Here is a 55,252-nt window from a genome sequence, read left to right as displayed (position 1 = left end):
GGCGCGCTGACGCTGATGGCGCCCGATCCCGGTCGGCGCCTGCAGGCGGCGCGGGCGGTCTTCACGTCCCGCGATGCCGCGGCCCTGCCCGTGCTCGACGAAGCGATCGCCAAGGAGAGCGTGCCGCAGGTCAGGGCGGCCATGGAGATGGCCCGCGCCGCGATCCTGATCGGGGAGCGCGACGTCCCCCTGCCCGACCGTCTGGCCGCCGTCGAGACGCTGCGGATGCGCGGCGACCGCAATGCGCTGGCGCTTCTCAACGCCGTCCCGCAGGACGCGCCTGCCGAACTGCGGGAGGCGGCGGCGGCGGCGGCAGGGTCCATCGAACACCGCCTGCAGCTCGCGGCGATCGGCCAGAACGTCGCCTACGGCATCAGCCTCGGCTCCGTCCTGCTGCTTGCGGCGGTCGGCCTCGCCATCACCTTCGGCGTGATGGGCGTCATCAACATGGCGCATGGCGAGATGGTGATGATCGGCGCCTACGCCACCTTCATCGTGCAGGAGCTTGTGCGCGCGCATGCGCCGGGCCTGTTCGGCGCCTCCCTCTTCATCGCCATACCGGTCGCGTTCCTGACGGCGGGCGCGGTGGGCGTCGCCATCGAGCGCGGCGTCATCCGCTTCCTGTACGGCCGGCCGCTGGAGACGCTGCTTGCCACCTGGGGCATCTCGCTGGTGCTCCAGCAGGCGGTGCGCACGATCTTCGGCCCGACCAACCGAGAAGTCGGCACCCCGGCATGGATGAGCGGCGCCTTCGACCTCTGGGGCATGACGCTGACCTGGAACCGTCTCGCCATCGTCGTCTTCGCGCTCGCCGTGTTCGCCGCCCTGCTGCTCGTCCTGCACAGGACGCCGCTCGGCCTCCAGATCCGCGCGGTGACCCAGAACCGGCGCATGGCCGCCTCCATGGGCATCCGTACCGACCGGGTCGATGCCATGACCTTCGGCCTCGGCTCGGGCGTCGCCGGCATGGCGGGCGTCGCTCTCAGCCAGATCGACAACGTCTCGCCGAACCTCGGCCAGGGCTACATCATCGACAGCTTCCTGGTCGTCGTGTTCGGCGGCGTCGGCAATCTCTGGGGGACCTTCGTCGGCGCCTTCACGATCGGCATCGCGAACAAGTTCCTCGAGCCCTATGCCGGCGCGGTGCTCGGCAAGATCGTGCTTCTCGTCGCGATCATCCTGTTCATCCAGAAGCGCCCGCGCGGCCTCTTCGCGCTCAAGGGCCGGGCGGTGGAAGCGTGAGCGGCGCCGGCCTCGTCGACCGCACCGGGGCCATCTTCCTCACGATCGTGCTCGGCGCCGCCGTGATCGTGCCGGTCCTGAACCTCCTGGTGCCGCCCGGCTCACCCTTCCACGTGCCGAACCACCTGCTGCCGCTCGTCGGCAAGTATCTGTGCTTCGCGCTGCTCGCGCTCTCGGTCGACCTCATCTGGGGCTATTGCGGCATCCTCAGCCTCGGACACGGCGCCTTCTTCGCGCTCGGCGGCTATGCGATGGGCATGCACCTGATGCGCGAGGTCGGCCCGCGCGGGGTCTACGCCCATCCGGTCCTGCCGGACTTCATGGTCTTCCTGAACTGGCAGGAGCTGCCCTGGTTCTGGCACGGCTTCGACCGCTTCTGGTTCGCGGCCCTCATGGTGCTCGCCGTGCCGGGCCTGCTCGCCTTCGTGTTCGGCTGGTTCGCCTTCCGCTCGCGCGTGACCGGCGTCTATCTCTCCATCATCACGCAGGCCATGACCTTCGCGCTGATGCTCGCCTTCTTCCGCAACGACATGGGGCTCGGCGGCAATAACGGCCTGACCGACTTCAAGGACATCCTCGGCTTCCCGGTCCAGGCCGCCGGCACGCGGGCGACGCTCTTCGCCCTCTCCGCGCTCGCCCTCGCCGGCGGCTATCTCCTCTGCCGCTGGGTCGTGACCTCGAAGCTCGGCAAGGTGCTGGTCGCCATCCGCGACGCGGAGAGCCGCACCCGCTTCCTGGGCTACCGGGTCGAGCGCTACAAGCTCGCCGTCTTCACGCTCTCCGCCATGCTCGCCGGCCTCGCCGGCGCCCTCTATGTCCCCCAGGTCGGCATCATCAATCCGGGCGAGTTCGCGCCCGCCAATTCCATCGAGATCGTCATCTGGGTGGCGGTCGGCGGTCGCGGCACGCTCGCCGGCGCGGCCCTCGGCGCGCTCGTCGTCAACGCCGGCAAGACCTGGTTCACCGGCGCCATCCCCGAGCTCTGGCTGTTCGCTCTCGGCGCGCTCTTCGTGCTGGTGACGCTGTTCCTGCCGAAGGGCATCCTCGGCACCTTCACGGACGGCTGGCAGCGGACGCAGCGGCGCTTCCGCTCCGACGGCTCCGTGCCGGCGGGCGTGGAAGCGCCAGCGCCGACGGCGGCGGAGTGAGCCATGGACGGCCCGATGACCTCCGCGCTCCTCTACCTCGACGGCATCACGGTGACCTTCGACGGCTTTCGCGCGCTCAACGAGCTTTCGCTGGTGATCGGTCCATCCGAGATGCGCGCCATCATCGGCCCGAACGGCGCCGGCAAGACGACGATGATGGACGTCATCACCGGAAAGACGCGCCCGGACGCCGGCGAGGCGCTTTTCGAAGGCGTCCACGATCTGACCAGCCTCGACGAGGCGGCGATCGCGGAGCTCGGCATCGGGCGGAAGTTCCAGACGCCGACCGTCTTCGACATGCACAGCGTGGAGGACAATATCGTCCTCGCGCTGAAATCGGACCGGAGCCCCCTCGCGTCGCTCCTGGAACGGCCGAGCGCCCGGCGCGCCGAGCGGGTCGATGCGCTGCTCGAGCGCATCCGCCTGCAGCCGCACCGCCACCGCAGGGCTGCGGAGCTTTCGCACGGCCAGAAGCAGTGGCTGGAGATCGGCATGCTGCTCGCCCAGGAGCCGAAGCTGCTGCTCGTCGATGAGCCGGCCGCCGGCATGACGGACCAGGAGACTGCCGACACCGCCGACCTCCTGCGCGAGATCGCGGAAACCCGCGCGGTGGTCGTCGTCGAGCACGACATGACCTTCGTGCGCGATCTCGGCGTCAAGGTGACCGTCCTGCACGAGGGCTCGGTGCTCGCCGAAGGCCCGCTCGATCAGGTCAGCGCCGACGAGCGCGTCGTCGACGTCTATCTCGGGCGGTGAGCGGCATGCTGGCGATCCGCAACCTCGATCTCCATTACGGCGCTGCCCAGGCGCTCCGCGGCGTCGGTCTCGAGGCGAAGGCCGGCGAGGTCACCTGCGTGCTCGGCCGCAACGGCGTCGGCAAGAGCTCGCTGCTCAGGGCGATCACCGGGCACCGCCCGATCAGCCGGGGCGAAATCGTCTTTGACGGCCGCGAGATCTCGAGGCTCAGGGCCTACGAGCGGGCGCGACTCGGCATCGGCTACGTGCCGCAGGGCCGCGAGATCTTCCCGCTCCTCACCGTGAAGGAGAACCTCGAAACCGGCTTCGCGCCGCTGCCGCGCCGGGAGCGCTCGGTGCCCGACGAGGTCTTCGCGCTTTTCCCCGTGCTGAACTCAATGCTTGGCCGGCGCGGCGGCGATCTCTCGGGCGGCCAGCAGCAGCAGCTCGCCATCGGCCGCGCTCTGGTGACACGGCCGCGGCTCCTCGTCCTCGACGAGCCGACGGAGGGCATCCAGCCCTCCATCATCAAGGACATCGGCCGCGCAATCGACTACTTGCGGCGGAAGGGCGACATCGCCATCGTCCTGGTCGAGCAGTATTTCGACTTCGCGCGCGAACTCGCCGACCGCTTCATCGTCCTGGAACGGGGCGAGATCGTCGCCTCCGGCGACCGCGCCGCGCTCGAGGGGGACGATGTCCGCAAGCGCCTGGCGATCTGAGGCATGCTGAAGGTGCTCGATCCCGCGCCGGCCGCGGCGTCCGGAACGCGCGCGCGCCAGCGCTCGCTCGGCCGCGTCGACCTTTCCGTCTCCCGGCAGGGCGGCGCCACGCGCGTCGCCCGGCTCTCGGAGGCCGGCGCCTCGCGTCTCCGGCTCCCGCGCGCCGTCGCCGATCCGCTCGAGGCCGTCATCATCAACACCGGCGGGGGCATGGCCTGCGGGGATCGCTACTCCGTTTCCATCGATGCCGGCGCGCGGTCCGACGTCGTGGTCACCACGCCCGCCGCCGAGCGCGTTTATCGCTCGGATGGCGCCGAGGCGGTGCTGGACGTCCGCCTCGCCGCCGCGTGTGGGGCCTGCCTCGCCTGGCTGCCGCAGGAGACCATCCTCTACGACCGCGCCCGGCTCCGCCGGCGCTTCGACGCGGAATTGGCCGCGGACGCCGCTCTGCTCGTTTTCGAGGCGCTCGTGCTCGGACGCGCCGCATCCGGTGAATCGATGAAGGAAGGCGCGGTTGAGGATCGCTGGCGCATCCGCCGCGACGGCCGCCTCGTCTATGCCGACACGCTCCGGCTTGACGGCGACATTGCGGCGCTGTCGAAGCGTCCGGCCGTGCTCGGCGGCGCCGCCGCGCTGGCAACCCTGCTCTATGTCGCGCCCGATGCCGAGGCGCGGCTGGACGAGGCGCGGGACGCTCTCTCCGGCTCCCGGTCCACCGCCGGCGCGAGCGCCTGGAACGGCATGCTCGCCGTCCGAATCCTTGCGTCGAGCGTCGCAGATCTGAGGCACGATGGCATGCGCCTCATCGAGGCTTTGACGAGCCGGCCGCTCCCGCGCGTCTGGCGATCTTGAGGAGGAGACGAGGGTGAACCTGACCCCGCGCGAGAAGGACAAGCTGCTCGTCGCCATGGCCGCGACGGTCGCGCGCCGGCGGCTGGAACGCGGCGTCAAGCTGAACCACCCCGAGGCGGTCGCGCTGATAACCGACTTCGTCGTGGAGGGCGCCCGCGACGGCCGCTCCGTCGCGGAGCTGATGGCGGCGGGCGCCGAGGTGCTGACGGCGGACCAGGTCATGCCGGGCGTCGCGGAGATGATCCACGACATCCAGGTGGAGGCGACGTTCCCGGACGGCACCAAGCTCGTGACGGTCCACCACCCGATCCGCGGCCCGGCTTCCGCCGAAGTGCCTGGCGCGGTGATGCCGGCGGAGGGCGAGATCGTCTTCAACGCGGGGGCGGAACGGGTGACGGTGACGGTCGCCAATACCGGCGACCGGCCGATCCAGGTCGGCAGCCACTACCATTTCTACGAAACGAACCCGGCGCTCGCCTTCGACCGCGAGCGGACGCGCGGCATGCGCCTCGACATCGCTCCGGGGACTGCGGTGCGATTCGAGCCGGGCGCCACACGCGAGGTGACGCTGGTGCCGCTTTCGGGCACCCGCGAGGTCTACGGATTCCGGCAGGCCGTCATGGGCGCGCTCGAGCGCACGCGCTGAGAGGATCGCATCATGAGCAGGCTTTCCCGCGCCGCCTATGCGGACATGTTCGGCCCGACCGTCGGCGACCGCGTCCGCCTCGCCGATACCAGCCTCGTCGTCGAGGTGGAGAAGGACTTCACGACCTACGGCGAGGAGGTGAAGTTCGGCGGCGGCAAGGTGATCCGCGACGGCATGGGCCAGGGCCAGGCCTCGCGCGCCGAGGGCGCCGTGGACACCGTTATCACCAACGCGCTGATCGTCGACCATTGGGGGATCGTGAAGGCCGATGTCGGGCTGAAGGACGGCCGCATCGCGGCCATCGGCAAGGCCGGCAATCCGCAGACCCAGCCCGGCGTCGACATCGTGATCGGCCCCGGCACCGAGGCGATCGCCGGCGAGGGCAAGATCCTCACGGCCGGCGGTTTCGACGCCCACATCCACTTCATCTGCCCGCAGCAGATCGAGGAGGCCCTGATGTCCGGCGTCACCACCATGCTCGGCGGCGGCACGGGGCCGGCGACCGGCACCAACGCCACGACCTGCACGCCCGGGCCCTGGCACATCGCGCGCATGATTGAGGCGGCGGACGCCTTCCCGATGAACCTCGGCTTCGCCGGCAAGGGCAACGCCTCGACACCGGCCGGCCTCGTCGAGCAGGTCCGCGCCGGCGCCTGCGCGCTCAAGCTTCACGAGGACTGGGGCACGACGCCGGCGGCGATCGACTGCTGCCTGTCGGTCGCCGACGAGCACGACGTCCAGGTGATGATCCACACGGACACGCTGAACGAGTCCGGCTTCGTCGAGGACACGATCGCCGCCTTCAAGGGCCGGACGATCCACGCCTTCCACACCGAGGGCGCCGGCGGCGGCCATGCCCCCGACATCATCAAGGTGGCGGGGCTTGCGAACGTGCTGCCCTCTTCCACCAATCCGACCCGGCCTTACACGGTGAACACCATCGACGAGCATCTCGACATGCTGATGGTGTGCCACCACCTCGACCCGTCGATCCCGGAGGACCTCGCCTTCGCCGAGAGCCGCATCCGCAAGGAGACGATCGCCGCCGAGGACATCCTGCACGATCTCGGCGCGCTTTCGATCATCTCCTCCGACAGCCAGGCCATGGGCCGGGTCGGCGAGGTCGTCATCCGGACGTGGCAGACGGCAGACAAGATGCGCCGCCAGCGCGGCCGGCTTGCCGGCGAGATCGGCGACAACGACAATCTGCGGGTCCGCCGCTACGTTGCGAAGTACACGATCAACCCCGCCATCGCGCACGGCGTCGCCAGGCACATCGGCTCGGTCGAAGCGGGCAAGCTCGCCGACCTCGTGCTCTGGTCGCCCGCCTTCTTCGGCGTGAAGCCGGACCTCGTCATCAAGGGCGGCGCCATCGCCGCCGCGCCGATGGGCGATCCGAACGCCTCCATCCCGACCCCGCAGCCGGTCCACTACCGGCCGATGTTCGGCGCCTTCGGCCGCGCCCTCGCCTCGACCTCGCTCACCTTCGTCTCGGCGGCGGCACTCGAGGGCGGCCTCGCCGCCCGGCTCGGCGTGGCGAAGCCGCTCGTCGCGGTGGAGAACACCCGCGGCATCGGCAAGAAGGACATGGTGCTGAACGACGCGACACCGGTGATCGAAGTCGATCCGGAGACCTACGACGTCCGGGCCGACGGCGAACTGCTGGTCTGCGAGCCGGCCGAAACGCTGCCGATGGCGCAGCGCTACTTCCTGTTCTGAGCGCGCGATGCTGCGCGCCACCGCCATCGTCCGCCGCCCCGACGTGAAGGCGCTGCAGGTCGCCGACCGAATCACCCTCGATCATGCCGAGCGCCACCGCCGCCGGGTCGTGCTGAAAGCCGACCGGGGCCTCGCCTTCCTGCTCGACCTGAAGGAGGCGGACGTCCTGGAGGAAGGCGACGCGCTGCGGCTGGAGGACGGGCGGCTCGTCGCCGTGCGGGCGGCGCCGGAGCGCCTCGTCGAGATCACGGCCGACACGGCCCTGCACCTCATGAGGATCGCCTGGCATGTCGGCAACCGTCACGTCCCCTGCGAGCTGACCGAGGCCGCGCTCTATATCGCCGAGGATCACGTGCTGGCGGAGATGGTGCGGGGCCTCGGCGGCGCCACGCGGGTCGTGGAGCGGCCGTTCCGGCCGGAGCGCGGCGCCTATGACCACGGCCATGCGCATGGCCATTGAAGGCTCCGCGCTCCTGCCGCTGCTCGCCTGGCTGTCGCCGTCCTATCCGGTCGGCGGCTACGCCTATTCGCACGGCCTGGAATGGGCTGCGGAGAGCGGCGAGGTGGCGGACGAGGCGAGCCTGTCCGCCTGGCTCTCCGATTTCGTTCGCCTCGGCGCCGGCCGGAACGACGCCATCCTGTTCGCCCATGCGCACCGTGCCGCCGCGGCGGGGGACGCAGATGCGCTTGCGGCGGTCAACGAGCTGGCGCTCGCGCTTGCGCCGTCGTCCGAGCTCCATCTCGAGACCAGCCAGCAGGGCACGAGCTTCCTCGCCGCCACCCGCGCCGCCTGGCCGGCGCCGGCGATCGAGCGGCTCGCGCCGGAGGGGCCCCTCGCCTATCCCGTCGCGGTCGGGCTCGCCGCAGGCGCCCACGATCTGCCGCTCGAGCCCGCGCTCGACGGCTTTCTGTTCGCGCTGGTGCAGAACCTCGTCTCCGCCGCAATCCGCCTCGGCGTGGTCGGCCAGACCGCCGGCATCCGGGTCGCCGCCGCGCTCGCGCCCGCGATTGCGGCTGTCTCGGCCGGGGCCAGGACGCTCACCCTCGACGATGTCGGGGGCTCGACCTTCCGCGCCGACCTCGGCTCCTTCCTCCACGAAACGCAATATTCGAGGCTCTTCCGCTCATGACCAGCAGCCATGGACCGCTCCGCGTCGGCATCGGCGGCCCCGTCGGCTCCGGCAAGACGGCGCTGATGGAGGCGCTCTGCAAGGCGTTCCGCGACCGCTACGACCTCTGCGCCATCACCAACGACATCTACACCAAGGAGGACGCGCGGCTGCTGACGGTAGCCGGCGCGCTCCCCGTCGAGCGGATCATGGGCGTGGAGACCGGCGGCTGCCCGCACACCGCCATCCGCGAGGACTGCTCCATCAACCTCGCCGCGATCGCCACCATGCGCGGACGCTTCCCGGACCTCGATTTGGTGCTGATCGAATCCGGCGGCGACAATCTCGCCGCGACCTTCTCGCCCGAGCTCGCCGACCTGACGATCTACGTGATCGACGTGGCCGGCGGCGAGAAGATCCCGAGGAAGGGCGGCCCCGGCATCACCCGCTCCGACCTCCTGGTCGTCAACAAGACCGATCTCGCGCCGATGGTCGGCGCCGACCTCTCTGTGATGGAGGCGGACACCCGCCGCATGCGCGGCGAGCGGCCCTACGTCTTCGCCAGCATTCGCGGCGGCGTCGGCGTCGATGCCGTCGCGCGCTTCGTCGAGGAAGCCGGCGGCCTCTCCCCCTCCGCGGCCGCCTGAGCGCCGCCGCTAGGCCGGCTCGCCCCGACGCAGCCGGCGATGCTTCCGTTCCACGACGACGGCGCGCGGCAGGCCTGCGATCCGCCGGGCCGGGCCCGCCTCCCGCCGCGCGGCGTGCAGCGCGACGGCGGGATGGCCGACGAGCTCGCCCGGCTCCACGCCGAGCAGCCCGGCCGCGAAGGCGAGCCGGTCCTCCTGGCTGCCGGGGATGTGGTCCGCCGCCTGAAGCGCCTCCTCGATCGTCGGAGGCTCGTGGCGCACCCGCGGCGGCGGGTTGGGTCGATCGGTTCTCCAGGCCATGAACTGCGTCTCCGGCGCTCCGAGGAGCGGTTGCTGCAGTGCACAATAGAACGGAGCGCCGACGGTTCCAACCGCCGCGATGAAGGATCGTCGCACCGCCCCGCGACCCGCGCCCGCCCCGCGGGAAGGGTGGCGACCGGCAGGCGGGAAGGCCCCGCAGGGCCCTCCCCCTCCGCGTCTGCGCTAGCCCTGCGGCGCGAGGCGCAGCACCGCGCCGTCCGGCTCGTCGGTCACCAGCCACAGGCCGCCGTCTGGGCCGATCGCGACGTCGCGCACGCGCCGGCCGATCTCGATGCTCTCCTCGCCGGCCACCTCGCCGCCCTCGAGCCGGACGCGCACGACGCCCTCCGTCACCAGCCCGCCGATCAGCATGTCGCCGGACCAGTCGGCGAAGGCCGAGCCGTCCGGCACGAAGGTGAGGCCCGACGGCGCGACCGTCTCGCCGAAGACGTGGACCGGCGAGACCATGCCCTCGCGCCCGAGGCCGACGCCGATCGGCGCGCCCGAATAGTCCTGCCCGCCGGTCAGGAACGGCCAGCCGTAATTGTTGCCGGCGACCAAGAGGTTGATCTCGTCGCCGCCGTCGGGCCCGTGGTCGGCCGCCCACAGCTCGTTCGTCGCCGGGTGGATGGCGAGCGCCTGGATGTTGCGGTGGCCGATCGAGAAGAGATACGGGTCCGGCTCGCCCTTCTCGGGGTCGTCGACTTCGAAGGTCGGGTTGTCGCCGTGCGGCTCGCCGGCATCGCTCATGCGCAGCACCGAGCCGGCCTGGTCGCTCGCGTCCTGCGCGCGCTCGAGGTTCCGCCGCTCGCCGATCGAGAGATGGAGCGCGCCGTCGCCGTCGAACGCCATGCGCCCGCCGAAATGGAGCCCGCTCGAATCCCGGTCCGCCTCCTTCATCACGAAGACGTCCTCGACGTCGCCGAACCGCACCGCGCCGTCCTCTTCCGTGACCGTGCCGCGGATTACGGCCATCGCCGCGCCGTTCGGCGTCGCGCGCGAATAGCTGACATAAGCGAGGCCGTTCTCCTCGAAGCGCGGATGGAGCGTCACGTCGAAGAGCCCGGCCTGGCTCCGCTCCGTCTCGCCTTCGTAGCGGAAGAGGTCGTCGGCCTGCCAGATCGGCTCCGACAGCGTGCCGTCGCGGTGGCCGACGCGGAGCGCGCCGCCGTTCCGCTCCGTCACGAGGAAGCGGTCGTCGGAGATGAAGGCGAGCGCCCAGGGGTGCTCCAGCCCGTCGATGACCGTTTCGACGGCGAGGGCGTAATGCTCCGTCTCCACCGCCGGGGTCTCAGCGCGTGCGGGGGCGAGCGCGGGGGCGAAGGCGAGGAGAACGAAGGGCGAGGCCATTGCGGCACGCGAGGCGAATTTCATCGGCAGCTCCAGGGTTCGGATCGTTGGAGCGTCGCCAATGCGCGGGATGCGCAAATCGTTCTGGAGGTGATTAGAAACAATTCAGAATGGTTTCAGTGTACTACAAGCTCCTCCCAACCGCGACCACAAACACTCTCTGTCCTCCACACCGATTTGTGCTCCTCACACTCATAGGTTTATGCATATTGCCCCACCCTTCCCAGCGGTTCCTCCGCCAGACTACCATTCGTGCTCGCTTTGGATATGACTTGGCTAATCAGGGATCAACCTTCACAATAGCATCTATCTTCTCTAACAAAGGTATTACAAGTCTGTTACGAATAGCCGTTCGGACTTCATCTGTAATCCCGCCGGATTTCACTTCCCTCCAAATATCAGTCAAATCAACACTTCCCGTCACTGTCGGAATACCAACCACCTTCGTTTCGGCGCGAGGCTCGAGGAATACCGGAATTATGTGCTTTGATCGGCCTCCTGCAGTACGAATATCCCGTTCGTAGTTGGTCCATATCCTGTCAAGATAACTTGACTCCAAGAACACAAGATAATACCTGCACGATTCTGAGTACACACGTTTAAGGGTGCCCTCCAGGTTCTCCGCCAACAGCACAGCTTGCTGGTCGAAATCATAAAATGTCACTACATCCTCATCCTTAAGTTCACAATTGATCAATTCCACAATACTCCGCACTTCCCCAGAAAACGAAAACCCAACGTCAAACTTATATACTGACGAGCGTTCCGCGCTATCCGATGTCACTCCAAGCTCGCGGTATAAATCGTCCTTTTTCATGAACGTCAAAAAGTATCTAAACAACGGATCTTCAATCGAAAATCCAGCATCTTCAAATGCTAGCTGTTTTCGAAGGTCGACATTTCTTTCTGGATCATAAATCACTTCATTTATTCGCGCTCGAACGGCTTTTATCCCCGGCTTCCTTCGGTCAGGTACATTGCTCAATATAGTATCGAATGGAATAACAAGATCATGAAGCTTTGCGATAGAAAGAAGAATCTCAAGGTATGGCTTGTTTCCACCAGGTCGCCACTTCTTACCTTTCGCGAACATTTTTGCAACCGGCATAAACCTGTTGCTAAGCTCGTCCATAAGTCTCTGTCTAATCTCAAGAACATCAGATCGAATTATACAAGTGTCTACGCACGTCTGAAATATTCCATTCATAGAACATATCTTATTGCAGACATATTGGGCAAGCCAAAAATTTCCGGCAGACTCCGCCAAAACGATCTCTGAGTCCTCAAAGATAACGTTCAGTTCTTGCTCCCCTTCGTCCACTAAACGTCTAATCTCATCATCAGTGGCGCGCTTAAATCGGTATGCTCCAAGACGTGGCCCTAGGTCTTGCGCCGTCGCGAGCAAAGATGCTCCCGCTGTAGGTATTCCAATCAGGATTACCTTCGGTGGAAATTCATCCTCAAACGCACGATCGCTCATACGCTTTAACTCTTCGCCGTACTTAACCCTTAGCCTATCATCTAATATATGAAAATCGTCAATTACTAGGATTTTTGGGCGATCCTCGGAACCGGAGTCTTTTGAATTCTGAAGAAATTCATCTATTATATCTTTCGCGTTCTCATCTCGTCCGCTCACAAGCGTATATGTTTTGTCCTTTGACCATCCTATTTCTTCAAAAACCTTGTATACCACACAAGTTTTACCGATACCGGATGGACCCTCTATAAGGACGTGCTTACCGGCCTGCTCAATATCGGCCCTTACTTCGCCAAAGTAGGGTGGCTTGACATAGGTGTACGGCGGCAGTCCGACAGTCTTGAAGACCTCGGCCAAATTGCGAACAGGACCCATGCAAACCTCCGCGCCAGCTCGATTTTGCACCAGACGCGGCCGAGCCAGATTGTCAATTCCTACCAGAAATTGCGTAAGCACGAAACTCGCGTCAGCGAAAAACGAAGTGATGAGAGCATATGAAGGAGCTGAACCGGGGTATCGGAAATCAATGGCGGATGGGGTGGGATTCGAACCCACGAGGCGGTTGCCCGCCTGCCGGTTTTCAAGACCGGTGCCTTCAACCGCTCGGCCACCCATCCGGACCTCGTAGATGGCCCATCGCGGGGCCGCCGCGCAAGCCTCTGCGCCTGGTTGCCTATTGGGGCGTCTTCCCTCCGCCTCGGACCCCCTCGCCTCACGGCACGCCCGCCCCCGCCCTTGCGGCGAGCCAGCGCGGGAGGGGCTCGACGAGCGGCGGCTCGGCATTGGCGCGCGGCCAGGAATCGACCACCCAGGCGGCACCCCCCTTCGTCTCGGCGATGACGGCGGAGGCGTGCGGGTAGCGGCCGTCGATCAGGATGCCGCGCGAGGCCGGGTGCGCCACGCGGTGGTGGCGGAGGAGCCCGCGCGCGGATAGCAGCAGGAGCAGGCTCGTCGTGTTCGTCGCCTCGTCGACGCAATCCATCTGCGTCGGGTCGCCGCCGCCGATCCGCTCGAAGCCGCCCTGGTCCGAGGACGTGCCGACGCGCCTGCCGACGATCGCCTCGAAGACCTGCACCGCCTGGGCGATCGCGCGGCGCTCCGCCTCGGGGGTCGCGGCGGGCTTGCCGAGCGGCGCCGCGATGCGCGCGATCTCGGCCGACGTGAAGGTGATCGGCGTGACGCGGCTGCAGCCGAAGGCGTGGCAGATCGCGACGCGGTCGCCGCGCGGCGCCCAGGTGCCGCGGCCGGCATACCAGCTCTCCGGGCCGGCCGCCGAATGGCCGACGCAGCCGGCAAACACGGCGGCGAGCCCGAGAGCCAGGAATCGGCGAGGACCGCCCATGCCTCATCTCTATGGCGGATCGGTCGCAGGCGGAAGCCCGGAACGCCTCGCGCGCGCGGCCGTTGTCCCGGCATTCCCGAGACATCACGGAGGTTTCCGATGCAGTCGCTCAACGGCAAGCGCATCGCCATTCTCGCCACCCACGGCTTCGAGCAGTCCGAGCTCGAGGTGCCGCTCGCCAAGCTCCGCGAGGCGGGCGCCGCGGTCGACGTGGTCTCGACCGAGGCGGGCGAGATCAAGGGCTGGGACAAGAAGGACTGGGGCCGGCCGGTGAAGGTGGACCGCAAGCTCGAAGAGGTGAGCGCCGACGAATACGACGCGCTCGTGCTCCCCGGCGGTCAGATCAACCCGGACATCCTCCGGGTCGACCCCGCCGCGCTCGATTTCGTCCGCGCCTTCGACGCGCAGAAGAAGGTGATCGCCGCCATCTGCCATGCGCCGTGGCTCCTCATCGAGACGGGCATCCTGAAGGGCCGCAACGCCACCGGCTACAAGTCGATCAGGACCGACATCGAGAATGCCGGCGCCCATTTCCGCGACGAGCCGGTCGTGGTCGATAAGGGCATCGTCACGAGCCGCAACCCCGGCGACCTCGACGCCTTCTGCGCCAAGATCGCCGAGGAGGTGAACGAGGGCCGCCACGAGCGGCGGAGCGCGGCCTGACCCGTGGCCTCGCGGGCGCTCGCGGGGGCGGCGGCCGCCGCCCTTGCGGGCCCCGCCTTGCGCCGGCATAAGCGCGGCATGTCCACCAAGACCCCGATCCACGTCGTCGGCGCGGGCCTCGCCGGCTCCGAGGCGGCCTGGCAGGTCGCGAGCGCCGGCCTGCCCGTCGTGCTCCACGAGATGCGCCCGGCCGAGATGACGCCGGCGCACCAGACCGGCGGCTTCGCCGAGCTGGTCTGCTCCAATTCCTTCCGCTCCGACGATTGCGAGACGAACGCCGTCGGCCTCCTCCACGCCGAGATGCGGCGCGCCGGCTCGCTGGTCATGGCGACCGCCGACGCCCACCAGGTGCCCGCCGGGGGGGCGCTCGCGGTCGACCGCGTCGGCTTCTCCGATGCGGTGACGCAGGTGCTCCGTTCCCATCCGCTGGTGCGCGTCGAGCCGGGCGTGGTCGAGGCGCTGCCGCCGGAGGCCTGGGGCCCCGCCATCGTCGCCACCGGGCCGCTCACGGCCGCCCCTCTCGCGCAGTCGATCATCGCGGCGACCGGCGCCGACCGGCTCGCCTTCTTCGACGCGATCGCGCCGATCGTCCACCGCGAGACGATCGACATGGACGTCGCCTGGTTCCAGTCGCGCTACGACAAGCCGGGGCCGGGCGGCACCGGCGCGGACTACGTCAACTGCCCGCTCGACCGCGAGACCTATGCGCGCTTCGTCGAGGCGCTGGTGGCGGCGGAGGTCGCCGAATTCCGCGACTGGGAGAAGGACACGCCCTATTTCGAGGGCTGCCTGCCGATCGAGGAGATGGCGCGCCGCGGTCCCGAGACGCTCCGGCACGGCCCGATGAAGCCGGTCGGCCTGACCAACCGCCACCGGCCGGAGGACCGCCCCTACGCCGTCGTCCAGCTCCGCCAGGACAACGCGCTCGGCACGCTCTACAACATGGTCGGATTCCAGACGAAGATGAAGTACGGCGAGCAGGTCCGCGTCTTCCGCATGATCCCGGGCCTGGAGCAGGCCGAATTCGCGCGGCTCGGCGGCCTCCACCGCAACACCTTCATCAATTCGCCGGCGCTGCTCGACCCGACGCTCCAGCTGAAGGCGCGGCCGCACATCCGCTTCGCCGGCCAGATCACCGGCTGCGAGGGCTACGTGGAATCGGCGGCGATCGGCCTCCTCGCCGCGCGCTTCGCGATCGCCGAGGCGCGCGGGACGGCGCTTCCCCCGCCGCCGCCGACCACCGCCCACGGCGCGCTGCTCGGCCACGTCACCGGCACGAGCCGGGTCGAGGAGGACGGCGCCCCGGGCGCGTTCCAGCCGATGAACGTGAATTTCGGCCTGTTCCCGCCGATCGCCGAGGCCGTGACCGGTGCAGACGGCCGGCGGCTCCGCGGCAAGGAGAAGACGCAGGCCCGCAAGCGCGCCCTCTCCGCCCGCGCGCTCGCCGATTTCGCGGCATGGATCGAGGGCCAGCCCGCGCGCGACGCCGCCTGAAGCCTAGTTCCAGTCGGCCGCGGCGAGGAGCAGGGTGTAGCGGCCGAACACGCTCTCGACCGCGCCGGCCACGATGGTCGCGCTCACGCTTTCGAAGAGGAGCGCGACCTCACGGCCGTCGACCTCGGCCCGGACGAGGAGCGGCCCGTCGCGGGCCGCGGGATCGCCGTCGCGGGCCGCGATCACCTGACCGAACAGGCGCGCGAGATCGGCGTTGGAGAGCGTGGCCGCCACGTCGCCGCGCGTGAAGGTGAGCCCGTCGGGGCCCGGCCGGATCGTCAGCGGCGATCCGGCGAGCGCGATCTCGGTCCCCGGCGCCTCCACGCCCCAGTCGAGCATCGGCACCAGCGTGTCGAAGCGGCCGGTCGCGACCGCCGCGTGCGCGCCCGGCCGGGCGGAATAGGTCCAGCTCCGGTCCGGCCCGCGCGGGCCCGCCGGCAGCCCCATCGCCGCCTCGATGCGCGCGAGCAGGCCGTCCCGCCCGCCGGCGAACGGGTTCCCCTCGCCGCTCGGGAAGGCCGGCGCGAGCCGGTCGAGCTGGCCCGCCTCGGCGAGGAAGCGCAGGATGGAGCGGAGCGCGTCGGCGTCGGCGGGCGCGAGCGCCGCCGTCCGCGCCACCCGCCCGTCCTCCAGCGCGCCGGCGGCGTGGAGGATCGCGACCGCCCGCTCCGCCTGGCTCCGCACCGACACCGCCATCATCCCCCACGGCCCGGCCGCGGCGAGGAGCAGCGCGGCCATGCCGAGCGCCGGGATGATCCGGATGTCCTGCCTCAGCCGCGCGACCGCCTGCGCGGCGAGCACGAGCGCCAGGAACACCGCGAAGAGCACCAGCGCGTAGCGCCGCGGCGTCACCCCGGCATCGCCGATCCTGATCGCGATCGCGAAGGCGAGCAGCAGCAGCGGTCCGGGCAGAAGGAACGGCCAGAACCGCAGGAAGAGCCGCGTCGTCGCCCGCGCGAAGGTGGCGAACGGGTGGACCGCGAGCCGGAGCAGCAGCACCGCCATCCCGAAGCTCAGCACCATCCAGCCGATCTGGTTCTTCGGGAGTTCCCCCGTCAGCACGATCTTCAGCCCGTAGACGTGCAGGATCGCCGCATAGACGGCGAGGAGCGGCACGGCGACGAAATCGGACAGCACCTCGACGCCCGCCACGACGAGGTCGCGGCGGTCCACCGCGTCCTCCGCCGGCATCTGCCGCGGGATCTGCGAAAGCGCGAAGAGCGGCCCGACGAAGCCGAGGCCCGTCACCCAGACATGGCCGTAGACGGCGCCGCGGATCGGCACGTCGAAGAGATATTCGAGCGAGGCGAGGATCGCCGAGACGCCGGCGAGGAACACCACGGTCGTCACGAAGGCGAGCGCGGCGGTGTTGATCAGCCGCCAGACGAAGGCCCAGAACCCGGCGCAGCCCGCGCCGACATAGGGCGCCAGCGGAACGGCGAGGAGCAGCGCGCCGATGAGGGCCGGCGGCGCGACGAGGAGCGGCTCGGCGAACCACACCGCCGCCGCCGCCGCGACCCCCGCGCAGGCCGATGCCCCCTGCCGCACGCCGTACCCGGCGCCGCGCCGCTCCAGGTGGAGGGCGGCCGCCGCGCTCCCGGCGATCATGGCGACGAGCGCCAGGCTGATCCGCTCGAGCACCTCCCGGGACAGGCCGTCCGGCGCCGCGACCTCCCAGTTCCCCACCGCGGTCAGCGCGGCGATCGCGAGGATCGTGACCGGAAAGCGCGCGAAGCCGACGACGACCTCGTCCCGCCGCGACCAGATCCCGCCGAAGGCCCTCGCCAGCCTGCTCATGGACGCGCGCTGCCGATCTTCAGCGGCCCGCCCACCCGGCCGGTCGCCGCCGCCGCCGTCATGCGGGCGAGCAGGCGGAGATCGCCGGGACCCGGCCTCCCGGCCGCGGCAGCGGAAAGGACCGGCTCGACGAGGACGAGCGGCAGGAAGGCCGGCAGCGCGGCCGCGGGCGACAGGGCAAGTGCCCGATTTGCGTCGGCGAGCGCGCGCCGCGCCGCGCCGACGAGCCCCTGGTCGTCGCCGGGCGCACCCGCTTCCAGTCCGCCCGCATCGCGCATCGCGCCGGCGTGCGGCCGCGCCGCGATCCGCCTTGCCAGGCCGTAGGCGAGTCCGGCCGAGCGGATGAGTTCGCTGCCCACCTCGGCGCCGAGGATCTGCGCCGCGGCGCTGAAGACGGCGCCCTCGGTCGCGGCCAGGTGCGCTGCCAATTCCTCGCCGGAGGTTGCGTCGCCATAGAGAAGCGGCCGCCATGCGGTCGCCATGTCCTGGAGAGCCTCCACGGAGAGCCCGAAACGGCCGATCGCGCGGGCGATCTCCTCGAGGAGCGGCGTCTGCGCGGAGCCGCCGCCCCCGGTGCCGATCTCGCCCAGCGCATCCCGCCACCATTGCAGCCGGATCTCGCCGAGGAGGGGCTCCCGGACACGCAGCGGCACCAGCCGCAGCTCGGCCGCGAGCGCATAGAGTGCATGGAGGGCCGGCCGCCGGTCCGCCGGCGCGAAAAGGGTCGCATAATAGCGCGGGCGGTCCGCCTCCCGGACCAGCCCGGCCGTTTCGCTGGCCGTTGCCGCGTCGGCCATCGCCGCCTCAGCGGACCAGGTCCACGGCGATGAACCCCGCGGCGACCGCCCTCCCCTCCGACAGGAGCACGTTGTAGGTGCGCACCGCCGCGCCGGTCGACATCAGGTCGGGAACGAGGCCCGCCTCCCTCAGGGCCGACAGCGCCGGCGGGGCGAGCGGGACGAGCCGCTCTCCGGTGCCGATCAGCAGCACCTCGATCGCCCCGGCCTCGTCCAGGATCTGGCGAAGGCTTTCGGGCGAGACGTCCTCGGGCGACAGGACCGCCCAGGATTCGATGCCGCTCGGCAGCGCGACGATCGACCCCCGGTGCGACATGTCGGCGAAGCGGAAGCCGCCATTGCCGTAGGCGTCGATCGGCGCCCGCCCGGGAAAGCGGGCCGGCTCCAGGATGAACCCGCCGGAGCCCTCGCCCATGGTCAGGCTCCCGCCGCCTCGGGCTCCGCCTGAGCGCCCGGTCCCGGCCGCAGGTTGAAGTAGATGAGGATCGGCGCGCTGACGAAGATGGAGGAATAGGCGCCGACCACCACGCCGAAGATCATCGCCGCGGTGAAGGACCGGATCACCTCGCCGCCGAAGAAGAAGAGGGCGAACAGCGCGAGCAGCGTCGTCACGCCCGTCAGCAGCGTGCGGCCCAGCGTCTGGTTGAGCGCGATGTCGAGAACCTCCGGCAGCGACTTCTTCTTGTACTTCCTGAGGATTTCCCGGATCCGGTCGTAGATGACGACGGTGTCGTTGAGTGAATAGCCGACGATCGTCAGGATGGCGGCGATGCTGCTGACGTTGAAGTCGATCTGCGTCAGCGCGAAGAATCCGAGCGTCAGGCCGGCATCGTGGATGAGCGTGATGATCGCGCCGAGCGCGAACTGCCATTCGAAGCGGAACCAGATGTAGATCATGATCGCGAGCATCGTCAGCGCGACTGCCAGCGTGCCCGTATAGGCGAGTTCGCCCGAAACGCGCGGGCCGACTACCTCGACGCGGCGATAAGTGTAGTCTTCCGACCCGAGCGTCTGCTGAACGCGCCGCACGGCGTCCTGCTGGGCCTGCTCCCCGCCCTCCTGGGTCGCGATGCGGATCGTCGCCTCGTTCGGTGAGCCGAAGCCCTGGACCTCGACATCCCCGAGGCCGAGCGTTCCGAGCGTGCTGCGGATGCCCGCCAGATCGGCTTCCGGCGCCCTGCTCTGGATCTCGATCAGCGTGCCGCCGCGGAAGTCGATGCCGTAGTTCGGCTGGATCGTGAAGAAGAGGACGAGCGACACGGCGAGCGCGAAGATCGTCAGCGGAAAGCCGACCTTCGCGTACCGCATGAACGGGATGTGGGTGTCGTCGGGAACGAGCCGCAATGCCATGGCGCGTCAGCCCTTCAGAGTGCGAGGGTCTTGGGTCGCCGCCAGCGCACCCACAGGGACACGATGAGCCGCGTGATCGTATAGGCGGTGAACATGGTCGTCATCACGCCGATGCCAAGCGTCACCGCGAAGCCTCGGATCGGACCGGAGCCGAGCGTGAACAGCGCGGCCGCCGCGATCAGCGTGGTGAGATTGGCGTCGACGATCGTTCCGATCGCCAGGCTGAAGCCGGACTGGATCGCGTTAATCGGCGATTTCCCGAGCCGCAGTTCCTCCCGGATCCGTTCGTAGATGAGCACGTTCGCGTCCACCGCCATGCCCATCGTCAGCACGATGCCGGCAATGCCCGGCAGCGTCAGCGTCGCCTGGAGGAGCGTGAGGATCGCCATGATCATCACCAGGTTGGTGACGAGCGCGATGACGCTGAACCAGCCGAGCAGGCCGTAGGCGATGACCATGAACACGAGCACGCCGACAAGGCCGATGAGCGCGGCCATCTCGCCGGCCTCGATCGAATCCTGGCCGAGGCTCGGCCCGACGGTCCGCTCCTCGACGATGGTGAGGTCGGCCGGCAGCGCGCCGGCCCTGAGCAGGACCGCGAGGTTCTGCGCGCTCTCGACCGTGAAGTTGCCCTCGATCTGGCCGGTGCCGCCGAGGATCGGCGAACGGATCACCGGCGCCGTGATCACCTTCTCGTCCAGCACGACCGCGAACCGGCGGTTGACGTTCGCCTGGGTGAGCTGCCCGAAGATCGTCGCTCCCCGGGTGTTGAACCGGAAGGTCACGATCGGCTGGTTGGATTGCTGGTCGAAGGCGGGCTGTGCATCGACGAGGTCGTCGCCGGACAGGCGCGCGCGGGATTCGATGAGGATCGGCCCGTCGTTCGGATCGGCCGGCTCGGCCACCTCGCAGCCGGCCGGCGGCCTGCCCTGCATGGCCTCGGTGAGCGACCCTTCCGGGCATTCCAGGTGGAATGTCATGCGGGCGGTCTGACCCAGCACGTCCTTCAGTTGCCCGGTGTCCTCCAGGCCTGGGACCTGGACCAGAATGCGGTCCTCGCCCTCGCGCTGGATCGTCGGCTCGGTGGTTCCGAGCGCGTTGAGCCGCCGTTCCAGCACGCTCAGGCTCTGGTCGACCGCCGAGCGGACCCGGGCATCGATGCCCTGATCCGTAAGGGCCAGGCGGATCTGCTCGCCCTGGCGGTCGAGCGTGACCTCGCTGACGGGGGTCCCGCCGAACATGCCGCTCGGGATCGGGTTGGAGAGCGGGCGAAGCGCCTCCAGCGCGCGATCGGCATCGGCGGCGTCGCGCAGCGTGAACGACACCGTGCGGCCGCGGACGCCGAGATTCCGGTAGCCGATGCGCTGGTCGCGAAGCGACTGGCGCACGTCGTCGGTGAGCGTCTCGAGCCGGTCGCTGATCAGGCTGTCCCGCTCGACTTCCAGGAGCAGGTGCGCCCCGCCGCGTAAGTCGAGGCCGAGCACGATCCGGTTCGAGGGCAGCCATCCCGGCCAGCGGGATACGGTGTCTGCCGTGAAGAAGTTCGGAATCGTGGCGATGACGCCGGCAAGGACGACCGCGACGATCAGCGCGATCTTCCAGCGTGGGAAGTAGAGCATCTAGGGCCCGGCGTCAGGAATCGCCGGCCGCGACCGGCTCCGCCTTCGCCCGAACCTCGTAGACGAGGCTCCGCAGCGCCCTCACCCTCACGCCTTCGGCCACCTGGACCTCCAGCTCGTTGTCGTCGAGGACCTTCGTCACCTTGCCGACCAGGCCGCCGCCGGTCACGACGGTGTCGCCGCGGCGGATGCCCTTCAGCATCTCCTCGCGCCGGCGCAGCTGCTGGCGCTGCGGCCGGAGGATGAGGAAATACATGATGACGAAGATCAGGATGAACGGCAGCAGCGATATGATGAGATCGCTTCCGCCGGATCCACCAGCTCCCTGAGCGAAGGCCGGGTCAACCCACATGTTCCGAGGCAATCCTTCTTGGGCACGCGGCCGAGGGCGGCCGAATTTGCGCGGACTATAGCGACCGGCGATGCCAATGCAACGTCCCGTCGGCATCCATCCGATTGCCCGCCTTTGACGCCTCTCCAGCCCATGCTATCGGGCGCCACCCGTCGACAGGAGGACACCGAGTGCATTCGAGCCAGACACGCGCCGCCACCTTGCTCGCGCGGATCGCCGACGCGCTCGACCGGCTGGCCCCACCGCGGCCGGCGGAGCCGGATCTTTCGGCCGAGGCGTTCGTCTGGCATCCGGACCCGCCGCGCCTGGAAGCCGTTCCGCACGTGAACCGCGTGGCCCTTCCCCTCCTGCACGGGATCGACCGCTCGCGCGATGCGCTCCTGGAGAACACCCGCCGCTTCGCAGCCGGGCTCCCGGCCAACAACGCCCTGCTCTGGGGCGCCCGGGGCATGGGCAAGAGCTCGCTGGTGAAGGCCGCGCATGCGGCCATTGCCGACGCGCTGCCGGCGGATGCGCCGCGGCTGAAGCTCGTGGAGATCCACCGCGAGGACATCGAGTCCCTGCCCGCGCTGATGGGTTTGCTCCGGCCGCGGCCGGAGCGATTCATCCTCTTCTGCGACGACCTGTCGTTCGATTCGGGCGACACGTCCTACAAGTCGCTGAAGGCTGCGCTCGAAGGGGGCATCGAGGGCAGGCCCGAGAACGTCATCTTCTACGCGACGTCGAACCGGCGCCACCTCCTGCCGCGCGACATGATCGAGAACGAGCGCTCGACCGCGATCAACCCGTCCGAGGCCGTCCAGGAGAAGGTCTCACTCTCCGATCGCTTCGGCCTCTGGCTCGGCTTCCACAATTGCAGCCAGGACCAGTACCTGGCGATGGTGCGAGGCTACATCGAGCATTTCGGCATCCCGAGCGAACAGGCCGAATGGCAGCCGCAGGCGCTCGAATGGGCGACCACGCGCGGCAGCCGATCCGGCCGCGTCGCATGGCAGTTCGTCCAGGAACTGGCCGGGCAGAAGGGCGTCAGGCTCGCCTGACGCCGCTTGTTCAAAGATCCGAGAGCTGCGAGACCGGATCGATCGGCGTCGCGCCCTTCCGAAGCTCGAAATGGAGCTGTGGGGTGGTGACGCCGCCGGTCATGCCGGAGAGGGCCACGATTTCGCCGCGGCGCACCGCGTCGCCCTTGCGCACCTTCAGCTCCTTGTTGTGCGCATAGGCTGAAACGTAGCCGTTGGAATGGCGGATCAGGACGAGGTTGCCGTAGCTCTTCAGCTCGTTCCCGGCATAGATGACCTCGCCGTCCTCGGCCGCCTTCACGCTCGTCCCTTCCGGCACCGCGAGGTTGATGCCCTCGTTGCGCTCGCCGTTGGGGCGCTTGCCGAAGCCGGCGATGATCCGGCCGCGAACCGGCCAGCGGAAACTCGGCGCGCCGGCCGAGCTGTTCGGCTGCGCCGCCGGCGCGACCGCCGCGGGCGGCGGCGCCTGCGGGGTCAGGGCTGCCTGCTGGCTCGGCGCCGGGTTAGCGGGCGTCAGCGGCTGCGGGCCGGTTGCGACCGGGGCCTGGATCGGGTTTCCGGCGAGTCCCGGCTGCGGCGCATCCACCGTGGCGGTCGGATTGACGCTCGCCACCTGGACGCCGGCGCCGGCCGGGGACGCACCCGGGATCGTCAGGACCTGGCCCGCCTTGAGCGGCGCGCCCGAAAGGCCGTTCGCCGCGCTCAGCTGATCGGTGGTCACGCCGTGCTGCCGGGCGATCGACCAGAGCGAATCGCCGGATTGCACCCGGTAGGTGTTGCCGCCGGCCGTCGCCGCCGGCGCCGCAGCCGGCTGGATGCTGCGCGCCTGCTCGCCGAGCGTGGTGGGCGGGGCGCCGCGCGGCGTCGGCGTGCCGGGCGCAGGCAGCGCCGCGATCTGTGTCGGCGCCGTCTGCACGGGCGGCGGCGGTGCAGCGTGCGCGGTCGGGCCGACCGTTCCGACAGGCGTCGGCAGGCCGGCGGCCGCGTAGGGCTTGGGCGGCGTGTAGGGCTGCGGTCCGGCGGCCACGGGCGGCGGAGCGCCATAGCCCGGCTGCGGCGCGTTCCCCGCGGCGGGGGCGCCTGCGGGCGGCGGGAGGTTGGCGCTGTAGACGCCGTCAGCCCCGGTGGTCGGGTATGCCGGTCCCGAACTCGGCGCCTGGTACGCGGGAGGCGTGTAGGCCTCCGCCTGGCTGGCGAGAATCTGCTGCTGATTCGGCGTCGAGCCGGTGAAGACCGGCTCGGTGAGCCTGATCGTGTTGGCGCTGCACGCGGCACCGAGCCCGGCGAGCAGCGCGACGGCGCTCAGCCGGCCGAGCAGCAGCGGCCGTGTGCTTCGGGTTGTTGCGGCAATCGGTTGGGACATCGGCGAGACTCACGCACCTGCTGATGTCCCCAATCAAGATCATTAAGGTTTAGGAGGGGTTAAAGGCCGGGCGCAATGCCCGCTTCGATCGGTGGGAATCGTGCGGCGCCGAGATCGCGCGTGTCGACCCGGTCGCCCCGCCGCTGGAAGAGCGTGAGCCGCTGGGGCCCGCCCTGCGGCCCGACCGGAGCGACCAGGATGCCGGTTTCGCTCAGCTGCGCGATCAGCCTGGAAGGCGCACCGGCGGCTGCCGCGTTGACGACGATGCGGTCGAAGGGCGCCTGTCTCGGCCAGCCGGGCGCGCCGTCGGCGACGATGCCGGTGATGTTGGAGATGCGCAGCGCCGCCCAACGCGCTTCGGCAGCGCGGGCGAGCGTGCGGTAGCGTTCGATCGTCGTCACCCGGCGCGCCAGGCGCGACAGGATCGCGGCCTGGTACCCGGACCCGGTGCCGATCTCCAGCACGCTGTGGCGGTCGCCGAGCTCGAGCGCCGCCACGATCGTCCCGATCACCGACGGCGCGCTGATGGACTGCCCGCACGCGATCGGCAGCGCGCAATCGTCATAGGCGCGGGCGCGGAAGCCGTCCGGCACGAAGAGCCCGCGCGGGATCGTCTCGATCGCCTTCAGCAACCGCCGGTCGGAGACGCCGAGCCCGCGCAGCGACAGGATGAGGCTCGCCATCCTGACGCGCTCCTCGTCGTCCAGCGCCCCGGTCCCGATCGGCTCGTTCATGCGCGGCACAATGGGCGAGCGGAGGCCGGCGCGCAATTCAGGAGAAGACGCCGGAGAGCTTTTCCCGCGCGCGGTCGTCGGTCAGGTCGAGCGAGAGCGGCGTCACGGAAATCTTCAGCTTGGCGAGCGCGTGGAGGTCGGTGCCCTCCTCCGGCTCCATCTTGGAGCGCTGGAACGCGATCCAGTAGTAGGGGTGGCCGCGGCCGTCCGCCCGCTTCTCGATCTTCAGCCAATCCGGCACCCGGCGGCCCTGGCGCGTCACGACCACGCCCGTCACCGCCTCCGGCGCGCAATTGGGGAAGTTGATGTTGTAGAGCGTGTCGGACCCGAAGCCGCCGTCGAGGAGCTTGCCGATGATCTCCGGCGCATGCGTCTCCGCCGTCCGCCAGTGCGGGTCGTCGATCGTGTCGTAGCTGTAGGCCTGCGACAGCGCGATCGACGGGATGCCGAGCAGCGAGCCCTCCATCGCGCCGGCGACCGTGCCGGAATAGGTGACGTCGTCGGCGAGGTTCTGGCCGCGATTGACGCCCGAGATCACCAGGTCCGGCTTCGCCCCGATCACCACCTTGAAGCCCATGATGACGCAGTCCGTCGGCGTGCCACGGACCGCGAAGCGGCGCTCGCCGGCGCGCCGGAGCCGCAGCGGGTCGCTGATCGTCAGCGCGTGGGCGACGCCGGACTGGTCCATCTCCGGCGCCACGATCCACACGTCATCGGAGAGCGCACGCGCGATGCGCTCCGCCACCTCGAGCCCGGGCGCATGGATGCCGTCGTCGTTGGTCACCAGGATCTTCACGACAGCCCTCCGCCCCCGGCGCGACGACCCGCCGCCGCGCGCCTTCCGGACGCCGCAGGCAGGCGCCGCCCGTCTCTCTCCGCCACGCGCCTCACCCGATCCGCTCCACGCCGCCCATATAGGGCCGGAGCGCCTCCGGCACCGTGATCGAGCCGTCCGCGTTCTGGTAGGTCTCCATGACCGCGATCAGCGCGCGCCCGACGGCGACGCCCGACCCGTTCAGCGTGTGGACGAAGCGCGGCTGCTTCTCGTCCTGCGGGCGGTAGCGCGCCTGCATGCGCCGCGCCTGGAAGTCGCCGCAGACCGAGCAGGACGAGATCTCGCGATAGGCCTTCTGCCCGGGCAGCCAGACCTCCAGGTCGTAGGTCTTCCGCGAGGCGAAGCCCATGTCGCCGGTCGAAAGCAGCATCACCCGGTAGGCGAGGTCGAGCCGCTTCAGCACCTCCTCCGCGCAGGTCGTCATGCGCTCGTGCTCGGCCAGGCTGTCCTCCGGCCGCGTGATGGAGACGAGCTCCACCTTGTCGAACTGGTGCTGGCGCAGCATGCCGCGCGTGTCGCGCCCCGCCGAACCGGCCTCCGAGCGGAAGCACGGCGTCAGCGCCGTCAGGCGGATGGGCAGGTGGAACGCGTCGAGGATCTGCTCGCGCACCAGGTTGGTGAGCGGCACCTCGGCGGTCGGGATGAGCCAGCGGCCATCCGTCGTACGGAACTGGTCCTCGGCGAACTTCGGCAGCTGGGCGGTGCCGTAGAGGGCATCGTCGCGCACCAGGACCGGCGGCTGCACCTCGGTGTAGCCGTGCTCCTCGGTGTGCAGGTCGAGCATGAACTGGCCGAGCGCGCGTTCCATGCGCGCGAGCTGGCCCTTCAGCACGACGAAGCGCGATCCCGAGAGCCGCGCCGCCGCCTCGAAATCCATCAGGCCGAGCGCCTCGCCGAGCTCGAAATGCTCGCGCGCGCCGTCGGGCGCGCGGCGTTCGCCCCAGGAACGGACTTCGACGTTCGCCGTCTCGTCCGGCCCCTCGGGCACGTCGGGAAGCGGCACGTTCGGAACGTTGGCGAGCGCGTCGGCGAGCGCCGCCTCGGCCGCCCGCTCCTCCTCCTCGCCCGTCCGGATCACGTCCTTGAGGCTCGCGACCTCGGCCATGAGCTGCGCGGCGCGCGCATCGTCCTTCTGCGCCTTGGCCTGCCCGATCTCCTTCGAGGCGGCGTTGCGGCGGCCCTGGGCGTCCTGCAGTCTCTGGATGATTGCGCGGCGCGCCTCGTCGAGCGCGATCAGGCCGGCCGCGGCCGGCGCCGCGCCGCGCTTTCCGAGCGCGCGATCAAGGTCGTCCGGATTCTCGCGAATCCATTTGATGTCCAGCATGGGAGGTGCGCCCCCGGGGATTTCAGGTGGCGGCGTCCGCTTCCTTGCGGGCGCTCGCGCGCCTGGCCTCGATCATGCGGACCGCCTGGATGGAGAGTTCGTAGAGAAGGATGGCAGGCACGGCAAGGCTGATCTGGCTGATCGGGTCGGGCGGCGTCAGGATGGCCGCGACGATGAACGCGATGACGATCGCGTACTTCCGCTTCGCCTTCAGCGACTCCACGGTGACGATGCCGGCGCGGGCAAGCAGCGTCAGGACCACCGGCAGCTGGAAGACGAGCCCGAAGGCGAAGATCAGCGTCATGATGAGGCTGAGATACTCGTTCACCTTGGGCAGCAGCTCGATCGCGGCGCGCCCCTCGCCTGGCAGCTGCTCCATCGACAGGAAGAAACCGAGCGCCAGCGGCATCACGCCGAAATAGACGAGGGCCGCGCCCACGGCGAAGAGGATCGGCGTCGCGATCAGGAACGGCATGAACGCCTGCCGCTCGTGCTTGTAGAGGCCCGGCGCGACGAACTTGTAGATCTGGTTGGCGATGACCGGGAACGCGATGAAGAGCGCCCCGAACAAGGCGAGCTTCAGCTGCGTGAAGAAATATTCCTGCGGCGCGGTGTAGATCAGCTTGATCTCGCGCGTCGATCCGGCCGCCCGCTCGAAGGGGATGATCAGCAGGTTGAAGATGTCCTCGGCGAAGAAGAAGCAGACCAGGAACGCGACGAAGACGGCGATCATCGCGCGGATGAGCCGCTGGCGCAGCTCGATCAGATGGTCGAGGAGCGGGGCCTTCGAGGATTCGATCTCGTCGACGCTCATGCCGCGTCGCTTCCTCTGGCCCGTTCCGATGCTTCCGCGGGAGCCGGTGCAGCCGGAGCCGGTGCGGCCGGCTCTGCGGCAGGCGCCGGCGGCGAAACGGCAGCAGGCGACGTCTCGGCGCCCACGGCTTCGGCGGTGTCCGCGGCGATCGCGCCCGTCTTCACCGGCGGTTCCTCACGCAGCATGGTCTGGGCGGAATCGTTCACGTCGCGCAGCTTCTCCTGGCCGAGCGCGGCCGCGCTCGTCAGTTCCTTCTTCACGTCGGCGAGCGGATTGCTCCGCGTGATCGACTCGATGCTCTTGCGGGCATCCGCGAGATCGGCCTCGCGCTCGGCCTCGCGCAGGGCGTCGTCGAACTGGCGACGGAAGTCGTTCGCCGTCCGGCGCACCTGGCCCATAGATTTGCCGAAAGCGCGGAGCATGCGCGGCAGGTCCTTGGGACCCACCACGACGACCGCGATCGCGGCGATCACGAGCAGTTCGCTCCACCCGATGTCGAGCATCGATCCGGCTCGCGGCCAGCCGCGAGACTATCAGCTGGCGTTGCTCTTCTTCTGGACCGGCTCGGTGACGACCGTCTCGCCGCGGCCGTGCTCGATCGTGCGCGGCTGAGCGGTCTCCTCGGCCTCGTCGTCGGCCAGGCCCTTCTTGAAGCTCTTGATGCCCTTGGCCATGTCGCTCATCAGGTCGGGGATCTTGCCACGGCCGAAGAGCAGGAGGATCACCACGAGGACGATGATCCAGTGCCAGATACTAAAGCTGCCCATCTCGGTCTCCAACTCGCTTGCGCCCGTTCTAGTCCTCCCCACCGGTGGGCGCAACAAAACCGGGAGACGCGCGCGGCTCAGTCCTCGGGGAAGACCATGACGTGCTGCGCCTCGACGCTCACGGCGACGTCCGCGCCGATCGGCAGGTCGTCGCCGAAGCGCCCTCGTGCCGTCAGATAGCTATCCAGGCCCTCGACCGCTACCTCCAACTGACTGACCTCGCCCAGAAAGCGGCGCGCGACCACCCGGCCGGGCACGCCGCCGGCGTCCGATCCGCGTTCCGCCGGACGCACCTGGATGCCGTGCGGCCGGATCGCCACCACCGCGGCCTCCCCGTGCCGAACCGCTCGCGCATCGAACCGGCCGAGCGGCGTGGTCACCGTGCCGTCCTGCACGCGGCCGGCGAACTCGTTGAGCGAACTGAAGAAGCGGGCCGCGAAGAGGCTTTCCGGGCGCCCGTAGAGGTCCTCCGCGGCTCCGGTCTGGATGATCCGGCCGGCCCGCATGAGCACGATCCGGTCGCTCATCCGCATCGCCTCCTCGGGGTCGTGGGTGACGATGACGGCCGTGGCGCCGGTCTCCTTCAGGACTGCCAGCGTGTCGTCGCGCACGCTGTCGCGAAGGCGCGAATCAAGGCCGGAGAACGGCTCGTCCATGAGCAGGATCCCCGGCCGCGGCACAACCGCGCGGGCGAGTGCGGTGCGCTGCTGCTCGCCGCCCGAGGCCTCGTGCGGGTAGGCGCCGGCGAGCTCGGCCAGGCCGACGCGGCGCAGCGCGGCCAGCGCTTCCTCCCGCCGTCCGCGCCGGTCGAGTGCCGTCAGGCCGAACATGACGTTCTCGAGCAGGCTGAGATGAGGAAACAGCGCATAGTCCTGGAACATCAGCCCGACATGGCGCTGCTCGGGCGGCACGAAGGCGCTTTCGGAGGCGACTTCCCGCCCGTCGATCAGGACCCTGCCCCCGCTCGGAACCTCGACGCCCGCGGCGAGCCTCAAGAGCGTCGTCTTGCCGCAGCCCGAATGGCCGAGGAGCGCGACCACCTGGCCGGGCTCCACCTGGAGGTCGACGCGGTCGACGGCCCGGTGGCTGCCATAGGCGCGCGACACCCCTTCCATGGTCAGCCGCGAGGCGATCGTCGCGGTCGCCCTGCGCCGGCGGCCGGACAAGGGGGCAGGTGCCGTGTTCATGGGGTGATCAGATACAGGCGAAACCGGCTCAACGCGACCGCAACGTCTCCCCGGACGCATCGTCCGTCGGATCGAGCGGGTCCTCGTCCTCCGCAAGCTCGGCGCTGTCGTCCGGAGTGGGCGCGGCGAGGCCGGGCGGCAGCATGCCCTCGAGCATGCCGGCCGCCTTCAGCTCCTCGAGGCCAGGCAGGTCCGTGATCGACTCCAGTCCGAAATGGTCGAGGAAGCCGATGGTGGTTCCGAAGGTCACCGGCCGCCCCGGCGAACGCCGCCGGCCGCGAAGCCGCACCCATCCGGTCTCCAGCAGGACGTCCAGCGTCCCGGAGGAGACGCTGACACCGCGGATCTCCTCGATTTCGGCGCGCGTCACCGGCTGGTGGTAGGCGATGATCGCCAGCGTCTCCAGCGCGGCCCGCGACAGCTTCCGTTCCTCCACGACATGGTGCTGGAGGAGCGGCGCGATGTCCTCGGCGGTGCGGAAGGCCCAGCAATCGCCGATGCGGCGGAGGTTCACGCCGCGCCCGGCATAACCCGTCTGCAGCTCCGTCAGGAGCGCGCGGATGTCCGCGCCTTCGGGCATGTGCCGCGCGATCTCGCGCTCCGGCATCGGCTCGCCGGAGGCGAAGAGCAGCGCCTCGAGCGTGCGCAGCTGCAATCGCCGGCCTTCCGGGGCGATGCTCGTGACGTTGTCGGCCCGGGAACCGGGTGGCCGTTCAGGCATCGCCGCCCCCCGTCCGGCCGGCGCGATCGGCCCTGGCCCGCACGAAGACGGGCGCGAACGGTGCGGCCTGCATCATCTCGAACCGCCCCTCCTTGGTCAGTTCGAGGCTGGCCGAGAGCGCGCTGGCGCGGGCCGTGGCGCGGAGCTCCGGACGCAGGGCGTAGTCGATGAGCAGGCGGTCCAGAGCGTGCCAGTGGCCGGTCGCGCCCACCAGGCGCAGCAGCTTCTCCCGCGCCTCCGGAAGCGAGAAGACGTAGCGCTGGCGCACCCGGACGTGCAGCGCGAGCTGCCGCTGGCGCTGCGCCGCATAGGCTTGGAGGAGCTCGTACTGCGTCGCCTGCCAGCGGCGTGCCACGACCTTCTCCTGCGACTGCGGCGCGCCGCGCCCGAACACTTCGCGCCCGAGCCGGTAGCGCCCCATCAGTCGCGCCGCTGCCTTGCGCATGGCCTCCAGCCGGCGGAGCCGGAATGCCAGGGCGGCGGCCAGTTCCTCGCCGCTCGGCTCCGCGTCCTCGCCGGGCTCTTCGGGCAGGAGGAGACGCGACTTCAGGTAGGCGAGCCATGCCGCCATCACGAGGTAGTCGGCGGCGAGCTCCAGCTCCAGCCGCCTGCTCTCCTCGAAGAAGGCGAGGTACTGGTCGGCCAGCGCGAGCACCGAGATCCGCGTGAGATCGACCTTCTGGTCGCGGGCAAGCGCGAGCAGGAGATCGAGCGGGCCCTCGTAGCCGCCGACGTCGACGATGAGCGCCGGGCGATCGGAATCTCCGGAAGCGGGCGCAGCCGGCACGAACGGCTCGCCGCGCGCGCTCATGCGGCTTCCGCCCGCCCGAGCAGTTCGGCGAAGCGCGCTTCCGCAGCCGGCCGGTCGAGCTCCCGCGCGGGAGAAAGCATCGCGAGGGCCGCGTCCGTCCTGCGAAGGCGGTCCCCGGAAAGCTCCGGGACGCTGTCTGCGACGGCCTTCATCTCCTCCATGTCGCCATTGCAATGGAGGACGAGATCGCAGCCTGCGGCGATCGCGCGGCGGCTCCTCGTGCCGATGTCGCCGCTCAACGCACCCATCGAGATATCGTCGGTCATGAGAGCCCCGTCGAAGCCGATTCGCCCGCGGATTATCTCACCGATCACCTTCGGTGACAGCGTCGCCGGCCGATCCGGGTCGAGCGCGGCGTAGACGACATGGGCCGTCATCGCGAGCGGGATCTTCTTCGCCCAGATCCGGAACGGCGCGAAATCCTGGGCCTCGAGCTCCTCGCGCGAGGCGGTCACCTTCGGCAGCGCCTTGTGGCTGTCGGCGTCGGCCCGGCCGTGCCCGGGCATGTGCTTCATGACCGGCAGCACGCCGGCGCTCAGCAGGCCGTCGGCCGCCGCGCCACCGAGCGTCGTCACCGTATCCGTCGAGAGGCCGTAGGCGCGGTCGCCGATGATGTTGTCCGACCCCTCGACCGGGATGTCGAGGACCGGCAGGCAGTCGACGTTGATTCCGAGGGCGGCGAGATCGAGGCCGATGAGCTTGGCGCCGAGCCGCGCGGCCTCCACGCCGAGCACCGGATTGGAATCGTAGACCCGTCCGAACCTGCCGGCCGGCGGATAGGCGGCGAGGTGCGGCGGGCCGATCCGCTGTACGCGCCCGCCTTCCTGGTCGACGAGGATCGGCGCGTCGTCGCGCCCGAGCGCCTTGCGCACGTCCGCGCAAAGCCGCCTCACCTGGTTGGGGCCGCGGATGTTGCGCCCGAACAGGATGACGCCCCAGGGTGCCGCGTCCGCGAGGAACGCGGCTTCGGCCTCCGTCAGCCGTGGGCCGGCCAGCCCGCAGATGAACGCCCGTGCAGCCACGCTCGCTCCCGGGACGGCTTCGCTCAGCGTGTCACGAAGCAGCTGCCGCCTGCGGCCTTCAGCTGCTCGCAAACCCCGATCGCCTGGTCGCGGGTCGCCATCGGCCCGACGCGGACGCGGTAATAGGTGCCCTTGTCCGCGACCTCGGCGCGCTGGATGTCGGCGGAATAGCTTCCGAGCACCGACGAATAGCGGGACTTCAGCGCGTTGAAGGTCGACTGCGCCTGCTCCGCGCTCCTCTGCGAGCTGAGCTGAACCACGTATCCCCCGCTCGCCGGCGTCGACGTCGGCTGCGCGGTCGCGCGCGGCGCGGCATTGGCCTCGAGGAGGTTTACGGGCGCGTTCGAATTCCGCCGCGCCGCCGGAGCAGCCGTTTCCGCGGGCCGCGTCGCGGCAGGCGTCGCGGCCGGCGCGACGGCGGCGGTCTGCACCGCTCCGGCCGGCCGCGGCCGCGGCATGCCGCCGACGGTTTCCGCCGGAAGGGCCGCAGCGTTCGAGGCATCCGTCGGCCGCAGCTCGTCGGCCACGGCGGCGGGCGTCTCGCCGCCGGTCGCCGCCGGCATTGTCATCGCCGACGGCAGGTCCGACGGCGGCTGCGCCGGCCCCGCCTGTCCCGCCGCCGCGCCCTCGTCCGCAAGGTTGACATCCACCGTCCGCACCGGTGTCGGCTGCAGCAGTTCGGAATTGTCGAGCGCCGCGACCTGGGTCGTGCCGGCCGGATCGGGGAAGGGTTCGGATGCGGCTGCGGCGGGGGCCGTCTGCATGATGCTGCCGTCCGGCCTCACCACGAAGGTGCGGACCTTGCGCGGTCCGATCGGATCGAACAGCGATTCGCCGTCGCCTGCCGCCGCCTGTTCGCCGAGGCGAAGCTCCGCCTTGCCCGGGCCGGAACCGTTTACGACCCGCTCTACACCCGATTCCGCAGACGGCGACGCCTCGCGGGCAATTTCTCGTGGCTCCTCCGCGCGGTTGACGATCGCCTCCTCGCCGGCCGCCGGCTGACCGGAGACCCGATCGTAGACGGCCTGTCCCGGAACGGAGGCCTGCTGCTCCTTGACCTCCGGGGCCAGCTTGGTGGGCCCTGCTTCGGCCTTGATGATCGGCGGAGGGCCGGAGCTCGCGGTGCCGCCGTCGCCGGTAGCCAGCCAGGCGGCTACTCCGCCGCCGACCACCACCGTGCCCAGGATGCCCGCAACAAGCAGCGCGCTCCGTCTGCGCGATCTCGGCCGGCGCCGCTCCTCCGCGTAACCACCCTCGTCGAAGTCTTCCTCGAAGCTCCTGTCGTCGACGGCGAAAGCGAGCGGAGCGGAATGTGGCTCGCCCGAAGCGGGCATCTCGTCGAAGTCAGGGTCGTGCCTGTCCGCGAGCGGAGCCTGCGGCTCCCGAACGTCGTCGTGATCGGCCGAAGCCCAACCGCCGGCTCCGACGTCCTGTCCGGACCAGCCGTCCAACTCGGATTGGCCACCGGTGGCGGCAACCGGCCAGGTGTCCTGGAGCGCCTTCTCGACTTCACCTGCGATCGCGTGGCTATCCTCGTGAACGGATCCGCGCAAGCCAGCCGCGCTCGCGGCCGATACGTCCGGTGACGCGCTCACCCCCGCGCGGCCCGGGCGGGATGCCGGAGCAGCGAAGTCGGGCGCGGCCGGGGGCTGCCGCAGCGCCGGTTCCCGCCGGACCTCCGGCTGGATGCGAGGCGACGGCTCAGCCTGCACCCTCGGTGCCTGTGGAGCGACCGGCTGCGCCGGCTGGGGCCGCTGAACGCCCGAAGCGGGTTGCCTCGCCGGCGACTGCTCCCCGGCAGTCGCGTGGCGAACGGCCGGCTGCCCATTCTGCGGTGGGCGCGACAACGGCTCGGCCTGGCGCGGCGCCGGGTTTGCCGCCGAGGGCTGGACAGTCGGCGAATGCCTGGGCGCGGCCGTAGCGGCATGCGGACGCGCCGGAACGACCTGCAGGTCGGGGGCCGGACGGCGCGCCGGCTGGCGGATTTGCGGCCGCTGCTGCTGCAGGGTCGATTCCAGTTCCTGCAGCAGTTCGGCCTCGAGATCGGCCGAGAACGCATCCGCCTCGAAGCTCGGTTCGGCACGGGTCTGCGGGGCCGGAATCGGCTGAGGCTTCGCGGCTCTGAAGAAAGCGCCGTCCTCGCTCACGATCCGCGCGAGTTCGACGAGGGGATCCTCTTCGAAGTCAGGCGCCACGGGCCGCCCGCTCGGTCGCTTGTCCTTCGGAAACGTATCAGCCATGCCAACCGGCCCCTCGATTCGGCCCGTCCGCCGGAATGACCGGGGGCCGCGCCATGCTAGTGCATCTCGTCCGGCGCCTCGACTCCGAGTATCTCAAGTCCTGCTCGAAGAACGGCGCCTATTGCGGTGACAAGGGCAAGACGCGCTCGACTTACCTCTAGGTCCTCAGGCTTAATGAAGCGTAATTGCGGCAACTCCTTGCCTCTGTTCCAATGCGCGTGGAACGTGCTTGCCAGATCGTGAAGATAGTAGGCGACCCTGTGCGGCTCCCGCGCGCGGGCGGCGGCATCGAGGAGCCGTGGCCAGTCGGCCATCTGCCTGATGATCGCGCGCTCGCCCTCGTCGGAGAGGAGGCCCAGGTCGGCCCCGGCGAGTGCGGCCGGGGAAAGATCGACGGCCGGGATTTCCTCCCCCGCCTGCCGGCGCACGGATGCCGTTCGCGCATGCGCGTATTGCACGTAGAAGACGGGATTGTCCTTTGATTTCTCGGTGACGACCTGAAAGTCGAAGTCCAGCGGCGCATCCGCCTTGCGGAACAGCATCATGAAGCGCACGGCGCTGCGGCCGACCTCGTCGACCACCTCGCGGAGCGTCACGAGGTCGCCCGAACGCTTCGACATGCGAACCGGCTCGCCGCCGCGGAAGAGCTTCACGAGCTGGCAGAGCTGGACCTCGAGCGCCGCATGTCCGCCGCTGATCGCCGTCACCGCGGCCCGCATGCGCTTGACGTATCCGCCGTGGTCGGCGCCCCAGACGTCGATCATGTCGGTGAAGCCGCGCCGGATCTTGTCGTAATGATAGGCGATGTCCGACGCGAAATAGGTGTAGCTGCCGTCCGATTTCATGAGCGGGCGATCGACGTCGTCCCCGAACTCGGTCGCGCGGAAGAGCGTCTGTTCGCGGTCCTCCCAGTCGTCCGGCAGTTGGCCCTTGGGCGGCGGCAGCGTGCCCTGGTAGATCAGACCCTTCTCGCGCAGCGCCTCGATCGCCTGCGCGACCTTGTCCACGCCGCCCTCGGTGAGCGAGCGCTCCGAGAAGAAGACGTCGTGGCTCACGCCCGCGACCGCGAGATCATCCCGGATCATCGCCATCATCGCGGCGATCGCGCGCTCGCGGACGAGCGGGAGCCATTCGCTTTCCGGCCTGGAAAGCAGGCTTGACCCGAACTCGGCGGCGAGCGCCTCGCCGGCCGGCTTCAGGTAGTCGCCCGGATAGAGGCCGCGGGGGATGTCGCCGATCTCCTCGCCCAGAGCTTCCCGGTAGCGCAGGAAGGCCGAGCGGGCGAGCGTGTCCACCTGTGCGCCGGCATCGTTGATGTAGTATTCCCGGACGACGCGCTGGCCGGTTGCCTCGATCATGTTGGCGATGACGTCGCCCACGACGGCGCCGCGGCAATGGCCGACATGCATCGGCCCGGTCGGGTTGGCAGAGACGTACTCGACGTTCACCGCCGCCGCCGCGCCCGGCGCAATCCTGCCATAGGCGGCACCGCTCAAGAGAATGGCGCGAAGCGCGTTGCTCCAGTAGGCATCCGCCAGCCGGAGGTTGATGAAGCCCGGGCCGGCGACTTCGACCGTCGACACATCGGGGTCCGCCGTCAGCCTGGCCGCGATCCGCGTCGCAAGATCCCGCGGCTTCACGCCAAGTGCCTTGGAGAGCGCCAGGGCGGCGTTGGTGGCAACGTCGCCATGGGCGGCGTCACGCGGGGGTTCGGCGATCACGCGCGCGAGGAGCACATCCGGAATCGACCAGTTCTCTTGCGCAGCCAGCGTCTGCACCGTTTTCCTGATGCGCTGTTCGAAGTCCTGGAAGAGGTTCATTGGCCGGTCCCGCAGCGGCTCGAAGCGCCGTTGCCTCTGAAATGCGTCATATCGGAGATTCCGCGCCCGCCTAGCCCAGATCGGGGGTAGCGTCAAACAAGCGGCGGTGCTCCATGAGGGCGAAGCGGTCGGTCATGCCGGCGATGTAGTCGGCGACGTGTCGGGGGGTGTCCCGTCCCGTGCCCGGCTCCGGCCGCCAGTCGGCCGGAAGTTCGAGCGGGTCCGCCGCCAGCGCGGCGAAGAGGTCCGCGACAACCTGCTCGGCCTGCACGACCGGCCGCATCACGTCCGGATGGCGATAGAGACGCGCGAACAGGAAGGACTTCAGCTCGCCGACCTGTGCCGCTGTCGCATCCGAAAAGCTCACGAGGGCGTGCGGCGCGCGCCGGACTTCGTCGGCGCAAGCGGGCGCGCGCTCGCCGATCCGCACGGCCGACGTCAGGATGGCGTCCTCGATCATCTGCGTGATCAACCGGCGGGCGAGTTCGCGAATTCGCCGCTGGCTGTCGAGCAACGGGTGGTCCCTTCCGATCTCTCGCAGGATTCCGCCGGTCAGGGGGATGTCGGCCAGCTCGGCGAGCGTGATCAGGCCGGCACGGAGTCCATCCTCGACATCGTGCGAGGCATACGCGATATCGTCTGAAAGCGCAGCGACTTGCGCCTCAAGGCTCGGAAAGAGGTGGAGCTCGAATCCGGCAATCGCCGGAAAGGTGGCCAGCGCGTGCGGCAACGCCTTGCCGGCATACGGTCCGGCAGGCGAACCACCTGCGTCGACGATCGGCCCGTTGTGTTTCACAAGCCCCTCGAGCGTTTCCCAGCTCAGGTTCAGGCCCGGAAAGTCGGGGTAGCGATCCTCCAGCAAGGTCACGACACGGAAGCTCTGGGCGTTGTGATCGAAGCCGCCGTTCGGCGCCAGCGCGCGGTCGAGCGCGCGCTCCCCGGCATGCCCGAACGGGGTGTGGCCGAGATCGTGCGCGAGCGAAACGGCCTCCGCGAGATCTTCGTCCAGGCCGAGCGGCCGCGCGATCGACCGCGCGACCTGGGCGACTTCCAGCGTATGGCTGAGGCGCGTGCGGAAATGATCGACCTCGTGGACGACGAAGACCTGGGTCTTGTGCTTGAGCCGGCGGAAGGCGTCGGAGTGCAGGATGCGGTCGCGGTCGCGCTGGAACGGCGAGCGGAGCGGCGAGTCCGGCTCATTGTGGAACCGCCCGCGGCTGCAGACCGGGTCCTCGGCATAGGGCGCCTGCCAGCGTCGGCCGCCGAGCGCGACGTTCTCCGGCCAGTCCCGCACCGCCTCGTCCTTCCGATTGACTCGAAGCCGCCCCGTTCTTAGCTCTACGGCACAGCTCGGCAACAGCGGAGTCTTCGCATGCAGGATGCACCCGTGATCCTGACTGAGCGCGCTGCGCACCGCGTCGCGCGCATTCTCGGGGGCGAGCCGGCCGGCACGTCGCTGCGCGTCAGTGTCGAGGGCGGCGGCTGCTCGGGCTTCCAGTACCGTTACGACCTCGTGCGCGAGGAACCGGCCGAGGCGGATTTCGTCATCGCGCGCGACGGCGCGACGGTCCTCATCGATCCCGTTTCGCTCGAATATCTCGGCGGCTCGGAGATCGATTTCGTCGACGACCTGATCGGGCAGTCCTTCCAGATCCGAAATCCGAACGCGACCGCATCGTGCGGCTGCGGGACGAGCTTCTCGCTCTGACCCGGCCGATGCGGATCGCCACCTGGAACATCAACGGCATCAAGGCGCGGTTCGATTCCCTCAGCCACTGGCTCAGGGAGGCGAGCCCCGACGTCGTCTGCCTGCAGGAAGTGAAGTCGCAGGAAGAGAGCTTCCCGCGCGCGCCCATCGAAGCGCTCGGCTACAATCTGGAGGTGGTCGGCCAGAAAGGCTTCAACGGCGTCGCCATCCTCTCGAAGCACAGGCTGGAGGACGCCCGACGCGGCCTCCCCGGTGATGACGGCGACGTCCAGGCCCGCTTCCTCGAAGCCGTTGTCTCGGCTCCGGCGGGCATTGTGCGGATCGCCTGTGCCTACATGCCGAACGGCAACCCGATCGGCACCGAGAAGTTCGCCTACAAGCTCGCCTGGCACGAGCGGCTGGAGCACTGGGCGCGCGACCGGCTTTCGCTGGAAGAGCCGCTGGTGCTCGCGGGCGACTTCAACGTCATCCCGACGCCGTTGGACGCCAAGCGGCCGCAGGCCTGGGCGAACGACGCCCTCTATCAGCCGGAGGCGCGGCAGGCATTCAGGCGCTTGGCCGCGCTGGGCATGACGGACGCCATCCGGGCCGTCGACGACGGCCCGGGACGGTATACCTTCTGGGACTATCAGGCCGGCTGCTGGCAGAAGGACGACGGCATCCGGATCGACCATCTGATGCTGTCGCCGGAAGCGGCGGACCGGTTGCGCAGCGCCGGCATAGACCGGCACACGCGTGCGTGGGAAAAGCCGTCGGACCACGTCCCGGTCTGGATCGAGCTCGCGGACTGAGCTCTACTTGGCGGCCGTGCGTCGGGACAGCCAGTCCTCGGCCAGCGTCAGCGCGGTCCGGCGATCGGTCTCGCCCGCAGCGGAGAATGCCGCCTCGTGCTTGGCCTGGATGCCGGCGTCGCCCTTGGCGGTGAGCTGGGCGATCGAGAGCCACATCAGGCCGCGCACCGGGTTGCGCTCGATGCCGATGCCTTCATAGAGGAGCCGCCCGAGTTCGGCCTGCGCGCCGGCATGGCCCTTGCGCGCCGCGAGCTTGTACCAGCGTGCCGCCTGACGCTCGCTCTTCTCGCCGCCCTCCCCGTGCAGGTACATGCCGGCCAACCGGTACTGCGCCTCGGGCTCCCCGAAATAGGATGCGGCGTAGGCGTAGTAGCGGCGGGCCCGGACGAGGTCCGCCTGCAGGCCACCGGGGATCCCCGCCTGGAAGTAGCGGCCGAGCGAGACGAAGGAATCGGCGACGTAGGGCGCCTCCGATCCGCGCGGATTGCCGTCGGCATAGTCATTCGCGATCTGCGAGAAGATCTCGAGCGCCTTGCGGTCATCCTCGGTCACGCCGTCGCCGGTCGCATACATGCGGCCGAGCTTCCACAGCGAGGCGGCGTGGCCCTTCGAGGCGGCGTAATTCAACGCCTCGATCGCCTCGGCCGTGTCGCCCTTCTTGTAGGCGGCGTAGCCCGAGCGGAACGCCTCGCCGGGCGTGAGCTCCGCCGGTCCGGCAAAGGCCGCGCCCGCAAAGACCATCTCGCCTATGACGGCGAGCGCGGTGATCCTATTGATCTGCATAGGTCACCGTTTCGCCGTAGCCGCCGGGATGCGTCACCGCCCCGTCGCGCGCCGAGCCGACGATTTGCGCGTACTTCCAGATCGCGCCGGAGCGGATCGCGGTCTCGCGCGGCTGCCACACGGCGCGCCGCTCCGCGAGCTCCGCGTCCGACAGCGCGACCTCGATCGTGCCGGCCACCGCGTCGATGGTAATGACGTCGCCGTCCCTGAGCAGCCCGATCGCACCCCCGACGGCGGCCTCGGGGGCGACGTGGCCGACGCAGAAGCCGCGGGTCGCGCCGGAGAACCGGCCGTCCGTGATGAGCGCGACCTTGTCGCCCATCCCCTGGCCGTAGAGCGCTGCTGTCGTCGAGAGCATCTCGCGCATGCCGGGGCCGCCCTTCGGACCTTCGTAGCGGATGACCAGGACCTCGCCTTCCTGGTACCGGCGGTTGGCGACCGCGTCGAAGCACGCCTCCTCGCTGTCGAAGCAGCGGGCCGGGCCCGAAAAGCGCAGGGTCGACATCCCGGCCACCTTCACGATGGCGCCCTCCGAAGCGAGATTGCCCCTCAGACCGACGACGCCGCCGGTCGGGGTAATCGGATCGTTGGCCGGACGGACGACGTCCTGGTCCGGGTTCCACCGAACCTGCGCGAGGTTTTCGGCGATTGTGCGGCCCGTCACGGTCATGCAGTCGCCGTGCAGGAAGCCGTTGTCGAGCAGCGTCTTCATGAGCAGCGGAATGCCGCCGGCTTCGAACATGTCCTTCGCCACGTAGCGCCCGCCGGGCTTCAGGTCGGCGATGTAAGGGGTGCGCTTGAAGATCTCCGCGACGTCGAAGAGGTCGAACTTGATGCCGCATTCATGCGCGATCGCCGGCAGATGCAGCCCGGCGTTGGTCGAGCCGCCCGAGGCGGCCACGACGGTCGCCGCATTCTCCAGCGCCTCGCGGGTGACGATGTCACGCGGGCGGATGTTGCGGGCGATCAGCTCCATGATCTTCTCGCCGGCGGCCATGCAGAACCGGTCGCGAATCTCGTACGGCGCCGGCGCGCCGGCCGAATAGGGAAGCGCAAGGCCGATCGCCTCGGACACCGTGGCCATCGTGTTGGCGGTGAACTGCGCGCCGCATGCGCCCGCCGACGGGCAGGCCACCTGCTCGAGTTCGTCGAGGTCCTCGCCGGACATCCGCCCGACCGAGTACATGCCGACGGCCTCGAACAGATCCTGCACCGTCACCTCGCGGCCGCGGAAGGAACCGGGGAGGATCGAGCCGCCATAGATGAAGATCGACGGCACGTTGAGGCGCACCATCGCCATCATCATGCCGGGCAGCGACTTGTCGCAGCCGGCAAGCCCGACGAGCGCGTCGTAGCAGTGGCCGCGCATCGTCAGCTCGACGGAATCGGCGATCACCTCGCGCGAGACGAGCGAGGCCTTCATGCCCTGGTGGCCCATGGCGATGCCGTCGGTGACAGTGATGGTGGTGAACTCGCGCGGCGTGCCGCTGCCGGCCGCCACGCCCTTCTTCACCGCCTGGGCCTGGCGGGCGAGCGAAATGTTGCAGGGCGCCGCCTCGTTCCAGCAGGTCGCCACGCCCACGAAGGGCTGGTGGATCTGCTCCCGGGTGAGGCCCATCGCGTAGTAGTACGACCGGTGCGGGGCCCGGCTCGGGCCCTCGGTAACGTGCCGGCTCGGCAGGCGAGACTTGTCGAAAACCTTGGCGTCCATACTCACACGACCCCTCGCGCATGCCGCTGCCAGCGCGGCGCTCCTCCACGGAGATCCCGCGCTCCGCAAAGTCCCTTTGCATGCGGAAACGAGACCTGACCTGCGCCCCGTTTATGGCTGAAACGCGGCGCTGTTAACCGGCGCGGAGAGTAGCGGATGAGGCTTTAAGGAGCTGTTGCGGAAGGGTCACAGCGCGGAGCGCGCCGCCGCGGCGGCGGTCAATCCGGCGCTCGGCCGCCGGGCACCGCGGAGGTGCGGTTTGCGCGAAAAGCGAGACGGCCGGCAGGTGCCGGCCGTCCGAAACGTCGCTGAGCTATGCGCGTTCAGCTGCTCAGCTGTGCATTCAGCGTGATGTCCGCGTTCAGCACCTTGGAGACCGGGCAGCCGGCCTTGGCGCCCTCGGCGTGCTTCCTGAACTCTTCGTCCGACAATCCGGGCACCTTGCCGGTGAGCGTCAGCTCGACGGCCGCGATCCTGAACCCGCCGCCGTCGGCCTTCTCCATCTTCACCTTGGCCGTCGTGCGCAGCTCTTCCGGCGGGTGCCCGGCACCCGACAGCGCGAAGGCGAGCGCCATGTTGAAACAGCCGGCATGGGCCGCGGCGATCAGCTCTTCCGGGTTCGTCCCCGCCTCGTCGCCGAACCGCATCCCGGCGGAATAGGGCACGCCAGACAGCGTGCCGGTCGAGGACGTGAGCGTCCCCTTGCCGTCCTTGCCGGCACCCCTCCAGACAGCTTCCGCCGAACGATTGCTTTGGGCCATTCCTGATTTCCTCCGGTTTCGATTGGCATGCCCGCCGGCCGGTCGTCAGGCCAGCATGGCGATCGGGCTCTCGATGTAGCGCTTGAAGGCGGCGATCAGCTCGGCCCCGAGCGCCCCGTCCATCGCGCGATGGTCGCACGAAATCGTGACGGTCATGATGTTGCGCACAACGACCTCGCCCTTGCGGACGACCGGCCGCTCCTCGCTGACGCCGATCGCGAGGATGCTCGACTGCGGCGGGTTGATCACCGCGCTGAAGTCGCGGATGCCGAACATGCCGAGGTTCGACACCGCCGTCGCGCCGCCCTGGTACTCCTCCGGCTTGAGCTTCCGGTCCCGCGCGCGCTTCGCGAGGTCCTTCATCTCGTTGGAGATCGCCGAGAGGGTCTTCTGATCGGCCGAGCGGATCACCGGTGTGATGAGGCCGCCGGGCAGCGCCACGGCGACCGCGATGTCGGCATGCTTGTGCTTCAGCATGCCCTCGCCCGTCCACGTGACGTTGCCGTCCGGCACCGCCATCAGCGCCATCGCGAGCGCCTTGATGACGAAGTCGTTGACCGACAGCTTGTAGAGCGGCTCCTCGCCCTTGTCGGTCTTGCGCGTCGGCGCGCCGGCATTCATCTCGGCGCGCATCTTGAGAAGCGCGTCGATCTCGCAATCGACCGTCAGGTAGTAATGCGGGATCGTCGCCTTGGCCTCGGCGAGCCGCCGGGCGATCGTCTTGCGCATGGAATCGTGCGGCACGAGCTCGTAGGAGCCTTCCGCGAAGAGCTTCCGGATCTGCTCGTCCGAAGGACCGGCCGGCGCCGCCGCAGGAGCGGGCTGCGCCTGCGCGGCCGCCGCCGGCTTCCCGGCCCCGGCGGCCCCGCCGGCAATCGCCTGCTCGATGTCGCGCTGGATGACGCGGCCGTGCGGTCCGGAGCCGGAGACGGCGGCGAGGTCGATCCCGTTCTCCGCGGCGAGCCGGCGCGCGAGCGGAGAAGCGAAGATCCGGCCGTCGCCGTTGCCCTTGCGGGCTACCGGTGCCGCGGCTGCTGCCGCCGGCCGGGGTGCCTCCGCCACTTTGGCGGGTTCGGGTGCCTTGGCCGTTTCGGCCGGCGTCCCGCTCGCGGTCGGCGCAGGTGCCTCCCCGGGCGCCTCGGCCCGTTTCGCTTGGGGCGCCGCGGCCGACGAGGCGTCCTCGTCCTCGCCCGCGAGCAGCGCGATCACCTCGTTGACCGGCACGTCCGCCGTCCCTTCCGGCACGACGATGCGGGCGACGGTGCCCTCGTCGACGGCCTCCACTTCCATCGTCGCCTTGTCGGTCTCGATCTCGGCGATGACGTCTCCCGAGGAGACCTTGTCGCCCTCCTTGACGAGCCATTTGGCGAGGTTGCCCTTCTCCATGGTCGGCGAGAGCGCGGGCATCAGGATGTTGATCGGCATGTCGGGCGCCCTCTCAGAGCATGTTCTTGTCGGCCGGGCGTCGACCGGCGCGGTGTGCGCCGCGGCAGCGATGGCCGCCGCCCGGACGTGTCGGCCGCACCACGTCGCGACCCCTAGCGATAGGCGACCGCCTTGGCCGCATCGACCACCTCCTTGATGGAGGGCAGCGCGAGCTTCTCGAGATTGGCCGCATAGGGCATCGGCACGTCCTTGCCGTTCACGTTGAGGACGGGCGCGTCCAGGAAGTCGAACGCCTTCTGCATGAGGCGCGCCGCGATCTCGGTGCCGACCGAGTTCTGCGGCCAGCCTTCCTCGACCGTGACGCAGCGGCCGGTCTTCTTCACGGATGCGACGATGGTTTCGACGTCCATCGGGCGGATCGTCCTGAGGTCGATCACCTCCGCCTCGATCCCCTCCCCGGCCAGCGCCTCGGCCGCCTTGAGCGCATAGGTCATGCCGATGCCGAAGGAGACGATGGTCACGTCCTTGCCGGGGCGCGCGATCTTGGCCTTGCCGATCGGCAGGACGAAATCGTCGAGCTTCGGCACCGGGAAGCTCTGGCCGTAGAGGATCTCGTTCTCGAGGAACACGACGGGATTCGGGTCGCGGATGGCCGCCTTGAGGAGGCCTTTGAAGTCGGCCGCGCTATGCGGCATGACCACCTTCAGGCCCGGGACATGGCTGTACCAGGAGGAATAGTCCTGGCTGTGCTGGGCCGCCACGCGCGCAGCCGCGCCGTTCGGCCCGCGGAACACGATCGGGCACCCCATCTGGCCGCCGGCCATGTAGAGCGTCTTGGCGGCCGAATTGATGATCTGGTCCATGGCCTGCATCGCGAAGTTCCACGTCATGAACTCGACGATCGGCCTCAGGCCCGCGAAGGCGGCGCCGACGCCGAGCCCCGCGAAGCCGTGCTCGGTGATCGGCGTATCGATCACCCGACGCGGCCCGAACTCCTCCAGCAGGCCCTGCGTGACCTTGTAGGCGCCCTGGTACTCGGCCACCTCCTCGCCCATCACGAAGACGTCGCCGTCGCGGCGCATTTCCTCGGCCATCGCGTCGCGGAGCGCCTCGCGCACCGTCATCTCGACCATCTCCGTGCCTTCCGGCACCTCGGGCGCATCGACGGGCGGCTTGGCGCGGGGCAGTTCCACGAGCGCCGAAACGGGCCCCGTCTCGGTGCCGCGCGCGATCTTCTCGCCCTCGTCCTCGCCCTTCTCGGGCGGCGTCTTCGACGCCGGCGGCTCGGCCTCATTCGAGGGGGCGGCGCCGTTCGCGGCAGGCTTCTCGACCTTGATCGCCGAGGATTCCTCGTCCTCGCCCAGGAGCAGCGCGATCGGCGTGTTCACCTTCACTCCCTCGCTGCCCTCGCCGACGAGGATCTTGCCGATCCGGCCCTCGTCGACGGCCTCGACCTCCATGGTCGCCTTGTCCGTCTCGATTTCGGCGATGACGTCGCCGGCCGACACCGCGTCGCCTTCCTTCACCACCCAGCGGGCGAGCTTGCCCTCCTCCATCGTGGGTGAAAGCGCGGGCATCAGGATTTCCGTCGGCATGTTTCCTCCGCCCGATCAGGCTTCGACGTATACGTCGGTCCAAAGCTCCGACGCGTCCGGCTCCGGATCGTGCGTGGCGAACTCGGCCGCCTCGTTCACGATCTGCCTGATCTCCTTGTCGATGGTCTTGAGATCGTCCTCGCTCGCCCGGCCGGATTCGATCATCCGCACCTTCACCTGCTCGATCGGATCGTGCTCGGTCCGCATCTTCTGGACCTCTTCCTTGGAGCGGTACTTGGCGGGGTCGGACATCGAATGGCCGCGGTAGCGGTAGGTGAGCATCTCCAGGATGATCGGCCCCTTGCCGGAGCGGGCATGCTCGAGCGCCATGTCGGCAGCGGCCTTCACGGCGCGCACGTCCATGCCGTCGACCTGGTGGCCCGGAATGTCGAAGGACTGGCCGCGCCGGCAGAGTTCCGTCGTCGCCGACGCGCGCCGGACGCTCGTCCCCATCGCGTACTGGTTGTTCTCGATGACGTAGACGACGGGCAGCGACCAGAGCTTCGCCATGTTGAAGCTCTCGTAGACCTGGCCCTGATTGGACGCGCCGTCGCCGAAATAGGTGATGGAGACGTTGCCGTTCTCGCGATAGCGGTTGGCGAAGGCGAGCCCGGTTCCGAGCGGCACTTGCGCACCGACGATGCCGTGCCCCCCGAAGAAGAACTTCTCCTTCGAGAACATGTGCATGGAGCCGCCCTTGCCCTTGGAATAGCCGCCGCGGCGTCCCGTGAGCTCGGCCATCACGCCCCTCGGGTCCATCCCGGTCGCCAGCATGTGGCCGTGGTCGCGATATCCGGTGATGACCTGGTCGCCCTCGACCATCTCCATCTGGATGCCGACGACGACCGCCTCCTGGCCGATATAGAGGTGGCAGAACCCGCCGATCAGGCCCATGCCGTAGAGCTGGCCGGCCTTCTCCTCGAAGCGGCGGATGAGGAGCATGTCGCGATAGGCGCGCAGTTCCGCTTCCCTGGAAAGATCCGCGGGCTCGAAGGCGCCGACACGGTCGGCGTGCTCGGCCTTCTCGGCCTGCGGCTGCCTGTCTGCGCGGGCGCGACGGGCCGCAGCCTGGGTGTCCGCCATCGTTTCCTCCGGAATTCGGGCGCTTTTGAGTGACATATAGCCTCATGCGCGCCGGGGAAAGACCGCCCGGCGCTGCATGGCTGGAATGCAGCAGCGCTATTGGAGGGGCTGGCTCGTCCGCGGGCCGAGCAGAATCACGAGGTCGCGGTCGGACGCCATGTTGAGCGCCTGGCGCGCCCGCTCGTCGATGAGGTCGCCGTCGAGGCTGTCGGCCCGCATCAGCGAGATCCGCTTCTCGGCGACGGCGCGTTCGGCCCTCACCTCGGCGAGCGCCTGCTCGAGTTCCGCCTGGCGGATCTCGAGCTTCTCCAGCGCATTCAGGCCGTAGGTGCCCTCGACCGCGTGGAAGGCGAAATAGCCGAGGACGAGAAGGGACAGCGCCGGGATCAGCAGAGGCTTGAACTTCGACTGCCTGTGCTGACGCGTTGACATGACCGGCGCTGCCCGAAAAGGGAAAAAGGGACGGAACGCAGAACCTATCGACGTCCCACGGTCGGAACCTACCCAGTCAGCGTAAACAAAGGGTGTCGGGGCTAGGAGGCCCGCCGTCCCGGATCGGGACGGGCCTCCCTCAGCTCCGCAGGATCGAGCGGCCGGCGAAGCGGGCCATCGGTCCGAGCTCCTGCTCGATCCGGATCAGCTGGTTGTACTTGGCCAGCCGGTCCGACCGCGCCAGCGAGCCCGTCTTGATCTGCCCGCAATTGGTGGCGACCGCGAGGTCGGCGATGGTGGCATCCTCCGTCTCGCCCGAGCGATGGGATATCACCGTCGTGTAGGCCGCCTTGTGCGCCGTCTCGACGGCGTCGAGCGTCTCAGTGAGCGTGCCGATCTGGTTCACCTTCACGAGCAGCGAGTTGGCGATGCCCTCCGCGATGCCCCTGCGGAGCCGGTTGGAGTTCGTCACGAAGAGGTCGTCGCCGACCAGCTGGCAGCGCCCGCCGACCGCCTCGGTGAGCGCCTTCCAGCCTTCCCAATCGTCCTCGGCCATGCCGTCTTCGATCGAGACGATCGGGTACCGGTCGAGGAGGTCGGCGAGATAGCGCGCCATCTCGTCCGGGCCGAGCGCGCGGCCCTCGCCTTCCAGATGATAGCGGCCGTCGCGGAAGAATTCGTTCGCCGCGCAGTCGAGCGCCAGGGACACGTCGTCGCCCGGGCGGTAGCCGGCCTGCTCGATCGCGCGGAGCACGAAGCCGATCGCATCATCGGTGGAGGCGAGCGCCGGCGCGAAGCCGCCCTCATCGCCCACATTGGTGTTGTGGCCGGCTTCCTTCAGCGCCTTCTTCAGCGTCTGAAAGATCTCCGCGCCCATCCGGACCGCATCGGCGAGCGATTCGGCGCCGATCGGCATCACCATGAACTCCTGGAAATCGATCGGGTTGTCGGCGTGGACGCCGCCGTTCACGATGTTCATCATCGGCACCGGCAGGAGGCGGGCGTTGACGCCGCCGACATAGCGGTAGAGCGGGAGCGCGCAGGCGTCGGCGGCCGCCTTGGCGACGGCCAGCGAGACGCCGAGGATGGCGTTCGCACCGAGCCGGCTCTTGTTCTCCGTCCCGTCGAGCTCGATCATCGCCTCGTCGATCTGGACCTGGTCTTCCGCGTCGAAGCCGGAAAGCGCGTCGAAGATCTCGCCGTTCACCGCCTCGACTGCATTGAGCACGCCCTTGCCGAGGTAGCGGGCCTTGTCGCCGTCGCGCAGTTCCACCGCCTCGTGCGCCCCGGTCGATGCGCCGGACGGCACGGCCGCCCGCCCGCGCGACCCGTCCTCGAGCGTGACGTCGACCTCCACGGTCGGGTTGCCCCGGCTGTCCAGGATCTCGCGGGCTACGATATCGATGATGGCGGTCATGTCGGTCTCCTCCGGTCGGCGGTGACGCATATTCGATGCATGCGGGAATCGGAAGGGCCGGCGGGAACACGCGGCCGGAGCGAGGCGGCGCCGGGCCGCACGACGGTTTGCCGGCGGGCAGGACTCGCAGCGGGATTTCGTGGAACGGGCCCGTCCGCTTGCCGTTTTCCGAATGCGGGGCGCGCGACCGGCAGACGTTGCGTACCGCCCCGGCGAAATTCCAGGTCACGGGAGACAGACATGGGCCTTTTCACGAAGGACATCAAAACGTTCGACGACCTTTTCGTGCATCAGCTGCAGGACATCTACTACGCCGAGAAGCAGATCCTGAAGGCGTTGCCGAAGATGATCGAGAAGGCCGGCGATCCGCAGCTGCGGTCGGGCTTCGAGATGCACCGCAAGGAAACCGAGACGCACGTCACCCGGCTCGAGCAGGTCTTCCGCATGCACGGCGCGGAGCCGAAGGGCGTCGACTGCCCCGCCATCGACGGCATCATCAAGGAGGCGAACGAGATCATCGGCGACGTCGCCGACAAGGAGGTGCTCGACGCCGCGCTCATCAACGCCGCCCAGGCGGTCGAGCACTACGAGATCGTGCGCTACGGCACGCTGGTGGCATGGGCGAAGCAGCTCGGCCGGAACGACTGCGCGAGCGTGCTGGAGCAGACGCTGCGCGAGGAGCACGCCGCCGACGACAAGCTGAACAAGCTCGCCCTCGGCAAGGTCAACCGCAAGGCGGCGTAGGTCCGCCTCCAGGCGGCGCGGGCTACCCCGCCCGCGCCGTTACCCACCGCGCCTCTTCGCAAGCCGGTCGAAAGCCCTGAGCTCCTCCAGCAGCGCCGGCATTTCGGCGAGCGGCACCATGTTCGGGCCGTCGGAGGGCGCGTTGTCGGGATCCTGGTGGGTTTCGATGAAGACGCCCGCCACGCCGACAGCGACCGCCGCCCGCGCCAGCACCGGCACCATCCGGCGGTCGCCGCCCGACGACGTGCCCTGCCCGCCCGGCTGCTGCACGGAGTGCGTCGCGTCGAACACCACCGGCGCGCCGGTGTCGGCCATGATCGGCAGCGAACGCATGTCGGTCACGAGCGTGTTGTAGCCGAACGAGGCGCCGCGCTCGGTCAGGAGCACGTTCGGATTGCCGCTCTCGACCACCTTGGCGAGCACGTTCGCCATGTCCCAGGGCGCCAGGAATTGACCCTTCTTCACGTTCACGACACGGCCGGTCAGTGCTGCGGCGACGAGAAGGTCGGTCTGGCGGCAGAGGAAGGCCGGGATCTGGAGGACGTCGACCACCTCGGCCACTTCGGCGCATTGTCCGGGCTCGTGGACGTCGGTGAGGACCGGAAGGCCGAGCTCCCTGCGAATAGCCGCAAAGACGGGCAGCGCGGCCTCGAGCCCCAGGCCCCGGCGGCCGGTCAGGCTCGTCCGGTTCGCCTTGTCGAAGCTGGTCTTGTAAACGAGGCCGATCCCGAGGCACTCGCAGATCTCCTTCAGCCGCCCGGCCATCTCGAAGGCGTGCTCCCGGCTCTCCATCTGGCAGGGGCCCGCGATTAAAGCGAGCGGGAGCGCGCTGCCGAAGCGCACGTCCCCGACCGCCACCACCCGGTTGGCTTCATTCATTCCGACCGCCCCCTGAATGCCACGACGGCGCCCTGCCCCGGATGCGGCGGAAGGACGATCATCCGATTGTGCCGGATTGAACCCGGCGCGAACGGCGCCGCCGCATCGATGTCGGCGACCTCGATTTCCATGCCGGCCAGGAGCAACCCCTGCCCCGGGTCGGGCGCCTCCACGCCGAAATGGGCGCGGAAGCCGAGCGGCGAAAAGACCGTGAACCTCGCGCCCGCCATCTCCGCCTCGATCTCGAACGAGGTCACGCGCAGTTCGCGCTGACCCGTGATGGCTTCGGCCAGGATGTGGAAGTCGGCCGGGCTCGAGGCGACGGCGGACACCGCGACGACGCCCCGCGCGCCGTTCGGGTGCGCCACGTATTCCGGCCGCCAGAGCACGTCCGCGGCGAGGTGCTGGCAGGCGAAGAACGTGGCGTCCGGCGCCCGCTCGTCGACGGCGAAGGCGAGGACCACGCCGATCTCGCGCTCCTTGCCGTCGGGCAGCACGGCCCTCCGCGAAAACCGGAAATCGGAGCCGCGGCTCACGCCCGCGCCGACGAAGGCTGCATGATCGGCGGCGGCGTCCCCGCTGCGGAGCGCCAGCATCGCGAAGCCTTCGCCGCGCCGCGCGACGTAACCCGCCGCCCGAGAGACGAAGAGCACGTCCTCGCTTTCCGCCTGCTCCGCCGCGGCGCGATCGACGACGGCGAGCGGCTCCAGATAGGTGCGGTTCTCGAAGAAGACGCAGCAATTGCCGGTGCCGAACGGGTGCCGGGCATCCGGGGCGACGGTGAAGCCGAGCGAAGTCCAGCGCTCCCGTGTAGACGTCAGGCTCGCGACGGGCAGGACCAGGTGGTCGACCGAACGGATTGTGCTCACCCCTGAAGACGCCGGATCACGCACGGCAGGCGTCGTTCATTGCCGCGCAACGTGCGGGCCGCGTCGTAGCCGCGATCGCGGAGGAGGTCAAAATCTCAATCGTCGCAAGCGGAGCCGGGCCGGGGCACCCGCGCCGAGCATCCGCATGGCTGCCTAACGCCGCAGGGGGTGGACAGCGCCGTTTTGAATGAAGACCTAGGCGAGGAGACCAGAAACCCGATCCATGCGACGGAGAGAGCATGCAGCATCTCGCCGGCGCGGGACTTCTTTTGGGCCTCGGCGAGAGCTGGGTCCAGGAGGCGGACCTCGCGCTGTTCCATCCCGATACCCAGCCCGTCTTCGATGATCCCGCCTACCTGTTGGCACGGCCGGACGCCGACTTCTGGCGGCTCGCGGAATTCTACGCGCCGCAGGCGACGCCCTGCGCGTGCTCGCTCGCCTCTGCGGCAATGGCGGTGGGCGCGCTCGCGTCGCATACCGACACGGCGCAGGTCCGCCTCACGCAGGAGGCGCTGCTCGCCGCTGTCGGCGATCCGCAATGGGCCGCACAGGTCGCCGAAGCCGGCTCGGGCGTGACGTTCGAGGAGCTCCAACTCTATCTGCGCCGAAGCCTCGACTGGATGAGGCTCGAAAACGCCGCGGTCGAGGCGCTTGCATCCAAGGGTATCGACGACGACGCGCTGGCGACGGTCCGGACGGCCCTTTCGACGAATGAGGGTGAGCCGGACAGCGTCATGCTCGCCTACTATAATCAGCGAGTCCTCACCGGCGACTGGGGCGGTCTCCACGTTTCCCCGATCGGAGCCTACGATGCGGACGCGGACCGCGTCCTCATCATGGATGTCGACCGCGATCTGCACCTTCCCTACTGGACCTCGACGGAAGCCCTGGCGGAAGCGCTCGTGACGCCGGACGAGGCAGAGACCGGCCCGCTCGCCGGCGAGACGGGCGGGCTGATCCGGCTCGCGGTCTGATTTCGAGGACGGGCCGGCTCAGACCAGCCGGCTCTGCTCGACCGCCGCCTCGATGAAGGATGCGAAGAGCGGGTGCGGCTCGAACGGCCGCGACTTCAGCTCCGGATGATACTGCACGCCGATGAACCAGGGATGGTCGGCGAGCTCGACCGTCTCCGGCAGCAGCCCGTCCGGCGACATGCCGGCAAAGCAGAGACCCGCCTCTTCCAGCCGGTCGCGGTAACGGATGTTCACCTCGTAGCGGTGGCGGTGCCGCTCGGAAATGTCCGTGCTGCCGTAGATCGCCGCGATGCGGCTGTCCGCATTCAGTCGCGCCTTATAGGCGCCGAGTCGCATCGTGCCGCCGAGATCGCCTTCGGCGGCGCGGCGCTCCAGCTCGTTGCCGCGCAGCCATTCTGTCATCAGCCCCACGACCGGCTCGTCCGTGGGACCGAATTCCGTCGAGCTCGCCCCCTTGATGCCGGCCATGTTCCGCGCCGCCTCGATGACCGCCATCTGCATGCCGAAGCAGATGCCGAAATAGGGGACGTTCCGGGTCCGCGCGAAGGTCACGGCATTGATCTTGCCCTCCGTGCCGCGCTCGCCGAAACCGCCCGGAACGAGGATCCCGTTGACCCGCTCGAGATAGGGAGACGGGTCTTCCTGCTCGAAGATCTCGCTCTCGATCCAGTCGAGCTCGACGCGCACCTTGTTGGCGATGCCGCCGTGCTGCAGCGCCTCGATGAGCGACTTGTAGGCGTCCTTCAGCCCCGTGTACTTGCCGACGACGGCGATCGTCACCTCCCCTTCCGGGTGGTGGATCGTGTGGCCGATGGCGCGCCAGCGGGCGAGGTCGGGCGAATGGCGCTCGGTCAGTCCGAAGGCGGCGAGCACCTCGTCGTCCAGGCCCTCGGTGTGATAGGCGACGGGCACGTCGTAGATCGAGCGCACGTCGAGGGCGGGGATGACGGCGCCTTCGCGCACGTTGCAGAAGAGCGCCAGCTTCCGCCGCTCGCCCTCCGGGATCGGCCGGTCGCAGCGCACCAGCAGGATATCCGGCTGGATGCCGATCGAACGCAGCTCCTTCACCGAATGCTGGGTAGGCTTCGTCTTCAGCTCGCCGGCCGAGGCGATGAACGGCATCAGCGTCAGATGGATGTAGACGCATGAGCCGCGCGGCAGGTCGTTGCCGAGCTGGCGGATCGCCTCGAAGAAGGGCAGCGCCTCGATGTCGCCGACGGTGCCGCCGATCTCGCACAGCACGAAGTCGCAATCCTCGTTGCCGTCGAGGACGAATGCCTTGATCGCGTCCGTGACGTGCGGGATCACCTGGACCGTCGCGCCGAGATAGTCGCCCCGCCGCTCCTTGGCGATGATCTCCTGATAGATCCGGCCGGTGGTGATGTTGTCGTTGCGGTTCGCGGAGCGCCCGGTGAAGCGCTCGTAATGGCCGAGGTCGAGGTCGGTCTCCGCGCCGTCGTCGGTGACGAAGACCTCGCCGTGCTGGTACGGGCTCATCGTGCCCGGATCGACGTTGAGATAGGGGTCGAGCTTCCGCAGCCGGACCTTGTAGCCGCGCGCCTGGAGCAGCGCGCCGAGCGCCGCCGATGCGAGACCCTTGCCGAGTGAGGAGACCACGCCGCCGGTGATGAAGATGTACCGCGCCATGGGCCTCGATATCTAGCTGGCGAGGGGGGATTCGTGGAGTCTGAAATTGAGAGGCCGGGGAAAAGTCCCCGGCCCTTGCACCGAGCCTACTGGCCTGCCGGTTGCTGCGGCCCGCCGGACGGCGCGGCCGGGGCCGGCACGGTCGGCTCCGGGGCGGCGGACGGCGCCTGCGGTCCGGACGCCGGGGGCGCCTGGGTCTGGCCGGCGGGAGCCGACGCGCCCGCGCCCTGGAGCTGCTCGAGGATCCCCGGGCCGCTTCCCGGTGCCTGCGGCGCGCCGCCGGACGGCGCAGCGGGGACCGGCAGCGTGCTCGCCGGCAGCCGGTCGAGAATGTCGGCCGGGCGCGAGTCGAGCCGCGCCAGCATGGCGAGGCCGAGCGAGGTCGCGAAGAACACGGCCGCCAGGACGCCCGTCGAGCGCGTCAAGAGGTTGCCCGCGCTCCGGCCGGACAGAAAGTTCCCCGATCCGCCGATGCCGAGCGCGCCGCCTTCCGAGCGCTGCAGCAGCACCAGGCCGATCATGGCGAGAACCACCATGAGGTGAATTACGATAACGACAGTTTCCATGATCCTCTTCCTTGGCCGCGGCTTCTACACGAGGCCGGCGGCACATTGAAGGCGTCAGAGGCCCCCTGCGGCACCGACGATCGCGAGGAAGTCCTTGGCCTTGAGGCTCGCGCCTCCGACGAGACCGCCACCGACGTGGGCGATGGCGAGGATCTCGGCCGCGTTGGACGGCTTCATCGAGCCGCCGTAAAGGATGCGGATCTCCTCCCCGGCCGACCCGAATCGATCGCACAGATGCCGGTGGATATGGTGATGCATCTCGGCGATGTCATCCCCGGTGGGCGTGCGCCCGGTGCCAATCGCCCACACCGGTTCGTAAGCGATGACGATGCGGCCCGGATCGCCGTCCGGAATCGACCCGGAGAGCTGGGCGGTCACGACGTCCGCGGCGGCGCCGCGCAGGCGCTCCTCCTCCGTCTCCCCGACGCAGATGATCGCGAGGAGGCCGGCGCGATGCGCGGCCTCGGCCTTAGCCCTCACGGTCGCGTCGTCTTCATTGTGATCGGTGCGGCGCTCGGAATGGCCGACGATCACTGCGGACGCGCCGGCATCGGCCAACATCTCGGCCGAGATATCGCCGGTGTGCGCGCCGGCCGCCTCGGCATGGCAGTCCTGCCCCCCGATTGCGACCGGCCCGTTCTCGAGCGCCGAGGCGAGACGGGCGATCAGCGTTGCCGGCGGGCAGATCATCACGTCGGCCTTCCCGCCGGCCGCGGCGAGGCCCGCCGCGACCGCGCGCGCTTCCGCGATGTCCGCCGTCAGTCCGTTCATCTTCCAGTTGCCGGCGATCAGCTTCCGCATCGGTCCTGAGCTCTCCCGGGAAGGGGCGGCGACCAGCCTTGGCACGGGCACGCGGTGCCTCTAAGGTCCGACCGCCGGGCCGGGCGTGCCCGGCCTTTTTCTGTCGGGACGAGGGTGTTCCATGCTCGATCGAATGCGTCAAGGAGCCAGCGGCTGGACCGCCAAGGTCCTGCTCGGCCTGCTGATCATCAGCTTTGCCGTGTGGGGCATCTCGGGCCAGTTCTTCGGCTACGGCACGGGCCAGCTGGCGCGCGTCGGCGACGCGGAGGTGACGACGCAGGAATTCCAGCGCGCGCTCCGGCAGCGGATGGACGCGATCAGCCAGCGCACCGGCTCGCTGCTGACGCTCGAGCAGGCGCGCCTCTTCAGCATCCCGCAGCAGGTCCTCAGCGAACTGATCACCCAGGCCGCCCTCCAGGATCAGGCGCAGGACTACAATCTCGGCATTTCCGACGAAGCGCTCGCCGAGGAGATCCAGCGCGACCCGACCTTCCACGGCGTCGGCGGCCGGTTCGACCGGGCGCGCTTCCAGGCGCTGCTGCGCAATGCCGGGATCCGCGAGGACGACTACGTGATGGAGCTTCGCCACCAGGCGCTCCGCAACCAGATCCTGACCGCGATCAGCTCCGGCATCACGGCGCCCGAGCCGCTGGTGCAGGCCTTCTACCGCTACCAGAACGAGCAGCGCACCGTCGCCTATCTGGCGGTGGACGAGAGCGCCGTGGAAGCGCCCGCGCAGCCGGACCAGGCGGCGCTCGAAGCGTATTTTACCGACAACAGGGGCGCGTTCCGCGCGCCGGAGTACCGCAGGATCGCCACGGTCTCGCTCGACGCGAACGCGATCGCCGATCCGGCCGCCGTCTCCGAGGCGGACGTAAACGAGGCTTACGAGCGGCGACGCCAGGAATTCACGCGCACGGAGCGCCGGCGTATCGAGCAAATCCGCTTCGAGTCGCGCGAGGCCGCGGAGCAGGCCCAGCAGGCGATCGAGGGCGGCAAGGACCTCTTGGAGGTCGCGCAGGAGCGTGGCCTTTCGCCGGCCGACATCGATCTCGGCCTGAAGACGCGGCCCGAAATCGTCGAC

The 55,252-nt window shown here is 69.3% G+C and carries 55 protein-coding genes, 1 tRNA gene and 1 pseudogene (2 of these 57 running past the window's edge); 19 read left to right on the top strand and 38 right to left on the bottom strand.

All coding sequences use genetic code 11. The features are described 5' to 3' along the window. The 10 genes in view from urtB to ureG are tightly spaced (at most 13 nt apart) and all read left to right on the top strand, a layout consistent with a single transcriptional unit that may run on beyond the window. A protein-coding gene (gene urtB, locus ACUN0C_RS03710; RefSeq protein WP_445464981.1) for an urea ABC transporter permease subunit UrtB crosses the window boundary here: on the top strand, positions 1-1,242 show its 3' portion. Its footprint begins 357 nt before the window's first position; 1,242 of the gene's 1,599 nt are visible here — the last part of the coding sequence; its start codon lies beyond the left edge, outside the window; its stop codon occupies positions 1,240-1,242. Then, a complete protein-coding gene (urtC, locus tag ACUN0C_RS03705) occupies positions 1,239-2,390 on the top strand; it encodes an urea ABC transporter permease subunit UrtC (RefSeq protein WP_445464980.1) in 1,152 nt (383 codons plus the stop codon). The genes urtB and urtC overlap by 4 nt, the downstream gene beginning before the upstream one ends. A 3-nt stretch (positions 2,391-2,393) precedes the next feature. After that, positions 2,394-3,146: an urea ABC transporter ATP-binding protein UrtD gene (gene urtD, locus ACUN0C_RS03700; RefSeq protein ID WP_445464979.1), complete on the top strand. Its 753-nt coding sequence runs from the start codon at positions 2,394-2,396 to the stop codon at positions 3,144-3,146. Positions 3,147-3,151: 5 nt separating this feature from the next. Then, complete coding sequence (gene urtE, locus ACUN0C_RS03695; protein WP_445464978.1) at positions 3,152-3,847, top strand: urea ABC transporter ATP-binding subunit UrtE; 696 nt, start codon at positions 3,152-3,154, stop codon at positions 3,845-3,847. A gap of 3 nt (positions 3,848-3,850) precedes the next feature. Continuing rightward, on the top strand, positions 3,851-4,699 hold the full coding sequence (locus ACUN0C_RS03690) for an urease accessory protein UreD (protein ID WP_445464977.1): 849 nt from the start codon (positions 3,851-3,853) through the stop codon (positions 4,697-4,699). 13 nt (positions 4,700-4,712) lie between these two features. After that, positions 4,713-5,345, top strand: a complete 633-nt coding sequence (locus ACUN0C_RS03685) for an urease subunit gamma (RefSeq protein ID WP_445464976.1) — start codon at positions 4,713-4,715, stop codon at positions 5,343-5,345. Between the two features lie 12 nt (positions 5,346-5,357). After that, positions 5,358-7,064 carry an urease subunit alpha gene (ureC, locus tag ACUN0C_RS03680; protein WP_445464975.1) on the top strand — a complete coding sequence of 569 codons (1,707 nt, stop codon included), beginning with the start codon at positions 5,358-5,360 and terminating at the stop codon, positions 7,062-7,064. 7 nt (positions 7,065-7,071) lie between these two features. After that, entirely contained in the window at positions 7,072-7,524 is a 453-nt protein-coding gene (locus ACUN0C_RS03675) for an urease accessory protein UreE (RefSeq protein WP_445464974.1), read from the top strand. Continuing rightward, positions 7,496-8,194 (top strand): urease accessory protein UreF, encoded by a 699-nt coding sequence (locus ACUN0C_RS03670; protein ID WP_445464973.1) that lies wholly within the window; start codon positions 7,496-7,498, stop codon positions 8,192-8,194. Before ACUN0C_RS03675 ends, ACUN0C_RS03670 begins: the two co-directional genes overlap by 29 nt. Further along, the gene (ureG, locus tag ACUN0C_RS03665; protein ID WP_445464972.1) at positions 8,191-8,820 is read left to right on the top strand and encodes an urease accessory protein UreG; all 630 of its coding nucleotides are present in this window, start codon (positions 8,191-8,193) and stop codon (positions 8,818-8,820) included. Before ACUN0C_RS03670 ends, ureG begins: the two co-directional genes overlap by 4 nt. A gap of 9 nt (positions 8,821-8,829) precedes the next feature. Here ureG and ACUN0C_RS03660 read toward each other — a convergent pair whose 3' ends face one another. The 5 genes from ACUN0C_RS03660 to ACUN0C_RS03640 form a co-directional block, all read right to left on the bottom strand. After that, on the bottom strand, positions 8,830-9,120 hold the full coding sequence (locus ACUN0C_RS03660) for a hypothetical protein (protein WP_445464971.1): 291 nt from the start codon (positions 9,118-9,120) through the stop codon (positions 8,830-8,832). Between the two features lie 183 nt (positions 9,121-9,303). Continuing rightward, positions 9,304-10,494, bottom strand: coding sequence for a PQQ-dependent sugar dehydrogenase (locus tag ACUN0C_RS03655; RefSeq protein ID WP_445464970.1), 1,191 nt, complete (start codon positions 10,492-10,494; stop codon positions 9,304-9,306). Between the two features lie 256 nt (positions 10,495-10,750). Next, entirely contained in the window at positions 10,751-12,325 is a 1,575-nt protein-coding gene (locus ACUN0C_RS03650) for a hypothetical protein (protein WP_445464969.1), read from the bottom strand. Between the two features lie 152 nt (positions 12,326-12,477). After that, positions 12,478-12,567, bottom strand: a tRNA-Ser gene (locus ACUN0C_RS03645). 95 nt (positions 12,568-12,662) lie between these two features. Then, complete coding sequence (locus ACUN0C_RS03640) at positions 12,663-13,292, bottom strand: hypothetical protein (protein ID WP_445464968.1); 630 nt, start codon at positions 13,290-13,292, stop codon at positions 12,663-12,665. Positions 13,293-13,391: 99 nt separating this feature from the next. On the opposite strand from ACUN0C_RS03640, the gene ACUN0C_RS03635 reads away from it, so the two are divergent. After that, entirely contained in the window at positions 13,392-13,955 is a 564-nt protein-coding gene (locus tag ACUN0C_RS03635) for a type 1 glutamine amidotransferase domain-containing protein (protein WP_445464967.1), read from the top strand. A gap of 78 nt (positions 13,956-14,033) precedes the next feature. After that, positions 14,034-15,449: a methylenetetrahydrofolate--tRNA-(uracil(54)-C(5))-methyltransferase (FADH(2)-oxidizing) TrmFO gene (gene trmFO, locus ACUN0C_RS03630; RefSeq protein ID WP_445464966.1), complete on the top strand. Its 1,416-nt coding sequence runs from the start codon at positions 14,034-14,036 to the stop codon at positions 15,447-15,449. Positions 15,450-15,452: 3 nt separating this feature from the next. On the opposite strand, the gene ACUN0C_RS03625 is transcribed toward trmFO, so the two are convergent. From ACUN0C_RS03625 to yajC, 6 genes are read right to left on the bottom strand one after another with little or no spacing between them, the layout of a single operon-like run. Beyond that, the gene (locus ACUN0C_RS03625; protein WP_445464965.1) at positions 15,453-17,246 is read right to left on the bottom strand and encodes a DUF4153 domain-containing protein; all 1,794 of its coding nucleotides are present in this window, start codon (positions 17,244-17,246) and stop codon (positions 15,453-15,455) included. Next, positions 17,243-18,043, bottom strand: coding sequence for a squalene/phytoene synthase family protein (locus tag ACUN0C_RS03620; RefSeq protein WP_445464964.1), 801 nt, complete (start codon positions 18,041-18,043; stop codon positions 17,243-17,245). The genes ACUN0C_RS03625 and ACUN0C_RS03620 overlap by 4 nt, the downstream gene beginning before the upstream one ends. Positions 18,044-18,050: 7 nt before the next feature. Further along, positions 18,051-18,458 (bottom strand): Mth938-like domain-containing protein, encoded by a 408-nt coding sequence (locus ACUN0C_RS03615; RefSeq protein ID WP_445464963.1) that lies wholly within the window; start codon positions 18,456-18,458, stop codon positions 18,051-18,053. Positions 18,459-18,460: 2 nt separating this feature from the next. Beyond that, a complete protein-coding gene (gene secF, locus ACUN0C_RS03610) occupies positions 18,461-19,393 on the bottom strand; it encodes a protein translocase subunit SecF (RefSeq protein WP_445464962.1) in 933 nt (310 codons plus the stop codon). Positions 19,394-19,407: 14 nt separating this feature from the next. Next, entirely contained in the window at positions 19,408-21,012 is a 1,605-nt protein-coding gene (secD, locus tag ACUN0C_RS03605; RefSeq protein ID WP_445464961.1) for a protein translocase subunit SecD, read from the bottom strand. Between the two features lie 13 nt (positions 21,013-21,025). Then, the gene (gene yajC / locus ACUN0C_RS03600) at positions 21,026-21,364 is read right to left on the bottom strand and encodes a preprotein translocase subunit YajC (RefSeq protein ID WP_445464960.1); all 339 of its coding nucleotides are present in this window, start codon (positions 21,362-21,364) and stop codon (positions 21,026-21,028) included. Positions 21,365-21,534: 170 nt separating this feature from the next. Here yajC and ACUN0C_RS03595 point away from each other — a divergent pair, with 170 nt between their 5' ends. Then, positions 21,535-22,404 (top strand): ATP-binding protein, encoded by an 870-nt coding sequence (locus tag ACUN0C_RS03595; RefSeq protein WP_445464959.1) that lies wholly within the window; start codon positions 21,535-21,537, stop codon positions 22,402-22,404. Between the two features lie 10 nt (positions 22,405-22,414). Here the strand turns inward: ACUN0C_RS03595 and ACUN0C_RS03590 are convergent, their stop codons facing one another. The 12 genes from ACUN0C_RS03590 to ACUN0C_RS03535 form a co-directional block, all read right to left on the bottom strand. After that, positions 22,415-23,746 (bottom strand): peptidoglycan DD-metalloendopeptidase family protein, encoded by a 1,332-nt coding sequence (locus tag ACUN0C_RS03590; protein ID WP_445464958.1) that lies wholly within the window; start codon positions 23,744-23,746, stop codon positions 22,415-22,417. Between the two features lie 59 nt (positions 23,747-23,805). Further along, the gene (locus ACUN0C_RS03585; protein ID WP_445464957.1) at positions 23,806-24,480 is read right to left on the bottom strand and encodes a protein-L-isoaspartate(D-aspartate) O-methyltransferase; all 675 of its coding nucleotides are present in this window, start codon (positions 24,478-24,480) and stop codon (positions 23,806-23,808) included. A 37-nt stretch (positions 24,481-24,517) separates the two neighbouring features. Then, positions 24,518-25,276 carry a 5'/3'-nucleotidase SurE gene (surE, locus tag ACUN0C_RS03580; RefSeq protein WP_445464956.1) on the bottom strand — a complete coding sequence of 253 codons (759 nt, stop codon included), beginning with the start codon at positions 25,274-25,276 and terminating at the stop codon, positions 24,518-24,520. Between the two features lie 91 nt (positions 25,277-25,367). Beyond that, positions 25,368-26,639: a serine--tRNA ligase gene (gene serS / locus ACUN0C_RS03575; RefSeq protein WP_445464955.1), complete on the bottom strand. Its 1,272-nt coding sequence runs from the start codon at positions 26,637-26,639 to the stop codon at positions 25,368-25,370. A gap of 22 nt (positions 26,640-26,661) precedes the next feature. Continuing rightward, a complete protein-coding gene (gene tatC / locus ACUN0C_RS03570; protein ID WP_445464954.1) occupies positions 26,662-27,453 on the bottom strand; it encodes a twin-arginine translocase subunit TatC in 792 nt (263 codons plus the stop codon). Next, positions 27,450-27,956, bottom strand: coding sequence for a Sec-independent protein translocase protein TatB (tatB, locus tag ACUN0C_RS03565; RefSeq protein WP_445464953.1), 507 nt, complete (start codon positions 27,954-27,956; stop codon positions 27,450-27,452). The genes tatC and tatB overlap by 4 nt, the downstream gene beginning before the upstream one ends. Positions 27,957-27,986: 30 nt before the next feature. Further along, entirely contained in the window at positions 27,987-28,220 is a 234-nt protein-coding gene (locus tag ACUN0C_RS03560; RefSeq protein ID WP_445464952.1) for a twin-arginine translocase TatA/TatE family subunit, read from the bottom strand. Positions 28,221-28,297: 77 nt separating this feature from the next. Then, positions 28,298-29,407: an ABC transporter ATP-binding protein gene (locus ACUN0C_RS03555; protein WP_445464951.1), complete on the bottom strand. Its 1,110-nt coding sequence runs from the start codon at positions 29,405-29,407 to the stop codon at positions 28,298-28,300. Between the two features lie 28 nt (positions 29,408-29,435). Beyond that, a complete protein-coding gene (gene scpB, locus ACUN0C_RS03550) occupies positions 29,436-30,128 on the bottom strand; it encodes an SMC-Scp complex subunit ScpB (protein ID WP_445464950.1) in 693 nt (230 codons plus the stop codon). Then, on the bottom strand, positions 30,121-30,939 hold the full coding sequence (locus ACUN0C_RS03545; protein WP_445464949.1) for a segregation and condensation protein A: 819 nt from the start codon (positions 30,937-30,939) through the stop codon (positions 30,121-30,123). The genes scpB and ACUN0C_RS03545 overlap by 8 nt, the downstream gene beginning before the upstream one ends. After that, positions 30,936-31,961: a beta-N-acetylhexosaminidase gene (gene nagZ, locus ACUN0C_RS03540; protein ID WP_445464948.1), complete on the bottom strand. Its 1,026-nt coding sequence runs from the start codon at positions 31,959-31,961 to the stop codon at positions 30,936-30,938. The genes ACUN0C_RS03545 and nagZ overlap by 4 nt, the downstream gene beginning before the upstream one ends. 23 nt (positions 31,962-31,984) lie before the next feature. Next, a complete protein-coding gene (locus ACUN0C_RS03535) occupies positions 31,985-33,514 on the bottom strand; it encodes an SPOR domain-containing protein (protein WP_445464947.1) in 1,530 nt (509 codons plus the stop codon). A 432-nt stretch (positions 33,515-33,946) separates the two neighbouring features. On the opposite strand from ACUN0C_RS03535, the gene ACUN0C_RS03530 reads away from it, so the two are divergent. Continuing rightward, positions 33,947-34,240: a hypothetical protein gene (locus ACUN0C_RS03530; protein ID WP_445464946.1), complete on the top strand. Its 294-nt coding sequence runs from the start codon at positions 33,947-33,949 to the stop codon at positions 34,238-34,240. 17 nt (positions 34,241-34,257) lie between these two features. On the opposite strand, the gene argS is transcribed toward ACUN0C_RS03530, so the two are convergent. Together argS and ACUN0C_RS03520 are read right to left on the bottom strand one after the other, a co-directional pair. Further along, entirely contained in the window at positions 34,258-36,021 is a 1,764-nt protein-coding gene (argS, locus tag ACUN0C_RS03525) for an arginine--tRNA ligase (protein WP_445464945.1), read from the bottom strand. Positions 36,022-36,091: 70 nt separating this feature from the next. Next, positions 36,092-37,315, bottom strand: a complete 1,224-nt coding sequence (locus ACUN0C_RS03520) for a deoxyguanosinetriphosphate triphosphohydrolase (protein ID WP_445465426.1) — start codon at positions 37,313-37,315, stop codon at positions 36,092-36,094. Between the two features lie 78 nt (positions 37,316-37,393). Between ACUN0C_RS03520 and ACUN0C_RS03515 the strand changes: the two genes are divergently transcribed. Together ACUN0C_RS03515 and xth are read left to right on the top strand one after the other, a co-directional pair. After that, entirely contained in the window at positions 37,394-37,729 is a 336-nt protein-coding gene (locus tag ACUN0C_RS03515; protein ID WP_445464944.1) for a HesB/IscA family protein, read from the top strand. 8 nt (positions 37,730-37,737) lie between these two features. Beyond that, complete coding sequence (gene xth / locus ACUN0C_RS03510; protein ID WP_445465425.1) at positions 37,738-38,520, top strand: exodeoxyribonuclease III; 783 nt, start codon at positions 37,738-37,740, stop codon at positions 38,518-38,520. A gap of 3 nt (positions 38,521-38,523) precedes the next feature. Here the strand turns inward: xth and ACUN0C_RS03505 are convergent, their stop codons facing one another. The 8 genes and pseudogenes from ACUN0C_RS03505 to eno form a co-directional block, all read right to left on the bottom strand. Next, entirely contained in the window at positions 38,524-39,303 is a 780-nt protein-coding gene (locus tag ACUN0C_RS03505; protein WP_445464943.1) for a tetratricopeptide repeat protein, read from the bottom strand. Further along, on the bottom strand, positions 39,290-41,014 hold the full coding sequence (gene ilvD / locus ACUN0C_RS03500; RefSeq protein WP_445464942.1) for a dihydroxy-acid dehydratase: 1,725 nt from the start codon (positions 41,012-41,014) through the stop codon (positions 39,290-39,292). Before ilvD ends, ACUN0C_RS03505 begins: the two co-directional genes overlap by 14 nt. Positions 41,015-41,337: 323 nt before the next feature. Continuing rightward, the gene (locus tag ACUN0C_RS03495) at positions 41,338-41,775 is read right to left on the bottom strand and encodes an OsmC family protein (protein ID WP_445464941.1); all 438 of its coding nucleotides are present in this window, start codon (positions 41,773-41,775) and stop codon (positions 41,338-41,340) included. A gap of 45 nt (positions 41,776-41,820) precedes the next feature. Next, a complete protein-coding gene (locus tag ACUN0C_RS03490; RefSeq protein WP_445464940.1) occupies positions 41,821-43,200 on the bottom strand; it encodes a pyruvate dehydrogenase complex dihydrolipoamide acetyltransferase in 1,380 nt (459 codons plus the stop codon). A 113-nt stretch (positions 43,201-43,313) separates the two neighbouring features. Next, entirely contained in the window at positions 43,314-44,717 is a 1,404-nt protein-coding gene (locus ACUN0C_RS03485) for a pyruvate dehydrogenase complex E1 component subunit beta (RefSeq protein ID WP_445465424.1), read from the bottom strand. Positions 44,718-44,771: 54 nt separating this feature from the next. After that, positions 44,772-45,740: pseudogene (pdhA, locus tag ACUN0C_RS03480) on the bottom strand (pyruvate dehydrogenase (acetyl-transferring) E1 component subunit alpha); the annotation flags it as partial. A 195-nt stretch (positions 45,741-45,935) separates the two neighbouring features. Then, entirely contained in the window at positions 45,936-46,271 is a 336-nt protein-coding gene (locus tag ACUN0C_RS03475) for an FtsB family cell division protein (RefSeq protein ID WP_445464939.1), read from the bottom strand. 139 nt (positions 46,272-46,410) lie between these two features. Then, on the bottom strand, positions 46,411-47,688 hold the full coding sequence (gene eno / locus ACUN0C_RS03470; protein WP_445464938.1) for a phosphopyruvate hydratase: 1,278 nt from the start codon (positions 47,686-47,688) through the stop codon (positions 46,411-46,413). Between the two features lie 240 nt (positions 47,689-47,928). On the opposite strand from eno, the gene ACUN0C_RS03465 reads away from it, so the two are divergent. Next, positions 47,929-48,432, top strand: coding sequence for a YciE/YciF ferroxidase family protein (locus ACUN0C_RS03465; RefSeq protein WP_445464937.1), 504 nt, complete (start codon positions 47,929-47,931; stop codon positions 48,430-48,432). Positions 48,433-48,471: 39 nt separating this feature from the next. Here ACUN0C_RS03465 and kdsA read toward each other — a convergent pair whose 3' ends face one another. Both kdsA and ACUN0C_RS03455 read right to left on the bottom strand, forming a co-directional pair. After that, complete coding sequence (gene kdsA / locus ACUN0C_RS03460) at positions 48,472-49,311, bottom strand: 3-deoxy-8-phosphooctulonate synthase (RefSeq protein WP_445464936.1); 840 nt, start codon at positions 49,309-49,311, stop codon at positions 48,472-48,474. Beyond that, positions 49,308-50,180, bottom strand: a complete 873-nt coding sequence (locus ACUN0C_RS03455; protein ID WP_445464935.1) for a VOC family protein — start codon at positions 50,178-50,180, stop codon at positions 49,308-49,310. Before ACUN0C_RS03455 ends, kdsA begins: the two co-directional genes overlap by 4 nt. A 239-nt stretch (positions 50,181-50,419) precedes the next feature. Between ACUN0C_RS03455 and ACUN0C_RS03450 the strand changes: the two genes are divergently transcribed. Then, positions 50,420-51,154 carry a phytochelatin synthase family protein gene (locus ACUN0C_RS03450; RefSeq protein WP_445464934.1) on the top strand — a complete coding sequence of 245 codons (735 nt, stop codon included), beginning with the start codon at positions 50,420-50,422 and terminating at the stop codon, positions 51,152-51,154. 18 nt (positions 51,155-51,172) lie between these two features. On the opposite strand, the gene ACUN0C_RS03445 is transcribed toward ACUN0C_RS03450, so the two are convergent. The 3 genes from ACUN0C_RS03445 to tpiA all read right to left on the bottom strand — a co-directional run bounded on the left by ACUN0C_RS03445 (position 51,173) and on the right by tpiA (position 54,168). Next, positions 51,173-52,801: a CTP synthase gene (locus tag ACUN0C_RS03445; RefSeq protein ID WP_445464933.1), complete on the bottom strand. Its 1,629-nt coding sequence runs from the start codon at positions 52,799-52,801 to the stop codon at positions 51,173-51,175. 86 nt (positions 52,802-52,887) lie between these two features. Further along, positions 52,888-53,367, bottom strand: coding sequence for a preprotein translocase subunit SecG (gene secG / locus ACUN0C_RS03440; protein WP_445464932.1), 480 nt, complete (start codon positions 53,365-53,367; stop codon positions 52,888-52,890). 54 nt (positions 53,368-53,421) lie between these two features. Continuing rightward, entirely contained in the window at positions 53,422-54,168 is a 747-nt protein-coding gene (gene tpiA / locus ACUN0C_RS03435; protein ID WP_445464931.1) for a triose-phosphate isomerase, read from the bottom strand. A gap of 121 nt (positions 54,169-54,289) precedes the next feature. On the opposite strand from tpiA, the gene ACUN0C_RS03430 reads away from it, so the two are divergent. Next, positions 54,290-55,252, top strand: partial view of a SurA N-terminal domain-containing protein gene (locus tag ACUN0C_RS03430; RefSeq protein WP_445464930.1) — the 5' portion only. It continues 936 nt past the right edge of the window; the window shows 963 of its 1,899 coding nt (coding positions 1-963); it begins with the start codon at positions 54,290-54,292; its stop codon lies beyond the right edge, outside the window.

It is taken from the genome of Faunimonas sp. B44 (assembly GCF_052655945.1).
The sequence above is the reverse complement of the archived record's forward strand: the minus strand, read 5'-3'. Positions and strand labels throughout refer to the sequence as shown.

Bases quoted from the DNA above. Each gene is read 5' to 3' on its own strand.
- ACUN0C_RS03445 (WP_445464933.1), bottom strand. From the start codon at position 52,801: ATGGCGCGGTACATCTTCATCACCGGCGGCGTGGTCTCCTCACTCGGC.
- yajC (WP_445464960.1), bottom strand. From the start codon at position 21,364: ATGTGGGTTGACCCGGCCTTCGCTCAGGGAGCTGGTGGATCCGGCGGA.
- ACUN0C_RS03660 (WP_445464971.1), bottom strand. From the start codon at position 9,120: ATGGCCTGGAGAACCGATCGACCCAACCCGCCGCCGCGGGTGCGCCAC.
- ACUN0C_RS03495 (WP_445464941.1), bottom strand. From the start codon at position 41,775: ATGGCCCAAAGCAATCGTTCGGCGGAAGCTGTCTGGAGGGGTGCCGGC.
- kdsA (WP_445464936.1), bottom strand. From the start codon at position 49,311: ATGAATGAAGCCAACCGGGTGGTGGCGGTCGGGGACGTGCGCTTCGGC.
- ACUN0C_RS03640 (WP_445464968.1), bottom strand. From the start codon at position 13,292: ATGGGCGGTCCTCGCCGATTCCTGGCTCTCGGGCTCGCCGCCGTGTTT.
- ACUN0C_RS03615 (WP_445464963.1), bottom strand. From the start codon at position 18,458: ATGGGCGAGGGCTCCGGCGGGTTCATCCTGGAGCCGGCCCGCTTTCCC.
- xth (WP_445465425.1), top strand. From the start codon at position 37,738: ATGCGGATCGCCACCTGGAACATCAACGGCATCAAGGCGCGGTTCGAT.
- ACUN0C_RS03505 (WP_445464943.1), bottom strand. From the start codon at position 39,303: ATGCAGATCAATAGGATCACCGCGCTCGCCGTCATAGGCGAGATGGTC.
- ureC (WP_445464975.1), top strand. From the start codon at position 5,358: ATGAGCAGGCTTTCCCGCGCCGCCTATGCGGACATGTTCGGCCCGACC.
- ACUN0C_RS03545 (WP_445464949.1), bottom strand. From the start codon at position 30,939: ATGAGCGCGCGCGGCGAGCCGTTCGTGCCGGCTGCGCCCGCTTCCGGA.
- ilvD (WP_445464942.1), bottom strand. From the start codon at position 41,014: ATGGACGCCAAGGTTTTCGACAAGTCTCGCCTGCCGAGCCGGCACGTT.
- urtD (WP_445464979.1), top strand. From the start codon at position 2,394: ATGGACGGCCCGATGACCTCCGCGCTCCTCTACCTCGACGGCATCACG.
- ACUN0C_RS03560 (WP_445464952.1), bottom strand. From the start codon at position 28,220: ATGGGCAGCTTTAGTATCTGGCACTGGATCATCGTCCTCGTGGTGATC.
- ACUN0C_RS03670 (WP_445464973.1), top strand. From the start codon at position 7,496: ATGACCACGGCCATGCGCATGGCCATTGAAGGCTCCGCGCTCCTGCCG.
- tatC (WP_445464954.1), bottom strand. From the start codon at position 27,453: ATGAGCGTCGACGAGATCGAATCCTCGAAGGCCCCGCTCCTCGACCAT.
- secG (WP_445464932.1), bottom strand. From the start codon at position 53,367: ATGGAAACTGTCGTTATCGTAATTCACCTCATGGTGGTTCTCGCCATG.
- ACUN0C_RS03620 (WP_445464964.1), bottom strand. From the start codon at position 18,043: ATGGCCGACGCGGCAACGGCCAGCGAAACGGCCGGGCTGGTCCGGGAG.
- argS (WP_445464945.1), bottom strand. From the start codon at position 36,021: ATGAACCTCTTCCAGGACTTCGAACAGCGCATCAGGAAAACGGTGCAG.
- ACUN0C_RS03675 (WP_445464974.1), top strand. From the start codon at position 7,072: ATGCTGCGCGCCACCGCCATCGTCCGCCGCCCCGACGTGAAGGCGCTG.
- ACUN0C_RS03450 (WP_445464934.1), top strand. From the start codon at position 50,420: ATGCAGCATCTCGCCGGCGCGGGACTTCTTTTGGGCCTCGGCGAGAGC.
- ACUN0C_RS03690 (WP_445464977.1), top strand. From the start codon at position 3,851: ATGCTGAAGGTGCTCGATCCCGCGCCGGCCGCGGCGTCCGGAACGCGC.
- trmFO (WP_445464966.1), top strand. From the start codon at position 14,034: ATGTCCACCAAGACCCCGATCCACGTCGTCGGCGCGGGCCTCGCCGGC.
- ACUN0C_RS03585 (WP_445464957.1), bottom strand. From the start codon at position 24,480: ATGAACGAGCCGATCGGGACCGGGGCGCTGGACGACGAGGAGCGCGTC.
- tpiA (WP_445464931.1), bottom strand. From the start codon at position 54,168: ATGCGGAAGCTGATCGCCGGCAACTGGAAGATGAACGGACTGACGGCG.
- scpB (WP_445464950.1), bottom strand. From the start codon at position 30,128: ATGCCTGAACGGCCACCCGGTTCCCGGGCCGACAACGTCACGAGCATC.
- ACUN0C_RS03590 (WP_445464958.1), bottom strand. From the start codon at position 23,746: ATGTCCCAACCGATTGCCGCAACAACCCGAAGCACACGGCCGCTGCTG.
- ACUN0C_RS03485 (WP_445465424.1), bottom strand. From the start codon at position 44,717: ATGGAGGAGGGCAAGCTCGCCCGCTGGGTGGTGAAGGAAGGCGACGCG.
- ACUN0C_RS03650 (WP_445464969.1), bottom strand. From the start codon at position 12,325: ATGGGTCCTGTTCGCAATTTGGCCGAGGTCTTCAAGACTGTCGGACTG.
- tatB (WP_445464953.1), bottom strand. From the start codon at position 27,956: ATGCTCGACATCGGGTGGAGCGAACTGCTCGTGATCGCCGCGATCGCG.
- secD (WP_445464961.1), bottom strand. From the start codon at position 21,012: ATGCTCTACTTCCCACGCTGGAAGATCGCGCTGATCGTCGCGGTCGTC.
- ACUN0C_RS03475 (WP_445464939.1), bottom strand. From the start codon at position 46,271: ATGTCAACGCGTCAGCACAGGCAGTCGAAGTTCAAGCCTCTGCTGATC.
- serS (WP_445464955.1), bottom strand. From the start codon at position 26,639: ATGCTGGACATCAAATGGATTCGCGAGAATCCGGACGACCTTGATCGC.
- secF (WP_445464962.1), bottom strand. From the start codon at position 19,393: ATGGCATTGCGGCTCGTTCCCGACGACACCCACATCCCGTTCATGCGG.
- ACUN0C_RS03655 (WP_445464970.1), bottom strand. From the start codon at position 10,494: ATGAAATTCGCCTCGCGTGCCGCAATGGCCTCGCCCTTCGTTCTCCTC.
- ACUN0C_RS03515 (WP_445464944.1), top strand. From the start codon at position 37,394: ATGCAGGATGCACCCGTGATCCTGACTGAGCGCGCTGCGCACCGCGTC.
- ACUN0C_RS03625 (WP_445464965.1), bottom strand. From the start codon at position 17,246: ATGAGCAGGCTGGCGAGGGCCTTCGGCGGGATCTGGTCGCGGCGGGAC.
- ACUN0C_RS03490 (WP_445464940.1), bottom strand. From the start codon at position 43,200: ATGCCGATCAACATCCTGATGCCCGCGCTCTCGCCGACCATGGAGAAG.
- ACUN0C_RS03555 (WP_445464951.1), bottom strand. From the start codon at position 29,407: ATGAACACGGCACCTGCCCCCTTGTCCGGCCGCCGGCGCAGGGCGACC.
- ureG (WP_445464972.1), top strand. From the start codon at position 8,191: ATGACCAGCAGCCATGGACCGCTCCGCGTCGGCATCGGCGGCCCCGTC.
- ACUN0C_RS03465 (WP_445464937.1), top strand. From the start codon at position 47,929: ATGGGCCTTTTCACGAAGGACATCAAAACGTTCGACGACCTTTTCGTG.
- urtE (WP_445464978.1), top strand. From the start codon at position 3,152: ATGCTGGCGATCCGCAACCTCGATCTCCATTACGGCGCTGCCCAGGCG.
- ACUN0C_RS03635 (WP_445464967.1), top strand. From the start codon at position 13,392: ATGCAGTCGCTCAACGGCAAGCGCATCGCCATTCTCGCCACCCACGGC.
- eno (WP_445464938.1), bottom strand. From the start codon at position 47,688: ATGACCGCCATCATCGATATCGTAGCCCGCGAGATCCTGGACAGCCGG.